This is a genomic window from Candidatus Enterococcus moelleringii, from assembly GCF_017377575.1.
Taxonomy (GTDB): domain Bacteria; phylum Bacillota; class Bacilli; order Lactobacillales; family Enterococcaceae; genus Enterococcus_A; species Enterococcus_A moelleringii.
Genome location: NZ_JAFREM010000006.1, coordinates 1 through 57,671, shown reverse-complemented (window position 1 = coordinate 57,671; position 57,671 = coordinate 1). Strand labels below are relative to the sequence as shown.

General features: G+C 41.7%; 61 protein-coding genes, 1 tRNA gene and 1 other RNA gene (1 of these 63 running past the window's edge). 53 read left to right on the top strand and 10 right to left on the bottom strand.

Features of this window, described 5'->3' with window-relative positions:
• Nucleotides 1-431 carry the start of an LCP family protein gene (locus tag JZO70_RS04280; protein WP_207672305.1) on the bottom strand. It extends 463 nt beyond the left edge of the window, so only the first 431 of its 894 coding nucleotides appear in the window; its start codon is at nt 429-431; the stop codon falls past the left edge of the window.
• A gap of 194 nt (nt 432-625) precedes the next feature.
• Here JZO70_RS04280 and JZO70_RS04275 point away from each other — a divergent pair, with 194 nt between their 5' ends.
• The 22 genes from JZO70_RS04275 to lpdA all read left to right on the top strand — a co-directional run bounded on the left by JZO70_RS04275 (nt 626) and on the right by lpdA (nt 22,836).
• Nucleotides 626-1,660 (top strand): aspartate-semialdehyde dehydrogenase, encoded by a 1,035-nt coding sequence (locus JZO70_RS04275; protein WP_207672304.1) that lies wholly within the window; start codon nt 626-628, stop codon nt 1,658-1,660.
• Between the two features lie 501 nt (nt 1,661-2,161).
• Nucleotides 2,162-2,791, top strand: a complete 630-nt coding sequence (locus tag JZO70_RS04270; RefSeq protein ID WP_242703768.1) for a signal peptidase I — start codon at nt 2,162-2,164, stop codon at nt 2,789-2,791.
• Between the two features lie 37 nt (nt 2,792-2,828).
• Nucleotides 2,829-3,821 carry a hypothetical protein gene (locus JZO70_RS04265; RefSeq protein ID WP_207672303.1) on the top strand — a complete coding sequence of 331 codons (993 nt, stop codon included), beginning with the start codon at nt 2,829-2,831 and terminating at the stop codon, nt 3,819-3,821.
• A gap of 95 nt (nt 3,822-3,916) precedes the next feature.
• Nucleotides 3,917-4,774, top strand: coding sequence for an LPXTG cell wall anchor domain-containing protein (locus JZO70_RS04260; protein WP_207672302.1), 858 nt, complete (start codon nt 3,917-3,919; stop codon nt 4,772-4,774).
• Nucleotides 4,758-5,261: a signal peptidase I gene (locus JZO70_RS04255; RefSeq protein WP_207672301.1), complete on the top strand. Its 504-nt coding sequence runs from the start codon at nt 4,758-4,760 to the stop codon at nt 5,259-5,261. Before JZO70_RS04260 ends, JZO70_RS04255 begins: the two co-directional genes overlap by 17 nt.
• A complete protein-coding gene (locus JZO70_RS04250; protein ID WP_207672300.1) occupies nt 5,258-5,863 on the top strand; it encodes a hypothetical protein in 606 nt (201 codons plus the stop codon). The genes JZO70_RS04255 and JZO70_RS04250 overlap by 4 nt, the downstream gene beginning before the upstream one ends.
• A 13-nt stretch (nt 5,864-5,876) precedes the next feature.
• Nucleotides 5,877-6,587, top strand: a complete 711-nt coding sequence (locus JZO70_RS04245) for a hypothetical protein (RefSeq protein WP_207672299.1) — start codon at nt 5,877-5,879, stop codon at nt 6,585-6,587.
• A 151-nt stretch (nt 6,588-6,738) separates the two neighbouring features.
• Entirely contained in the window at nt 6,739-7,254 is a 516-nt protein-coding gene (locus tag JZO70_RS04240; protein ID WP_207672298.1) for a helix-turn-helix domain-containing protein, read from the top strand.
• A 130-nt stretch (nt 7,255-7,384) separates the two neighbouring features.
• Nucleotides 7,385-8,629, top strand: coding sequence for a hypothetical protein (locus tag JZO70_RS04235; protein ID WP_207672297.1), 1,245 nt, complete (start codon nt 7,385-7,387; stop codon nt 8,627-8,629).
• 349 nt (nt 8,630-8,978) lie between these two features.
• Nucleotides 8,979-10,658 carry a ribonuclease J gene (locus JZO70_RS04230; RefSeq protein WP_207672296.1) on the top strand — a complete coding sequence of 560 codons (1,680 nt, stop codon included), beginning with the start codon at nt 8,979-8,981 and terminating at the stop codon, nt 10,656-10,658.
• Between the two features lie 254 nt (nt 10,659-10,912).
• A complete protein-coding gene (locus JZO70_RS04225) occupies nt 10,913-11,953 on the top strand; it encodes a zinc-binding dehydrogenase (RefSeq protein ID WP_207672295.1) in 1,041 nt (346 codons plus the stop codon).
• Nucleotides 11,954-11,982: 29 nt separating this feature from the next.
• Nucleotides 11,983-12,477 (top strand): PTS sugar transporter subunit IIA, encoded by a 495-nt coding sequence (locus JZO70_RS04220; RefSeq protein WP_207672294.1) that lies wholly within the window; start codon nt 11,983-11,985, stop codon nt 12,475-12,477.
• 27 nt (nt 12,478-12,504) lie between these two features.
• Nucleotides 12,505-12,801, top strand: coding sequence for a PTS sugar transporter subunit IIB (locus JZO70_RS04215; RefSeq protein WP_207672293.1), 297 nt, complete (start codon nt 12,505-12,507; stop codon nt 12,799-12,801).
• A gap of 44 nt (nt 12,802-12,845) precedes the next feature.
• Nucleotides 12,846-14,099 carry a PTS transporter subunit IIC gene (locus tag JZO70_RS04210; RefSeq protein WP_242703767.1) on the top strand — a complete coding sequence of 418 codons (1,254 nt, stop codon included), beginning with the start codon at nt 12,846-12,848 and terminating at the stop codon, nt 14,097-14,099.
• 152 nt (nt 14,100-14,251) lie between these two features.
• The gene (locus tag JZO70_RS04205) at nt 14,252-16,504 is read left to right on the top strand and encodes a sigma 54-interacting transcriptional regulator (protein WP_242703766.1); all 2,253 of its coding nucleotides are present in this window, start codon (nt 14,252-14,254) and stop codon (nt 16,502-16,504) included.
• Nucleotides 16,488-17,174, top strand: a complete 687-nt coding sequence (locus tag JZO70_RS22340; protein WP_242703765.1) for a PTS sugar transporter subunit IIA — start codon at nt 16,488-16,490, stop codon at nt 17,172-17,174. Before JZO70_RS04205 ends, JZO70_RS22340 begins: the two co-directional genes overlap by 17 nt.
• 75 nt (nt 17,175-17,249) lie before the next feature.
• Nucleotides 17,250-18,482, top strand: a complete 1,233-nt coding sequence (locus JZO70_RS04200) for a RuBisCO large subunit C-terminal-like domain-containing protein (RefSeq protein WP_207672292.1) — start codon at nt 17,250-17,252, stop codon at nt 18,480-18,482.
• A 42-nt stretch (nt 18,483-18,524) separates the two neighbouring features.
• A complete protein-coding gene (locus JZO70_RS04195) occupies nt 18,525-19,532 on the top strand; it encodes a thiamine pyrophosphate-dependent dehydrogenase E1 component subunit alpha (protein WP_207672291.1) in 1,008 nt (335 codons plus the stop codon).
• A 13-nt stretch (nt 19,533-19,545) separates the two neighbouring features.
• Nucleotides 19,546-20,517, top strand: a complete 972-nt coding sequence (locus JZO70_RS04190) for an alpha-ketoacid dehydrogenase subunit beta (RefSeq protein WP_207672290.1) — start codon at nt 19,546-19,548, stop codon at nt 20,515-20,517.
• Between the two features lie 16 nt (nt 20,518-20,533).
• The gene (locus JZO70_RS04185; RefSeq protein WP_207672289.1) at nt 20,534-20,776 is read left to right on the top strand and encodes a biotin/lipoyl-containing protein; all 243 of its coding nucleotides are present in this window, start codon (nt 20,534-20,536) and stop codon (nt 20,774-20,776) included.
• The gene (locus JZO70_RS04180; RefSeq protein WP_207672288.1) at nt 20,769-21,461 is read left to right on the top strand and encodes a 2-oxo acid dehydrogenase subunit E2; all 693 of its coding nucleotides are present in this window, start codon (nt 20,769-20,771) and stop codon (nt 21,459-21,461) included. The genes JZO70_RS04185 and JZO70_RS04180 overlap by 8 nt, the downstream gene beginning before the upstream one ends.
• The gene (gene lpdA / locus JZO70_RS04175; RefSeq protein WP_207672287.1) at nt 21,454-22,836 is read left to right on the top strand and encodes a dihydrolipoyl dehydrogenase; all 1,383 of its coding nucleotides are present in this window, start codon (nt 21,454-21,456) and stop codon (nt 22,834-22,836) included. The genes JZO70_RS04180 and lpdA overlap by 8 nt, the downstream gene beginning before the upstream one ends.
• 35 nt (nt 22,837-22,871) lie before the next feature.
• Here lpdA and JZO70_RS04170 read toward each other — a convergent pair whose 3' ends face one another.
• Both JZO70_RS04170 and JZO70_RS04165 read right to left on the bottom strand, forming a co-directional pair.
• Nucleotides 22,872-23,204, bottom strand: coding sequence for a type II toxin-antitoxin system RelE/ParE family toxin (locus JZO70_RS04170; RefSeq protein ID WP_207672286.1), 333 nt, complete (start codon nt 23,202-23,204; stop codon nt 22,872-22,874).
• On the bottom strand, nt 23,188-23,439 hold the full coding sequence (locus tag JZO70_RS04165) for an AbrB/MazE/SpoVT family DNA-binding domain-containing protein (protein ID WP_207672285.1): 252 nt from the start codon (nt 23,437-23,439) through the stop codon (nt 23,188-23,190). The genes JZO70_RS04170 and JZO70_RS04165 overlap by 17 nt, the downstream gene beginning before the upstream one ends.
• A 119-nt stretch (nt 23,440-23,558) precedes the next feature.
• Here JZO70_RS04165 and JZO70_RS04160 point away from each other — a divergent pair, with 119 nt between their 5' ends.
• The 6 genes from JZO70_RS04160 to JZO70_RS04135 all read left to right on the top strand — a co-directional run bounded on the left by JZO70_RS04160 (nt 23,559) and on the right by JZO70_RS04135 (nt 29,452).
• On the top strand, nt 23,559-25,043 hold the full coding sequence (locus JZO70_RS04160) for an MFS transporter (protein ID WP_242703763.1): 1,485 nt from the start codon (nt 23,559-23,561) through the stop codon (nt 25,041-25,043).
• 252 nt (nt 25,044-25,295) lie between these two features.
• Nucleotides 25,296-25,766 (top strand): YbaK/EbsC family protein, encoded by a 471-nt coding sequence (locus JZO70_RS04155; protein ID WP_207672284.1) that lies wholly within the window; start codon nt 25,296-25,298, stop codon nt 25,764-25,766.
• 121 nt (nt 25,767-25,887) lie between these two features.
• Complete coding sequence (locus JZO70_RS04150; protein WP_207672283.1) at nt 25,888-27,219, top strand: DRTGG domain-containing protein; 1,332 nt, start codon at nt 25,888-25,890, stop codon at nt 27,217-27,219.
• A 13-nt stretch (nt 27,220-27,232) separates the two neighbouring features.
• The gene (locus tag JZO70_RS04145; protein ID WP_207672282.1) at nt 27,233-28,180 is read left to right on the top strand and encodes a DHH family phosphoesterase; all 948 of its coding nucleotides are present in this window, start codon (nt 27,233-27,235) and stop codon (nt 28,178-28,180) included.
• A gap of 144 nt (nt 28,181-28,324) precedes the next feature.
• The gene (locus JZO70_RS04140) at nt 28,325-28,660 is read left to right on the top strand and encodes a zinc ribbon domain-containing protein YjdM (protein ID WP_207672281.1); all 336 of its coding nucleotides are present in this window, start codon (nt 28,325-28,327) and stop codon (nt 28,658-28,660) included.
• An 84-nt stretch (nt 28,661-28,744) separates the two neighbouring features.
• Nucleotides 28,745-29,452, top strand: coding sequence for a zinc metallopeptidase (locus JZO70_RS04135; RefSeq protein WP_207672280.1), 708 nt, complete (start codon nt 28,745-28,747; stop codon nt 29,450-29,452).
• A 32-nt stretch (nt 29,453-29,484) separates the two neighbouring features.
• Here JZO70_RS04135 and JZO70_RS04130 read toward each other — a convergent pair whose 3' ends face one another.
• Nucleotides 29,485-29,973, bottom strand: coding sequence for a GNAT family N-acetyltransferase (locus JZO70_RS04130; RefSeq protein WP_207672279.1), 489 nt, complete (start codon nt 29,971-29,973; stop codon nt 29,485-29,487).
• A gap of 139 nt (nt 29,974-30,112) precedes the next feature.
• Between JZO70_RS04130 and JZO70_RS04125 the strand changes: the two genes are divergently transcribed.
• Complete coding sequence (locus JZO70_RS04125; protein ID WP_207672278.1) at nt 30,113-30,451, top strand: hypothetical protein; 339 nt, start codon at nt 30,113-30,115, stop codon at nt 30,449-30,451.
• Nucleotides 30,452-30,530: 79 nt separating this feature from the next.
• Here JZO70_RS04125 and JZO70_RS04120 read toward each other — a convergent pair whose 3' ends face one another.
• Nucleotides 30,531-30,917, bottom strand: coding sequence for a YxeA family protein (locus JZO70_RS04120; RefSeq protein ID WP_207672277.1), 387 nt, complete (start codon nt 30,915-30,917; stop codon nt 30,531-30,533).
• A 131-nt stretch (nt 30,918-31,048) separates the two neighbouring features.
• On the opposite strand from JZO70_RS04120, the gene tadA reads away from it, so the two are divergent.
• From tadA to JZO70_RS04105, 3 genes are all read left to right on the top strand, one after another.
• Nucleotides 31,049-31,561: a tRNA adenosine(34) deaminase TadA gene (gene tadA, locus JZO70_RS04115; protein ID WP_207672335.1), complete on the top strand. Its 513-nt coding sequence runs from the start codon at nt 31,049-31,051 to the stop codon at nt 31,559-31,561.
• Nucleotides 31,562-31,587: 26 nt separating this feature from the next.
• Nucleotides 31,588-31,674: signal recognition particle sRNA small type (gene ffs, locus JZO70_RS04110), an RNA gene on the top strand.
• 136 nt (nt 31,675-31,810) lie between these two features.
• A complete protein-coding gene (locus tag JZO70_RS04105; protein WP_207672276.1) occupies nt 31,811-32,317 on the top strand; it encodes a hypothetical protein in 507 nt (168 codons plus the stop codon).
• Between the two features lie 78 nt (nt 32,318-32,395).
• Here JZO70_RS04105 and JZO70_RS04100 read toward each other — a convergent pair whose 3' ends face one another.
• A complete protein-coding gene (locus JZO70_RS04100) occupies nt 32,396-33,526 on the bottom strand; it encodes an AI-2E family transporter (protein ID WP_207672275.1) in 1,131 nt (376 codons plus the stop codon).
• Between the two features lie 331 nt (nt 33,527-33,857).
• Between JZO70_RS04100 and JZO70_RS04095 the strand changes: the two genes are divergently transcribed.
• From JZO70_RS04095 to JZO70_RS04080, 4 genes are all read left to right on the top strand, one after another.
• Complete coding sequence (locus JZO70_RS04095) at nt 33,858-34,748, top strand: SPFH domain-containing protein (RefSeq protein ID WP_207672274.1); 891 nt, start codon at nt 33,858-33,860, stop codon at nt 34,746-34,748.
• Complete coding sequence (locus tag JZO70_RS04090) at nt 34,745-35,227, top strand: LURP-one-related/scramblase family protein (protein ID WP_207672273.1); 483 nt, start codon at nt 34,745-34,747, stop codon at nt 35,225-35,227. The genes JZO70_RS04095 and JZO70_RS04090 overlap by 4 nt, the downstream gene beginning before the upstream one ends.
• Nucleotides 35,228-35,299: 72 nt before the next feature.
• A complete protein-coding gene (locus JZO70_RS04085) occupies nt 35,300-36,490 on the top strand; it encodes an AI-2E family transporter (RefSeq protein WP_207672272.1) in 1,191 nt (396 codons plus the stop codon).
• Nucleotides 36,491-36,560: 70 nt separating this feature from the next.
• A tRNA-Leu gene (locus tag JZO70_RS04080) sits at nt 36,561-36,644 on the top strand.
• A gap of 40 nt (nt 36,645-36,684) precedes the next feature.
• Here the strand turns inward: JZO70_RS04080 and JZO70_RS04075 are convergent.
• Complete coding sequence (locus tag JZO70_RS04075) at nt 36,685-37,140, bottom strand: methylated-DNA--[protein]-cysteine S-methyltransferase (protein WP_207672271.1); 456 nt, start codon at nt 37,138-37,140, stop codon at nt 36,685-36,687.
• A gap of 84 nt (nt 37,141-37,224) precedes the next feature.
• On the opposite strand from JZO70_RS04075, the gene JZO70_RS04070 reads away from it, so the two are divergent.
• The 14 genes from JZO70_RS04070 (at nt 37,225) to nifJ (ending at nt 52,914) form a co-directional block, all read left to right on the top strand.
• The gene (locus JZO70_RS04070; protein WP_207672270.1) at nt 37,225-38,607 is read left to right on the top strand and encodes a bifunctional metallophosphatase/5'-nucleotidase; all 1,383 of its coding nucleotides are present in this window, start codon (nt 37,225-37,227) and stop codon (nt 38,605-38,607) included.
• Nucleotides 38,608-38,641: 34 nt separating this feature from the next.
• Nucleotides 38,642-39,235: a YutD family protein gene (locus tag JZO70_RS04065; RefSeq protein ID WP_207672269.1), complete on the top strand. Its 594-nt coding sequence runs from the start codon at nt 38,642-38,644 to the stop codon at nt 39,233-39,235.
• Between the two features lie 5 nt (nt 39,236-39,240).
• Nucleotides 39,241-40,011 carry a TIGR01457 family HAD-type hydrolase gene (locus JZO70_RS04060; RefSeq protein ID WP_207672268.1) on the top strand — a complete coding sequence of 257 codons (771 nt, stop codon included), beginning with the start codon at nt 39,241-39,243 and terminating at the stop codon, nt 40,009-40,011.
• Nucleotides 40,004-40,639 carry a TIGR01906 family membrane protein gene (locus JZO70_RS04055; RefSeq protein ID WP_207672267.1) on the top strand — a complete coding sequence of 212 codons (636 nt, stop codon included), beginning with the start codon at nt 40,004-40,006 and terminating at the stop codon, nt 40,637-40,639. Before JZO70_RS04060 ends, JZO70_RS04055 begins: the two co-directional genes overlap by 8 nt.
• Nucleotides 40,640-41,070: 431 nt before the next feature.
• Entirely contained in the window at nt 41,071-42,396 is a 1,326-nt protein-coding gene (gene rsxC, locus JZO70_RS04050; RefSeq protein ID WP_207672266.1) for an electron transport complex subunit RsxC, read from the top strand.
• Entirely contained in the window at nt 42,393-43,334 is a 942-nt protein-coding gene (locus JZO70_RS04045) for an RnfABCDGE type electron transport complex subunit D (protein ID WP_207672265.1), read from the top strand. The genes rsxC and JZO70_RS04045 overlap by 4 nt, the downstream gene beginning before the upstream one ends.
• Nucleotides 43,331-43,885, top strand: a complete 555-nt coding sequence (locus JZO70_RS04040; RefSeq protein ID WP_207672264.1) for an RnfABCDGE type electron transport complex subunit G — start codon at nt 43,331-43,333, stop codon at nt 43,883-43,885. The genes JZO70_RS04045 and JZO70_RS04040 overlap by 4 nt, the downstream gene beginning before the upstream one ends.
• A gap of 14 nt (nt 43,886-43,899) precedes the next feature.
• Complete coding sequence (gene rsxE, locus JZO70_RS04035; protein WP_207672263.1) at nt 43,900-44,577, top strand: electron transport complex subunit RsxE; 678 nt, start codon at nt 43,900-43,902, stop codon at nt 44,575-44,577.
• Complete coding sequence (locus JZO70_RS04030; RefSeq protein ID WP_207672262.1) at nt 44,577-45,167, top strand: electron transport complex protein RnfA; 591 nt, start codon at nt 44,577-44,579, stop codon at nt 45,165-45,167. Before rsxE ends, JZO70_RS04030 begins: the two co-directional genes overlap by 1 nt.
• Before the next feature lie 13 nt (nt 45,168-45,180).
• The gene (locus tag JZO70_RS04025) at nt 45,181-45,993 is read left to right on the top strand and encodes an RnfABCDGE type electron transport complex subunit B (RefSeq protein ID WP_207672261.1); all 813 of its coding nucleotides are present in this window, start codon (nt 45,181-45,183) and stop codon (nt 45,991-45,993) included.
• A gap of 652 nt (nt 45,994-46,645) precedes the next feature.
• Nucleotides 46,646-47,089 (top strand): flavodoxin, encoded by a 444-nt coding sequence (locus JZO70_RS04020; RefSeq protein ID WP_207672260.1) that lies wholly within the window; start codon nt 46,646-46,648, stop codon nt 47,087-47,089.
• Nucleotides 47,090-47,117: 28 nt separating this feature from the next.
• Nucleotides 47,118-47,954, top strand: a complete 837-nt coding sequence (locus tag JZO70_RS04015; RefSeq protein ID WP_207672259.1) for a sulfide/dihydroorotate dehydrogenase-like FAD/NAD-binding protein — start codon at nt 47,118-47,120, stop codon at nt 47,952-47,954.
• Nucleotides 47,947-49,365 carry an NADPH-dependent glutamate synthase gene (gene gltA / locus JZO70_RS04010; protein WP_207672258.1) on the top strand — a complete coding sequence of 473 codons (1,419 nt, stop codon included), beginning with the start codon at nt 47,947-47,949 and terminating at the stop codon, nt 49,363-49,365. The genes JZO70_RS04015 and gltA overlap by 8 nt, the downstream gene beginning before the upstream one ends.
• A gap of 15 nt (nt 49,366-49,380) precedes the next feature.
• Nucleotides 49,381-52,914, top strand: coding sequence for a pyruvate:ferredoxin (flavodoxin) oxidoreductase (nifJ, locus tag JZO70_RS04005; protein ID WP_207672257.1), 3,534 nt, complete (start codon nt 49,381-49,383; stop codon nt 52,912-52,914).
• A gap of 147 nt (nt 52,915-53,061) precedes the next feature.
• Here the strand turns inward: nifJ and JZO70_RS04000 are convergent, their stop codons facing one another.
• Entirely contained in the window at nt 53,062-53,571 is a 510-nt protein-coding gene (locus JZO70_RS04000; RefSeq protein ID WP_207672256.1) for a phosphatidylglycerophosphatase A family protein, read from the bottom strand.
• A gap of 12 nt (nt 53,572-53,583) precedes the next feature.
• Nucleotides 53,584-54,573: an NAD(P)/FAD-dependent oxidoreductase gene (locus JZO70_RS03995; RefSeq protein WP_207672255.1), complete on the bottom strand. Its 990-nt coding sequence runs from the start codon at nt 54,571-54,573 to the stop codon at nt 53,584-53,586.
• Between the two features lie 240 nt (nt 54,574-54,813).
• On the opposite strand from JZO70_RS03995, the gene JZO70_RS03990 reads away from it, so the two are divergent.
• Entirely contained in the window at nt 54,814-55,401 is a 588-nt protein-coding gene (locus JZO70_RS03990) for a peptidylprolyl isomerase (protein WP_207672254.1), read from the top strand.
• 26 nt (nt 55,402-55,427) lie between these two features.
• On the opposite strand, the gene JZO70_RS03985 is transcribed toward JZO70_RS03990, so the two are convergent.
• Nucleotides 55,428-56,594 (bottom strand): MalY/PatB family protein, encoded by a 1,167-nt coding sequence (locus tag JZO70_RS03985; RefSeq protein WP_207672253.1) that lies wholly within the window; start codon nt 56,592-56,594, stop codon nt 55,428-55,430.
• Between the two features lie 78 nt (nt 56,595-56,672).
• Between JZO70_RS03985 and JZO70_RS03980 the strand changes: the two genes are divergently transcribed.
• Nucleotides 56,673-57,056, top strand: coding sequence for a CvfD/Ygs/GSP13 family RNA-binding post-transcriptional regulator (locus JZO70_RS03980; RefSeq protein ID WP_207672252.1), 384 nt, complete (start codon nt 56,673-56,675; stop codon nt 57,054-57,056).
• A gap of 91 nt (nt 57,057-57,147) precedes the next feature.
• The gene (locus JZO70_RS03975) at nt 57,148-57,504 is read left to right on the top strand and encodes a hypothetical protein (protein WP_207672251.1); all 357 of its coding nucleotides are present in this window, start codon (nt 57,148-57,150) and stop codon (nt 57,502-57,504) included.
• Nucleotides 57,505-57,671 lie beyond the last annotated feature (167 nt).

The window sequence follows — 57,671 nt, the reverse complement described above, 5'->3', positions numbered from 1 at the left end:
TTGAAATGATCAAAGTCGATGACAACATAATATTGAATCGGCAAGTTGAAGTTCTCTTCTAAGGTCTTCCGCACCAGTTCGATCCCGCCATAGGAATAAGCGGCGTTGATTTTATCCATGCCGTAGCCTGGAATATCCACATAGCTGTCTCGCATGATGGAAATCAGCTTCGGAGTCTTTTTAGATTGGTCATAATGGGCCACCATCAGGGAATCTGATCGGCCGCGATCCTCTCCGCGGGAATCTGACCCGATAATCAGCACATTCAAGTCGTTCACATCCGGCGCTTCTTCTCCGTTGAACTCAATTGAAGCTTCGGTGGTGGTATTTTTCGTTGATTCATAGCCGTTAATAAAGGAGAATGCGAAGTAACCCTCTACTAGGACAATCGCTCCCAGTAGGATCAGTAATCCGCGTTTGACAGCTTTCATAAAATTTCCTCATTTCTTCTATCATTCGTGCTTATTATGAACTTTTTTCATCAGATGGGTAGTCATATCGGAGAAAGAATTCGAAAATTTAGAAAAAATCAAAAAATGCGAGTTCTATCGTAAAAACAAAGGTTGTCATTTAATTGGTATATGATAGAATGGTAAAAATACTATGAAATGAGAGAGTGATTAGAATGAGAAAAGTCAACGTGGCTGTGGTAGGTGCTTCTGGTGCAGTAGGCACACAAATGATCAAGATGTTAGAAGAAACATCCATGCCTTTAGGCGAAGTAAAATTTTTAGCTTCCATCCGTTCCGCAGGCAAAGAATTAACCTTCAATGGCGAAACTAAGATCATTGAAGAATTAGTACCTGAATCCTTTGAAGGCGTTGACCTGGCTTTATTTTCAGCTGGCGGTAGCATTTCAGCGAAGTTCGCTCCGGAAGCTGTAAAACGCGGTGCGGTGGTAGTCGATAACACAAGCCATTACCGCATGGATAAAGAAGTCCCGTTAGTTGTGCCCGAGGTGAACCCTGAAGCATTGCGGGAGCATAAAGGAATTATCGCTAACCCGAACTGTTCTACCATTCAAATGATGGTTGCTTTAGAGCCTGTGCGTCAAGCATTCGGATTAAAACGCGTCATCGTTTCAACTTACCAAGCCGTTTCCGGTGCCGGTAACCAAGCGATGGAAGAATTGAAAACCCAAACGCAAGCTTTCTTGAGTGGTGAACCAATGGAAGCAAACATCCTGCCAAGCGGTGGCGATAAAAAGCATTACCCATTAGCGTTCAATGCCTTACCGCAAATTGATGTTTTCGCTGAAGAAGGTTATACCTATGAAGAGTGGAAAATGGTCAACGAAACCAAGAAAATCATGTCAGACGACAGCATTCAAGTTTCAGCTACCTGTGTCCGTATCCCAGTCTTGTCTGGTCACTCTGAATCCATCTATGTGGAAACAGAAAAACCAGCGACAGTGAAAGAAATCCAAGACGTGATCGCTAAAGCACCAGGGGCTGTCTTAGAAGATGACCCTAGCCAACAGATTTATCCGCAAGCACTTAACAGTGTCGGCAGTAAAGAAACCTTTGTTGGCCGCATCCGTAAAGACTTAGATGTTGAAACCGGCGTGCATATGTGGGTTGTTTCAGACAACTTGTTAAAAGGTGCCGCTTGGAACTCGGTCCAAATCGCTGAAAAAATGGTGGAAATGGAATTACTATAAAACTTAATCGTAATGTGAGACGTTCTTCTGAGGAGGAGCGTCTTTTTTACATTCTAAATAATTATACGAGGATACTGCGTTGATATAGTTAAAAATTGCCAGTGATGATCGATAATATCTATGGTACAGGTGTACTATGAAAGCAATTATTTGATCTCTTTTTTGAAGAAAACTAAAATAGAAAAATCAGATTATTGAGACGGGTTATTGATTGTTATATCAACTTTTTCCTCCAGAATTTTTTTCTTGAATTTGACTATTTGTTAATAAAACAAATAATCCTGCCTCCACAATTATTTTTCTTCTGTGTTACAACAGGTGATATTTTTTCGAATAATTCGTTTGCTTTAATTGTCGAAAAATATCTTGTTTTTTTATAATTGTTATATTATTATAATTATAGAGAAGCTTCTGGCAATTTTTTGGTCTTTAATTACACCAGAAGGCGAAAGTGAGATAAATGAAGCTTGTTTTTGCGAAAAGGGGAGGTGCTCGTTTGTGATGGGAAAGAGTGAAATGGATATTCGCGAGGGCGAGGAAGGTGAGGTAATCGAAGAGCAGGAAGTTGAGAAGAAATCCCATAAATCATTGCCGCAAAAAATTACCGGTTGGATAGCGATTGTTATTTGTTTACTGTTGTTGCCCATCCTGATTGCGAACCTTGTGATCATCGTGAAAGGCAGTTTGAACCCGGATGAGATACCTACCGTAATGGGTTTTGCCCCGATGGCTGTTGTCACAAATTCCATGAATACCGGTGAACCAGATGCGATCCGGGCAGGAGACATGGTTGTCACTAGACAGACTGACCCAGATACATTAGAGGTCGGCGATATCATTATGTTCCAGAGCGGTCAGACAGCGGTCATTCACCGAATTGTCGCTTATGACCAAGAGACCGACACCTTCACGACAAAAGGTGATGCCAATAATACTGAGGATTTAGATCCAGTAGCAAAAGATCGGATTATAGGTAAGTTTATGCAGCGTGTACCTCGTGTGGGAGACTTTATTTTATTCTCACGTACACCACTGGGGATGCTGATTTGTATTGGGATACCAATACTACTATTTTTGGGATATGACTTTGTAGCTAAGCGTGTCACACGCCGCAAAGAAGTTAAATCATAAATTAAGGGGAAATTCTTTTAAGAAGGGAAGAAAAGAAATGAGTAATGAAAAGAAAGAAATTACACAGCGTAAAAGCAACAAGTCTGTAAAAACCGCTGTTTTGTTGTTTGGTGCGGTTTTACTGACAACTAGTTTGTTAGGCGGGACATTGGCGAAGTATACAGGGACTATTGGTACTGCGAGTGATGGTGCTAGAGTTGCCAAATGGTACTTGAGTGAGGGTTGGGAGTCTTTTGATTTATTTAATACCTCTTATGATGCAAACAAAGCTAAAAAATCTGTATTTTCCGAAACTACTGAGAATGTAATTGCACCAGGGACTACTCAGAAGTCTGATTTGTTAGCAAACTATCCGAGTGAAGATCCAGAAGTTGCTTATAAATTACAGTTAGGCATCAATACTGATACTACCTTACAAGTTCCAGTACCAGTAGGAACTACAGATCCAGCTGCACCTAAACAAGGATTCAACGATAAGGCAATGTTTTACTCAAATCATACTGGTGGAAAAGGTTGGGCTGTAATTAGTGGACAATATTATTGGGCACCATTAAAATTTAGACTTTACGATAAAAACGGTGATTTAGTTTTTAATGGAGTAAGTACAGCAAATGGAAGTAGTGAAGAACCAACAAAAAATGTAGAAAACCCACAATTTAAAGCTTTTATCGCGGATTATTTGGAGCAAGATGAGCCTAATCCGGTTGATGATTCTAGAATACCAAATCATGCCCACGGTGCTGCTGTTGCTTGGTTGATACAAAACAATCCTGACCTGTTTTCTTCAGAGGTTATTTATCCAGCAGATGGACACGGTACAGATACTAGTGTGAAACTTGGTAGTATTGAATGGGTATGGCCTTTTGAAAATCAAGACAGCGACATCAATGATAATCCGTTGGCTGCTAGTCAAAATGAACTTGATACTTTATTAGGCTTCAATGCCTCGGAAGCTCTTGATGGAGGAGTGACGCTTGATGTCCCTCGCGTAGTTATTCAATTAAGAGGTACACAAGTCCAAGTCGACTAATTTGCATTATGTTTTGAGAAGCTGTTTTCAGCTTCTCAAAAGGTTGTCTAACACTAGGCAGCCTTTTGAGAAATTGAAAAAGAGGAGGGAAAATCATGGATAAGCACATCAATTATCCAGTAGGCAAAATAAGTCGACTGATCTTATTTTTTGCGGCTTTATTCCTCTGTTTTTTTGTCCAAACGCAAAAGGCGTACGCGGCAATTGAAGATTTTGTGTATGTGATAGATCAGTATGGCGAGCGCTGGCGTCCAGGTGAGATGACTAATACCAACATATTTGCGACGGTTATTGAAGATACGGTTGCGAATCCTGCTCTGAACGGCGAAAAAGTAATTGCACCAGGTACTAGCGGAAATTATTCTTTTACCATCCACAATACATATGAGTATCCGATCGAATATACGGTTATCGGCAGAAATCAAAATGTTGATGAGCTTCCGTTAGATTTTAAGCTGCGTGTGGCTAATGGTCCTTGGATTACCCAAGGGGATGACAGTTGGAATTTGTGGTCAGATACCTTTCCTTTAGATTACAAACGTATCCTCGAATCGGGAATGAGTGAAACGATTAACCTGCAGTGGCAATGGCCTTTTGAACGGAATCGAGACCCTGAAGATACCGATTACGGTGTTCTAGCTCAAACGCAAGATTTGGTTTACGAATTGTCACTCAATGTAATTGTTGAAACAGATGAAGGAACTGTGCCCTCTGGTGACAATCCAGACCCTGGTGGTTCAGGTGAAGTTCCCAACACGCAAGGAGATGCTCCTAGTGATGGCGACTCTTATATCAGCAGAGCTTCCTCTTTCTTCTCGGAAAGAAGATGGCGGACACTCCCGCAAACCGGCGAATCATTAGCTAAAGCAAGTATCGTGATCGGTTTCTTGATTGTATTTTTTGTTTTTATTATTTGGCGACGCAGAGGACGGCAGGATGAGCAGGATAGTTAATGCATTAAAAAATATAACGATTGTATTTTTGTTGCTGATTTTAAGCTTCAATTTATATAGTTTGTATCAACGGAATGTGAATGAGAACCGCTTCCCCATGGCATTTGGTTATGGTTATGCGGTGGTGGCTTCTGGAAGTATGGAGCCGGTATTGTCTTGGGGTGATTTGGTGGTTGTCCGAGAAGAGGATGACTACGAAGATGGTGATATGATCACTTTTATCCAAGAAGGCGACAACCGGCCAACAACCCATCGAATTATCACAACTAATGGTGAGCAATTTGTTACTCAAGGGGATGCCAACAATGCTGAAGATACACCGATAGTAGCCGATCAGATTTTTGGACGAGTCGTCTTTACTCTTCCGCTGATTGGTTACTTGATTCAATTCGTGAGTACACCGTTAGGGATGCTGGTAATTATCGTATTATTTTTACTAACGTTTTATTTAGATTCAAAGAGAAAAGAGGAAGGAGTGTCTGAATGAATAAAGGCAATATTAGAAAAGTAATTTTAAAAATACGTGACAACTCTTTCAGATATCTTTTTCTACTGGCTTGTCTGACCTGCGCTACTATTGGGTGGACTAGTGCGAGATATACCAGTGACATTTATGCTAGTCCGGATAGTGCTAGGACGGCCGAGTTTTCTTACGAGATAGAAAATTTAACTTATATAACTACTGAACAAGGTGATGTGATATCACAAGAGGCTAGCATGACTGATTGGGAAAATATTAGACAGATTAATTTGTATGAGCTCGATCAAAGTAAAAATGAGAAGTTCAAGGCAGTTTTTAACATTGAACTTCAATCTGAAGCTACTGTAAAACTAGATATGATTAAGACTATTGAGGGAACAATGCAGCCTTTAGATGTAGATAGTGTGGAACTAGTAATTGATGGAAAAGTAGCAGAAACTATAGAAAACCCTAGTACTCCAAATCGTGCCCCAATGTTAACATATACTCTTGAACCTTCTGCAAATAAGCGGGCTATCCAATGGACAGTTATATTAAGTCACACAGGTTTAGGCACACATCATAGAAACGATTTGAATCTAATTCCTGTCGTTACGCAGATCGACTAGAAAGCGAGGAAATATGAAACGCAATAAAATTTTGATTACTTTGCTATTTTTAGTCTTCCTGACTGCTTCAAGTTATACATTAGCTAAATTCACTGATAGACGGACTTACGTAATAGGCGTAAGCAATACAGCAGTAAAAGTCGCCGCACCCGCGGTAGCCCAAGCTGAACAAATAGGTGAGGATCTTCAACCAGCAGAAAGCAATACAGAGGCTGAGTCTATTGAAGATGAATCATCAATCGAACCAGCTCAACTTTCTCCACGACTAATCTTCGAATCCGATTCTGTAACTAGTGAACAAGAAGAATTGTCTTTGCAAGAAGACGGCATCTACGCTATTCAGCTTTATGGAGATGCTTTAGAGGATGGCAAGTCTAGTTATTTGGCTGGTTACCTAACTTACACAGCTGATAAAAAGCTTTCTTACCAGTTGGGAATGGAAGAACCGATTGATGAATCGGGAGAAGTGGCCGAATCTGACTCAACACAAGAATTACCCAAAGTATCTCAACTATTCCAAGCTGAGACCACCGACCCAATCATGCAAGTTGAGGCATCTGAACCTTCCCTAAACCAAAAGTTTATAACCGAAATTCCAGAGGACTCGAAGCTTCATGAACTGCTTAGTCCCAAAGAAGAACGCACCACCAGCAAAATCATCGTGACTTATTTAGGGCCAATTTCAGAAGTAGAACAGATCGAAGAACTAAATCAAGCTAACTAAAAGGAATCAAAAAGTGTAACAGCTTTTTGGTTCTTTTTTTCGCGAAAAACCTTGTTAAATCAACACCGGAAAGACTTTTCTACCTGGAATAGATAGACAAAACCCGCTATTTCCCATACGATAATGACAGTAAAACGACAAGGAGCAAACAATGAAGATTGGTGAACAACTAAAACAAAATCGATTAAAAGCGGAGCTGACCCAAGCTGAGGTGGCGGAGGAGATTTTTGTCTCGGCTCGTTCGATTTCCAATTGGGAGAATGGCCGAAACATGCCGGACATTGAAAGTCTGATTCGTCTGGCTAAGCTTTTTCAGCTGTCGTTGGATGAATTATTATTGGAGGGATCAGATATGGTAGAAGAAATAAAGAAGAAAGAGTTCGCGGTCAGACAAACGCAGTTTCTCTATTTGGGAACAATAATAACCGGTGTTTTGCTTTTTATCATGATGTTCTTGATGCCAGAAAACACAGAATCTTGGCTGCAAACGACTATTATGATTGCCTTCGTGACTAACATGGCACCGATGATCTATTTCGATCTAAAAATCCGCCACTTGAAGGGCAAAACCTATGACTGGGAAAAGGAGCTTCGACGCAGCAAACTAGTGACGCTTGTAGCGTTCATTTTGATTATCATTTTTATTGCTTACCTCTATACGCTCTAAATTTAGAAAAATATGTTGCAAAAAGCTAACAAAGTCGTTTCAATACCGGTTTTTCACTATTCCCTCTATATTTTTCAGGTGCTTTACATTAAAATTGTTAGTGTGAAGTTTTTTACTGGGGGATTTATTAATGAAAAAGGGACAAAAGTGGATTGTTTGCGGGTTAGTGCTCGCGGTTTTATTAGCAACTGGAATTAGTATCAAGGTGGGGCTGGATAGCCGCAGTGAGGTACAAAGCCAAGTGGACAGAAAAACTTTACCTGGCACACTTTCTAAGAAAGAAGAGGAACAGCTGCAACAGGCGGAAGCTCTAGCAAAGCAATATGATTATGATGGCGCCATTAAGCTGCTTAGAGACTTAGATATAAAAGAAGCGGAAGCGAAGATTACCGATTATGAGCTGCAAAAAAGTGAAGCGATTGTCTGGTCTGACCCGACGCTCTTTTCTCACTTATCGGTACAACCACTGGTAGTTTCACCCGATCGTGCCTTCAGCGCAAACGCAAATTACCGCGGGAACAACTTAACAATCGATGAGTTCAGCAACCTGTTAAATGAACTCTATGAACGAGAGTATGTCTTGGTTCGACTATCAGATATCGTGAAAAAGAACGACAACGGTGAATGGGAATTCATCGGCGTTACACTGCCAGATGGCAAGAAGCCGTTGTTGCTGTCGCAGGAAAATGTTTCTTATAATGAAGAAACTGCCGAAGCGGGACTTTCTACTAAACTAGTAGTGGATCGAGATAATCGGGTGAAAAGCTGTTACCGTGAAGGCGACAATGAATTGGCAGGCAACTATGATATGGTGCCGCTAGTGGATCAATTTGTTTGGCAGCATCCAGAATTTTCTTATCGAGGATCAAAGGGCACTTTGGCCGTTAGCGGAGCAGAGGGCGTCTTCGGTTATGATGTGTCGGCAAAAGGGAAGGCTAAGAACAAGGAACGGGCAACAGCGGTTGCGGATCGTTTGAAGGAAACCGGCTGGACCTTGGCCTCTTATTCTTGGGGACCGATCAATTTCAACCACTCAACCTTGGCGATCGTTCAACAGGATACGGTTAAATATAAGGCTGAAGTGGAGCCGATCATTGGAGAAACACCACTGTTGTTGTTCCCGTCAGGTTCTGATATTGGTACTTGGCAGCCTTACAATGAGTACAATCCAACGTATGTTTATTTGCAGGATGCAGGATTTTCAGTCTTCAGCCAACAGGATGCCAGCCTAGAATCCTGGGGTGAGTTCTCACCGGCATATTACCGCAACTCGCGGATTATGGTAACTGGCACAGCCTTGGAATCAGGCGCGGCTTACTTAGCACCATTTATGGATACAGCTGATGTGATAGATACAGAAGCGCGAGGACTATAGTAAATTAAGGAGACTGTGTGTCTTCTTTTTTTAGTTTGAAGAAAGCATAGTTATTCACAATTAGAAAGCTTATTAAACCGATTTTAATGGTGTCCGGCTTAACAAACTAACTTTGTCGGCAATAAGCGAAAATTTTGAGAAACTTGAGGAGCAGTTTATCAAAATTTTAGTCTTATTGCTCCAAAGCTGTGCGAGTTTGCGAAGCCTTTCTTACCATTCTAGCGCCCTGCATGGTTTTTCAGTAAAAATCATGTATAATAGCTAATGAGTGTATATGCACAGACCGAACTGTTACGGGGTCTGAGTAAGCGTAAAACTAATAGATAAAAAATATAAGAGGTGGCTATTTTTGAGTACAATCAAAATGATCCCCTTCAGCGGAGTGCGTGAAAATGGTAAAAACATGTACGTGGTTGAAGTGGATAACGATATTTTTGTCCTAGATTGCGGACTAAAGTATCCCGAAAATGAATTACTGGGAATCGATATTGTGATTCCTGACTTTACCTATCTAATCGAAAACGCGGATCGTGTGGCAGGAGTATTCTTGACCCACGGACACGCCGATGCGATTGGGGCTTTGCCATATTTAGTATCCCAAGTAAATGTTCCAGTATTTGGAACCGAGCTGACGATCGAATTGGCAAAATTGAACGTGAAGGACAATGACGACAGCAAAAAGTTCAACGACTTCCATGTGATTGATGAGCATACGGAAATTGACTTTGGCACAGCAAGCGTCAGCTTCTTCCGTACAACCCACACGATTCCGGATTCAGTGGGGATTAGCTTGAAGACCGATGAAGGCAGCATTGTCTATACCGGTGATTTCAAATTTGATCCAACTGCGATTCCTATGTATGCAACAGATTATCGTCGTTTGGCAGAGATTGGTTCTGAAGGCGTATTGGCGCTGTTCAGCTCTTCATCCAATGCGGAAAATGCGATCCAGGTTGCTTCTGAGCGTGACATTGCAGCAGAAGTATACGACACCATCAAATACTGGGATGGCCGTATTATTGTCGCTTGTGTTGCCAGCAACCTGCAACGAGTACAGCAAATTTTGAATGCTGCTAAAAAAGCGCAGCGCAAAGTAGTTTTAACCGGTCAGGACTTTGAACGGATTATCCGGACAGCTATGCGTCTTGGCAAGCTGGAAGTACCAGAAGAGTTGTTTGTGACCTTGAAGGAAATGAAGAAATACAAACCTGAAGAATTGATCATCTTAGAAACTGGTCGCATGGGCGAACCAATCAAGTCATTGCAAAAAATGGCCAACGGTTCTCACCGCAACCTGCGCATTGAAGAAGGCGACTTGGTGTACATCACCACTACGCCAACAACGGCAATGGAAACGACGGTAGCTAAGACCGAAGACATGATCTATCGCGCAGGCGGTATCGTGAAGAGTATTTCGGAAGACTTGCGGGTTTCAGGGCATGCTAATCCAAGAGATTTGCAAATGATGCTGAACTTTATGTCGCCAAAATACTTCATCCCGGTTCAAGGAGAATACCGTCAGCTGGCAGCTCATGCTGATTTGGCTCACGAACTAGGCATGGCTTATAAAGATATCTTTATCACTGGCCGTGGTGACGTGTTGGAGTACAAGAACAAACACTTGAGCTCAGCTGGCAGCGTACCAGCCGACAACGTCATGATCGACGGAATTGGTGTTGGGGATATCGGCAATATCGTACTTCGTGACCGCAAAGTCTTGTCAGAAGATGGAATATTTGTCATTGTTGTGACGATTGACCGTAAAGGCAAAAAAATCGTTTCTGCGCCCCAAATCACTTCTCGCGGCTTCGTCTATGTAAAAGCCAGCCGTGACCTAATGAAAGAAAGCGGCGATATCACCGAAGAAATCGTGGTGAAGCACCTGCATTCTGATGATTTTGAATGGAGCAAGCTAAAACAAGACATCCGGGACAAACTAAGCCGCTATCTATTCGAACAAACCAAACGCCGTCCCGTGATTCTTCCAGTGATTATGGAAGCTAATCAACGCAGAGGACGCCGGAAATAAAATTAGTACGTAACAGTCAAACGTCGAAGCAGATGTTTGGCTGTTTTTTTGCATGGGATGTCCTCTACAAGAACCAAAATGAACAGACGAAAAACCAAATTGAAATGTTGAGGAGCTTTCAAGTTTGGCTAAAAATTCCAGAAAAAATGATAACGCTTTCTTGTTTTGGCGCCTTTCGACCAAGTTGAATAGAAGTTGGCACAGGAATTGCTTTATAAAAGTTGAAAGCAAAAAATGAATGAGGAAGTGATCCAATGAAAGCAGAAGTGTTGTATGGACCCGATGATGTCCGATACGAAGAGGTAGAGGAACCAACTTGTCCTGCAGACGGTATAAAAGTAAAGGTGATTGCCTGCGGTATTTGCGGTTCAGACCTGCGTACCTATGGCGGTGGATCGAAGAATTCGATTCTACCTGCAATTTCAGGACATGAAATCACAGCTGAAGTAATTGAAAGCCATTATCCAAGATTTCCTGAAGGTACTCGTCTTTCGATTGCACCGGTAGTTGTGTGTGGTGAATGCTGGTATTGTCAAAACGGAATTCAGAACTTATGCGACAACATTCGCATGATCGGAACTGCGGAAGGAATCGATGGCGGTTTTGCGGAATATATTGCTTTTCCGAAAGAAATCATTGATCATGGCTGCTTCAACGCGATTCCTGACGATATTGATCCGATTGTCACAGTTATTGCAGAGACGGCATCTTCAGTATTATGTGCGCAAATGAACACCAATATTGTCATGGATGATTTAGTAGTCGTAATTGGAGCAGGAACAATTGGGTGTCTTCACAGTGAAATTGCCCGCATTCGTGGGGTAAAAGAAGTTGTGATTGTGGAGATGAATGAAGACAAGGCGAACTTAGCTCGAAAACAGGGATTTGATAATGTTGTAAATATGAGCAGCTCAGATCCGCGACTGAAAGAAATGGTTTTAGAGAAAAGCAATGGCCGAGGAGCCGATGTGGTGATTAGTGCTTGTCCTGCTGGTCAGGCACAGGCGGATGCAGTAGATTTGGCTCGTAAACGTGGGAAAGTCATTTTATTTGGCGGTATTCATCCTTCTAGTGCCAAGCTATTAGATACTAACGCAATCCATTATAAAGAAATTATGGTTTATGGTGCTTCAGCTTACTCGCCAGAAGTAAACCGGAAGGCATTGAATTTAGTATTAAATCGCCAGTTGGATGCTCGTAAGTTCATTACCCATAAATATGAGTTGAAGGATTTAGCGCAAGGCTTTGCGGATATGCGCGCAGGTAAAATGATCAAGGGCGTTATTATTCCATGAGAACGTAAAAAGCGAAGGAGGTGAAACATTTGGATAAATCATTCCCTAAAGAACCAATGGTTAGTAACAATGAAATCCATGCCATTATTACCGAAGAAACAGAGCGTGATCGCCTGATTTATCAGTTAGCAGAAGAAATGGCTCATTACGGTATGGTAGGTGAGGGGTATGGAGAATCAGTATTAGAAAGGGAACGTGAATTTCCAACAGGTGTGCCAACTCCTGTACCAATTGCTATTCCTCACAGTGAACGTTCTCAGATTTTTAAACAAGGTATTGGTGTCGCGGTATTAAAGGAAAGTGTCAAGTTCGCAAGTATGGAAAATCCTGACTGCTTTTTGGATGTGAAAGTAGTCTTCATGTTGGCGGCTAACTTAAATAATGCCCACTTAGATATGATAAAAGATGTAATGGAGATTATTCAAGATTCCGCGGTAGTTGCTAATTTATTAAAGGCTGAAACACCTGAAGCGATCGAAAAAATCATGCATCATGAGTTTTCGATTCGCGAGGAACAACGGTAAGAACAAAAAAAGAGAGGGGTAAAGAAAATGGCAGAAGTAAAAACAGTAGTAGTCGTGTGCGGGGCCGGTTTTGCGACATCGACAGCAGGAGAAAATGAGGTCAAAAAGTTAGCAAAAGAAATGGGCATTGAAGTGAAGATGAACAAACGCCGTGCCACTGAGATCAAAACGGTATTGAGCACAATGAAGCCGGACATGTATTTGTTAATGACACCTGTAACAGTTGAACTAAATGCACCAAAGGTTAACGGGGTACCGTTTATTTCCGGTATCGGTAAAGACGAAGCTTTGGAAGAAATGCGACAAATTCTTCAAGGTGATTAGCTAAATAAAAATGGGGTAGATTATTTAGAAATGGGGGGAAATTGATGTTTGAAGCAGTAAATAAAGGTTTCCAGTGGTTTACAGGCTTAGGAAGTAACGGGATTTTATGTGTGGCCCTGTTGATTATTGGCCTTGTTCTAGGATTAAAAGTCGGGGACGCGGTTCGTTCAGCTTTAACAGCAACAGTTGGTTTCATTGGATTGAACTTGACAGTTGATATGCTGATCGCTCAAATGTCACCAGCGACGATGTCGATGGTTGAACGAATGAATTGGAACTTGGACGTGGTGGACGTTGGTTGGGGCCTGATGGGGATGGCCTGGGGACAACCAGCTTCTGGGATGGTAATTATTGCACTGATTGCTACGAATATTGCGTTGATCTTCTTGAATTTCACGAAGACACTGATGGTCGATTTTTGGAATTATTGGTCTTTTGCTGCTTGTGCAGCCTTAATTTATGGCGCGACCGGCAATGTGATTTTCACAGTACTTGCAGGGTGTATCTATATGGCAGTCTCTTTAAAATGGGCGGATAAAATGGCGCCGATGTATCAGGAATTTTACGGTATTCCCGGCTGTAGCTGGCCGACTGGAGCAATTATCGCACCGGCAATGATTGGGATTCCGATAGTAAAACTATTGCAAAAAATTCCGGTTATCAAGGATATTAAAGCCGATCCTGAAACAATGCAGCGTCGCATGGGGATTTTTGGTGAACCAATTGTTATAGGAGCAGTGTTAGGGATGTTAATTGGTTTTATCGCCGGCTATGATATTCGTCAAATTTTACTGTTAGGTTTTAACATGGCAGCGGTAATGATTTTACTGCCGCGGATGATTCAGATCATGATGGAAGGTCTAATTACGATTTCAGACCAAGCCAAAATTTTCACTGCTAAGTATATGAAGGGCCGTGAGGTTTGGATCGGAATTGATGCTTCTACCATCATGGGAAATCCAGCAACTATGTCGGCTATCTTAATCATGACACCAATCGTTACTTTTATGTCGATTATTCCTGGTAACCGTATGCTGGCAACCGCGTCATTGGTAGCCGTTCCTTGGTTTATCATTGGAATTACTTCCTTTGCGAAAGAAAATATCTTGCACATTTGTCTATCGGTCTTTGTTGTATTTGCCATCTATTTTTGGTGTGCAACTGCAATGGCCGGGGCTCATACCCATATTGCGGAGATCGTTGGTTTTGAGTTTCCGGAAGGGACTTCATTAATCAGCAGCCTTTCTGAAGGGGGAACCCAATCACCTTCATATTGTATAAGATCCTCGACCTCCTAGGATTTGTAAGTTATTAGGGTCAGGTATCACCCAGGTACCGTAAATGTTAAAAATGGGATGTTCAGTCAAGTCAGTTTTATAGTACGATGAAATAAATGGTAATGAATGTCATTTATAATCATCATTTCAATCTGTTGAGGAGGTAAAACAACATGAAATCATCCGAATATGCCCGTATGGTGCAGATGATTGATTCAGAGGATCTAAAAAATCCCTATACAGATCAAGAACTGGCTGAACACTTAAAACTTTCTCGCAGCAGCATCACCACTATGAGGAAAAAAGCAGGCATCGAAAATTCCAGAGAGCGTCGTGAAGCGATTTTACTAAAAGCAATTACCGCTATTTTGGAAGCGGAGCCAACGATTAGCATGAATCAACTGACTAAACAGTTGGTTGATTCCGGTTATCGGATCACGTTAAACAGTACGATCAGTTTTATTGAGCAGCACAATATTTTCATTTCTGACAATAACACAAAGGACCAACCGCCGTCGCGGAATAAAAATGAAGCCTTTGCTGGCATTATCGGTGCACAACGCAGTCTTAGTATTCAAGTAGAGCAAGCGAAAGCGGCGGCCATGTATCCGCCGATTGGTCTGCACACCTTGATTGTCGGGGAAACCGGTGTCGGGAAAAGTATTTTGGCTGAAGCAATGTACAAATTCGCTTTGCTAAGCAAACAGCTGGAGCCCAAAGAAATGCCCTTTGTGGAATTAAACTGTGCCGATTATGCGGAAAATCCGCAGCTATTGAATGCCCAGCTTTTCGGCTATCAAAAAGGAGCCTTCACCGGTGCCGATGAAGATAGGGAAGGCTTAATCAGTCAGGCCAATGGTGGCATCTTGTTTCTAGATGAGGTTCATCGCATGCCGCCGGATGGTCAGGAGATGCTGTTTCAACTGATTGATAAAGGGGTCTATCGACGCTTAGGGGATCAGAAAACCCGCAGTGCGCAGGTTATGATTATTGCTGCTACCACGGAAGATATTGAAACCAATTTGTTAGATACTTTCCGCCGTCGCATTCCGATGGTCATTGGTATTCCAGCGTTAACGGCACGGGGGATTGATGAAAAATACGATATAATCAAGACCTTTTTCCGGCAGGAGGCAGTAAGAGTTAATCGGGAGATTTTGGTTACTTCAGATGCCATGAAACGCTTGCTGTCGTTGCATTATCCCGGCAATGTGGGAGAGCTGCGCAGTAAAATTCAAGTTGCTTGTGCTAAAGGCTACCTAGCTTGTATGCACAAACTGGAAGATAATTCACGGATTACAATTGATCGAGGAATGTTGGTGATTTCTAACCAAGTCCTGCAAGAAACCGAAGCACCATCCAAAGAAATCGACTACTTCTCTTCGAAAGATTTGATCGTTTCCCCAACTGAAAAAAATCCGATTCCTGAATTGAAAGTTAAAGATCCTTACGAGTTTTCAGAAGGCTTGTATCGCATTATCGAAACAGAATATGCCAAGCTGCATGCTGATCATTTTTCCGAAAAGGACATCAACTCAATTATTTGGAAGCTGATGGAGAAAAAAATCTCCCGCTACATCAGTAATATTCAAACCAACAAAGAGGTCAATCAGCTGACCGATAACATCCAAACGATTGTAGAAGAGGATCTACTGCAAATGGTAGAGGAAATGCTGAAAATCGCTAAGGAAGAACTGGGCGAGATCGACAAATCCTTGCTGTTTTGCTTAGCGACGCATTTTAATGCTTCCATTGAACGTATCCGTAAAGGTGAACATATTTTAAATCCGAATCTAGACAATGTGAAAAAACACTATCCTAAAGAGTTTCAATTGGCTTGCAGGATGGCTGGGCTGGCTGAGGAATATATCGGTATGGAGCTGCCTGATGAGGAGATCGGTTTTATTGCTATGTATCTATCAGCTACCAACAGCGGGAAGGTTCGCTATGGCGATGCCATCGGAGTAATCGTGGTCACTCATGGACGGGTGGCTGCCGAAATGGTGGCAGTAGCTGACGAACTAATGGGCAAGTCCCATTTAACTTCTTTGTGCATCAGCTTGGATGAAAGTCCCCGCTCGATTTACAACCGTTTACTGGAGCAGGTACAGAAAAACAACCAAGGACGCGGTGTTCTTATTCTGGTGGATATGGGATCGCCAGAAACCTTTGGCAGCCAAATTGCCGAAGAATTAGGGATTGAAGTTCGCACGGTTACCCGGGTGGATACGCTGATGGTATTGGACGCGATTCGCAAAACGCAGTTGATTGACATGAATTTGGATGAAGTGGCCGAGTCATTAATCAAGCAACAGCAAAATGCTGTCATCAAAAGCAGTCCTGATCCTAGTCACAAAAAAGCTGGCTTTCGTCTGTTTTTGTTTAACGGGGGAGGGCTGTGCCAAATATTTGTACGACTATCTTAAAGAACTGATTCTCGCGGCGTACCCAAGCGCTGAATTCCTGTTACTGAGCTTGCTGAATCAGCAATCGATTAGCGAGCAGCTGGCTGAGGTAAAAAGGAATTATCACATTTTAGGAATAGCTGGTTCCCTAAAGGTGGAAACGGGAGATATCCCATTGTTTCTGATGCAGGATGTGCAGCAGCCAGAAGCTTTGGAACGATTTTTAGTTCAGATAGAAAAAAGGCAGCTGTTTATGCAAACCGGGAATGCTACTATCACTGATCCATCCTTAATATTTATTAACCAGGAGGTTCAAACAAGAGATGAAGCAATTGCTTTCTTGGCTGACAAATTAGTAGCGCACAACTATGTAAAACCAAGCTTCCTCCAGACCGTTATCGAGAGAGAAAAGATGGTCCCAACTTGTTTAGGAACCGGTGTGGCGATTCCTCACGGGTATTTTTCAGAAGTGATCAAGCCGCAAATTGCAGTATTGCTGCCAAACCAGCCGATTCCTTGGGGAGAACAGTTAACAGCTAAGGCTGTGTTACTGTTGGCCTTCACCGAAGATACGAGCCAAATTTTTAGTCAAGTTTACTCGGTCATTTCTGATGAACGTGCTGTGGATAAGCTGGTGGAAATGCAAGACAAGAGGCAAATTCAAAAATACTTAGATCCATTTTACGAATAAAGTTTTTCAATCGAAACAAAGAAAGTTGAGCATAAATCTGAATCAACTAAAAATTTGAAAAGAGATGAAAAAAGCATGAAATTTGAAACGTTGAAAATGGCAGAAGGTTTAGGCAATGATTTTGTAGTAGCAACTTATTATATGAAGTCAGAAAAAGAACCGGATCTTTACGACTGGGTCAAACTGGTTGCTGCCGATCAAAGTGCTGGAACCTGGACTCATGTAGAAGGGGAAACTCCCGAGGTCATTGAAAAATATGGTGCGAAAGTAGTGGGTGTCTACCCGATGTCTGATGGCATTTCTTGTGTTGCCCGAGTAGCTTATCCAACAGCCAACTTCCCAGCCTATATGGCCATGGTAATCAGTACAGTTGCTGGAAATGTCTTAGCCCAAGATGGTATTCGCCTGGTGGATATTGAGTTTCCTGATGCGATGCTGGAACAATTTACTGGACCTTTAATGGGAGTTAGCGGTATTCGCGAGTTGTTAGGTGTACAGGATCGTCCACTAGTTGGAGCTATTTTGAAGCCATGTATTGGTGTTCCACCAGAAGCCAGTGCAGCCGGTGCAGCTAAAGCAGCACTAGGTGGAGCAGATGTCATTAAGGATGACGAATTATTAAGTGATCCTGCTTATTCACCAATGATCGATCGCGTGAAAACAGTGATGGCTCATTTGAAAGAAGTCGGCAAAGACCAATCTACTCTATACGCAGTAAATATTACTGGCTTAAATGTGGTGGATCGGGCTAAAGCCGCGATTGATGCCGGTGCTAACTCGATTATGGTGAATTACAATGCACTTGGCTGGGCAGCAACTGAAGACTTAGTACGTTTCTTGAAAAAAGAAAATATCAAAATCCCGATCTTTGGTCACTGTGCTGGAGCAGGCGCTTATTACCGTTCTCAAAACAATGGCATGTCGGCAGCACTTAGCTGTGGAAAATTGCCGCGTATGATGGGTATGGATATGCCACTGGTTTATCCCGATAGTGGAAGATTTGGCACAACAACAGATGAACTGGTGGAAACGCATAGTGCCTTATCGACTCCAATGAAATCTATTGAACCAGCCTTCACAACGGTAGCTGGCGGTGTTCATCCAGGAAGTATTGAATATTTGATGAATCTGCTGGGCAATGAAACGATTCTAATGGCTGGTGGCGGTATCTATGGTCACCCAGATGGAGCAGTTTCAGGAGCTAAAGCTCTGTTACAAGCTATCGAATCAGTTATGGCTGAGGTTCCAGTAGTAGAAGCAGCTAAAAACCACGAAGAATTAGACCATGCTTTAAAATTCTGGTCATAGTCGAACACATATTTTCTGTATCAAACTATAGGGGGAATTTCATTGGAAAACACTCTTTCAAAAGAAACACTATTAGAGCTTTATCGAGTAATGGTGCGAATTCGCGCTTTCGAAAATGAAGCTATCGAGCTTGCCAAAGCTAATATTACGCGAGCTGCGGTGCACACGTATAACGGCGAGGAAGCCATAGCCGTAGGCGTTTGTGCCCATTTAACCAACAAGGATTACATCACCTCGACTCACCGTGGGCACGGCCACTGTATCGCTAAAGGTGCCGATTTACGCCGCATGTTTGCTGAATTGATGGGACGGGAAACCGGCTATTGTAAAGGAAAAGGCGGATCAATGCATATTGCTGATATGGCTACAGGAAATCTTGGTGCTAACGGAATTGTTGGTGGCGGGATTCCGATGGCAATGGGAGCAGGTCTGGGACAACAGGTTGCTCATGAACCGAATCTAACCGTTTCATTCTTTGGCGATGGTGCCTCAAACGAAGGTTCTTTCCACGAGGCACTAAACATGGCCTCAATATGGAATCTGCCTGTGGTTTTCATTTGTGAAAACAATAAATTTGGTATCTCCACTTCTACCGAAAAATCGATGAACATCGAACGAATTTCAGATCGAGCCAAAGCTTATGGCATCAAAGGGATAACCGTTGATGGCAATGATCTAGTAAAAGTTTATCAAACCTTTGCTGAAGTCAAAGAAGAAGTTTTAGCTGGCAAAGGTCCGGTTTTACTAGAAATGGATACTTACAGAATGTCAGGGCATTACTTCGGGGATAATGAAAACTATCGCAGCAGAGAGGACGTTGAGAAATGGAAAGAAAAAGATCCGGTTTTACGCTGTGAACAGTTGCTGATGAATGACTATGAAGTAACTGAGGATGAACTAAAGGCAATCGAAAAAGAAGAAGAAAAAACAGTGTTGGCTGCCTCTGAACTGGCTAAGCAAGATCCTGAGCCGGCGGTTGAAGATATTATGAATGATTTATATGATCCAACCTTTGAAGAAATTGAATGGAAAGTATTTTCCAAGGGATAGGAAGGAGATTTGTATGCGGAAACTTTCAATGCGTCAGGCAGTCAACGAAGCGCTGCACATTGCTTTTAACAGTGATGAAAATGTTTTTACAATTGGTGAGGATATTGCAGTTTATGGCGGACAATTACGCTGTAGCTATGATTTACTGGATAATTTTGGGGCTGAACGGGTGAGGGATACTCCGATTTCTGAAGTTGCTATAGTTGGTGCTGGAATAGGTTCAGCAATGATTGGCCGTCGTCCGATTGTTGAACTATCTTACATGGATTTTATTGGTGTTTGTTTTGACCAGATTCTAAATCAAGCTGCCAAGATGCGTTACATGTATGGTGGTCGAGTAAGTATTCCTTTAGTGATTCGTACTCAGTGCGGAGCAGGACTAGGGAATGGGGCTCAGCATTCGCAATCCTTAGAGAATATCTTGTCTCATGTACCAGGGATTCGAGTAGTTATGCCTTCGAATGCTTACGATGCCAAAGGGTTATTGCTGCGAGCAATTCGTGACAACAATCCCGTGGTCTTTGTAGAGCACAAGGCCTTATACAAACTGAAATGCGAAGTGCCAGAAGAACCTTATGAAGTAAGTTACGAAAGTGAAGTCAAAGAAGTCGGTGATGATATTACGATTATTGCCTATTCAGCAATGGTTAACGTAGCCTTGAAAGCAGCCAAGAAGCTGAAAGATGAAGGGATTAGCGCTGAAGTTGTCGATGTGAAAAGCATTGAGCCGCTAGACATGGATCCTATTTTAAAATCAGTTGAGAAGACTGGGCATGCCATCATTGTGCACGAAGCAGTGAAAAAATCTGGCTTTGGCGGCGAGATCGCGACTCAGATTCAAGAGTTTGCTTTCGAGCATTTGAAGCAGCCGGTTCTACGAGTGACAGCACCAGACGTACCGGTGCCATTTGCCCGTAATCTGGAAAAAGCCTATGTGCCGGATGAAGAACAAGTAATAGCTGCTGTAAAAGCCACTTTGAAATAGAAGGAGAGACCTGTAGATGAAAAAAGAAGTCATTATGCCAAAAATCGGATTAGACATGGATGAAGGAACCATTATCACTTGGTATAAAAAAGCCGGTGATCCTGTAAAAAAAGGTGAAGTTTTGTTGGAGATTGAAACGGATAAAGCCACTACTGATGTGGAATCCGCTCTAGATGGTACCTTAGTAGAAATTGTCGAAGAAGAAGATGCGACAGTTGATATTGGTGAAACCATCGCTTGGATTGAAGTCGATGAGTAGTGAAGGGAAAAAGCTTACTGGTATAAAAAAAGCCATGGCTAAACAAATGATCCGCAGCTGGACCGATGTGCCTCAGTTTCAACTGAGCACTACGGTTCGCTGTGATAAGTTGATCGCTTATCGCAAAACTTTGCCTGTTAAGGTTTCTTTTACGGCAATCATTGCTAAGGCAGCGGCTCTGGCATTGATTGAATATCCAGAAATTAATCAACGATTTGTTGACGGTCTGGTGGAGACTGTCGATGAGGTAAATATCGGAATTGCCAGTGATACCAAGCGTGGCTTGTTAGTTCCGGTTATCGTCAATGTAGACACGAAATCGCTTGAAGAGATTCAAGTCGATTTAAATCGGATCAAAGAACAAAGTCTGACTGGAAAGTTCTCGATGGAGGATATATCTGGCGGCACCTTCACTATCAGCAACCTGGGGATGTTTAATATCGAAACTTTTTCTTCTATTGTAAATACACCAGAGCTAGGAATCCTAGCTATTGGGAAAATTTCTAAAAAGCCATACGTTGATGAAGACGATCAATTGATTGCAGCTTCTGTTTTGGAACCAGTCCTGACTTTAGATCATCGCGTAGCTGATGGAGCAAGCGGAGCCAGATTCTTAACCCGCTTAGCGGAAATTTTGGAGCAGCCGAATGAGCTATTGTCAGTAAAGGGGGATGCAGGTGAATAAAACAATTGCAATCATTGGTGGTGGACCAGGCGGCTATGTCGCTGCGATCCGCGCCGCTCAGTTGGGGGCTAAAGTCACTTTAATTGAAAAAAATTCTCTTGGCGGGACCTGTTTGAATGTCGGCTGTATCCCTACTAAAGCGTTGCTGCAGTCTGCAGAAGCCCTTGAACAAGTTAAACAAGCGCAGAAATTCGGCATTCAAACTGAGCTTCAAGGTTTTGACTGGACCACGGTAATGAAACGTAAAGATCGAGTGGTTAAGCAGTTAGTCAAGGGTGTCACTGGGTTGATGAAAAGCAATCAAATTGAAATTCTTCAAGGGAGTGCGAGTTTTATTGACGATCAAACCATTGAAGTAAACGCACCAGATGGTGAAAAGGTCGATTTGCAACCGGACCAAATTATTTTAGCAACTGGTTCTAAGCCGTTTATTCCTTCGATTCAAGGATTAGATACCTACAATGGTTGGCTGGACTCCAGTAAAGCCCTTGCGCTAGAAGAATTGCCTGAATCAATGATTATCATTGGTGGTGGAGTCATTGGGATCGAGTTTGCATCGATTTTTAATTCTTTCGGTGTTGAAGTGACAATTGTCGAGGAGCAGCCTGAAATCTTGCCAGCGATGGATCAAGAACTAGCCGGTTTGTTGCGAAAAAAACTAGCTAAAGCAGGCATCAACTTTTTACTAGGTCAACGGGTAGAAGCAGTGACGGGCAACGAAACCAATGTCGAGCTTTCATTAGGTGAAGATACGCTTTGTGGCGAAAAACTTCTGGTAGCTGTGGGCCGCAGAAGCTATATCGAAGGCTTGGGATTAGAAAATACTAGTATTCAAACTGAAAGACAACGTATTCTAGTAAATGATCATTTACAAACCAACGTGCCCAATGTGTATGCTATTGGTGATTGCACTGGTCAAAACATGTTGGCTCACTATGCTTCAGCTCAAGGAGAAATAGCCGCAGAAAATGCGTTGGATAGTCACGAAAGCTTTGATGGACAAGTAACACCAGGTTGTGTCTATTTAGATCCAGAGTTTGCTGGTGTCGGATTAACTGAACAACAAGCGACAAAAAAAGGCATTAACTATCGGACAGGTAAATTCCCATTAAAAGCCAGTGGCAAAGCTTTAGCAATGGATAAGACTTATGGTTTTGCGAAAGTACTTGTAGAAGAAGAAACAGATAAACTAATCGGGGTTCACTTATTGTGTGAACGAGCGACTGATTTAATCACCGAAGCCGCCTGTGTATTACAACACGGCGGAACAGCTGAAGAAGTGATCGCAACCATTCACCCACATCCAACTCTAAGTGAAGCATTCCGCGAAGCAACCTTAGCTGCGGATCACCGAGCGATTCATATTTCTAACTAAAAACTTCAGAGCAGATCTGAAGTTTTTCTTTTGGGTCAAAAAGTCACATCCATCTGCTTTTGTTTAAATAAATTACCGATTTGGACAATTTTATGTTTCTTGTCTAAACGATAGAATATAGCAAAACTCTTCCCAATCAGAATACGATAAGTAGGCTCATTAAAACGATAGATATGAGAGACATCTTCGTGCATCTCTGGAAAGAGCTTCAGAAGATTAATAGAGCTATAAATCGAATGGACGAATTTTTTTATGATATCTTCTGAAAGCAGCAGGCTTGATTCCCATTCATGAATATTCTCTCGAAGACTGTTCTTAAAACTTTCTGTATATTTAATTGTATACTGATCGTTATTCTCCCCAGCCATATTTCCCAAACTCTTTCTTCATTTGTTCTTCCGTTAAAGTTTTACCAGTCTCAAACTCAGCAAAGCTTTCTTCGATCAACTGTCGATCGTGTTCTCTAGCAATATTCTGCGTATTTAGGACGTAATTGTCGCCATCTTTTGTATACTCTAATACATCTCCAGCTTCTAATCCCCACTCTTTAGGGAAAATTGCCCCAACTGAATTGCCGATTTTTCGAATTTTAAGTTCACCCATAAAATTCAACTCCTATTCTTTTTTGTTGATTATAACACGTTATAACACCCGGCGGCATATTACTGCTCCTTTTTTCCAAAAATTGTTATAATCACAATGATTGGAAAGGAAGTTTTTGTATGGCGACTTATCAAGACGATCCATTAGTTCAGAAGAACCGCTGGTGGATTCTCGTATCGGTAGCTATGTTTGCTTTCATGTCCACCTTGGACTCCAGTATTGTAAACATTGCTTTGCCGACGATTTCCAAAGATTTGAATGTACCAATGAATGAAGCCGAATGGGTGGTTTCCATCTATTTAATGGTAGTCTGTGCCTGTTTGCTTTTGTTTGGGAAAATCGGAGACAGCTTTGGGAAAATTAAAGTCTATCGGATTGGAACGATTATTTTTACCGTTGGCTCATTATTGTGCGGCTTTAATCATTCATTAGAATTCCTATTGTTTGGTCGAGTGATTCAAGGGATCGGAGCCAGCATGACCATGGCAACCAATTCAGGGATTGCCACCGAAGTCTTTCCTATGAAGGAACGGGGCCGGGCATTAGGCTCAATCGGTGCTTTTGTGTCACTAGGCTCAATTGCTGGTCCAGGCATCGGTGGCTTGATTTTGTCTCAATTTTCTTGGTCTTATATTTTCTGGATCAACGTACCAGTCGGGATTGCCACGATTCTAATTGGTGAGAAATTCCTGCCGAAGGATATCACAATGTCTCAACGTAAGATTGATTTCTTAGGCTTCGGTGCTTTTGCGGTAACGATCATGAGCTTCTTTGGCAGTATTTTTATCGGTCAGGAGATTGGCTATTTGAACCCACTTCCGTTAGGCTTATTAGGACTAGCACTGATCGCTTTTATCTTTTTCATCTATGTGGAAAAACGGAAAACCGATCCGTTGATTGTCTTCAGTATTTTCAAAAATAAAATGTTCACCATGAGTTTGATCACCGCTGTATTGATCTTCTCATCCAACTTCTTCGTGAATGTGGTGATTCCATTTTATCTACAAAGTGCACGGGGACTTTCAGCTAGTTATTCAGGCTTGTTAATGATGGTATTTCCGTTCTTGATGGTGATAGGATCACCCATCAGCGGGTATTTGACCGATAAAGTAGGTTCACAAATTTTAGTTGTCACCGGATTGGTGATGCTCTCAGTTACTCAAATTATGTACATTTTCATGAATGAGACAACTCCGATTTGGTATTATGTTATTGCGACAGCTATCATGGGCTTTGGCAATGCATTGTTTCAGTCGCCAAACAATACGATGGTGATGAGCAGCGTGACCAAAGAAAACCTAGGTGTTGCCGGCAGTTTGAACTCATTTGCCCGCAATCTTGGTATGGTCATCGGGATCGCGCTGGCTACCACGATTCTGTATAGCGGCATGAGCGCAGCTTACGGCGAACGAGTAACCACTTATATCGCCAATCGACCAGATGTGTTTGTGTTTGGCATGCGAATTACCTTTGTCGCATCCTTTGCGTTGTGTTTTATTGCGCTGATTCTTTCGGTTGTTCGATTTAGGAGGATGCCAGTTCCACTTTTCGCAGGAACAAAGCGTTCGAAAGAAGCAAAAAAAGATACGAGTAATAAGAAGTAACGTCATACTTAGTGGAATGGTACGCGTGGAGAGAATCAGACTCATTTTTTCTTTAAAAAAATGAATACTTTAATAACGAAATAGATGCCAGTTCCACTTTTCGCAGGAACAAAGCGTTCGAAGGAAGCAAGAAAAGGTACAGGCAAAAAGAAGTAACGTCATACTTAGTGGAATGGTACGCGTGGAGAGAATCAGACTCATTTTTTCTTTGAAAAAATGAATATTTTAATAACGAAATAGAGGGAAAGAAAAATGGCTAATCAAGTAGAAGAATATTTAACCGAAAAAGGCATTGCTTTCACTGTGCAAGAACTGCCAGTAGAAAGAGAAGACGGGACCGCCGTATTAACCGAAGAACCTGTCGATCATGATAAAATTTTCAAAACGCTAGTGTTAAAAGGCAACAAAACCGGTGTGGTCATCGCAGTAGTACCATTGGACGCTCGCTTAGACTACAAAAAAGCTGCCAAGGCCACCGGCAATCGCAAAATTGGTTTGCCGCCGATGGATTTTGTATTGGAACATACTGGCTATGAACATGGAGCAAATACGCCAATTGGCATTCGCTTGAATCATCCGGATTATTTAATCGTGTTTGACGAAAGCATTCATAATTATGACCAAGTAATTATTTCCAGCGGCGAAATCGGTAAAGCGGTTGAATTAGCTGCCAGCGATTTGCTGGAACTGTTACACCCAGAGATTGAAAGTTTATTGAAATAACCACAAGAGGTCAGCTGATTTGTTGAAAAACTAGCAGCTGGCTTCTTTTTTATTGTTCCTTCTGTTATACTAAAAAAGATAAAACTGTACCAATGAAAAAGGTGAAACAGGAGGGTTAGTTGTGGCAACTAAACATGATTTAATTTTAGAACATATCGAAAGTTTGCCGGTGGGAGAGCGTATTTCCGTCCGCAGCATTGCCAAAAATTTAAGTGTCAGTGAAGGAACGGCTTATCGGGCGATCAAGGATGCTGAAAATATCGGACTGGTTTCCACGATCCAACGAGTCGGGACCATTCGAATCGAGCGTAAGCTAAAGAAAAATATCGAACGCCTTACTTTTGGCGAAGTAGTCCGCATCATTGAAGGCGACGTTCTCGGTGGAGCAGCTGGTTTAGACAAAGATTTAAATAAATTTGTCATTGGTGCCATGACAGAAGAGGCGATGCAGCGTTATATTACCCCAGGTTCTTTGCTGATCGTCGGTAACCGCTTAGGTGCTCAAAGACTAGCCTTGAAAGATGGGGCAGCTGTGTTAATCACTGGGGGCTTTGACACGGATCCAGAAATTTCCCAATTAGGTGATGAATTGGAATTGCCAGTTCTGAGGACCACCTATGATTCCTTTACCGTTGCGACCATGATCAACCGGGCTTTAAGTGATCAATTAATCAAAAAAGACATTATGCAAGTCAGCGATATTTATATGCCTTTGGAGAAGACACAATACTTGCAGGCTGGCGAACCGATTTCCAGCTATCAGCTTCTATCTGAAGAAACGGGACATTCTCGTTTTCCAGTCGTAAATAAAAATATGCGGGTCGTGGGCATTGTCACGGCCAAAGATATTTTAGGAAAAGCCGATAATCAATTGTTAGATCGCGTAATGACGCGAGATCCTATCGTAGTTAAAACCAATATGAGTGTAGCTTCCGTGAGTCACCGAATGATTTGGGATGGACTGGAAATGATGCCGGTAGTCAAAGACGATTTGACCTTATTGGGGATGGTCAGCCGTCAAGACGTCATGAAGGCGATGCAGCTGGTTCAGCGTCAGCCGCAAATGTCCAATACGATTTCTGATCAAATTGTTGGCGATATCGTTATGGTAGACACTGACCGCGATGGAAATCCGTTAGAGCTGCCTTGCTTCAAATTCGAAGTTAGTCCGCAAATGGTCAATAGTGTTGGAACGATTTCATTTGGGGTACTAAGTGAATTGCTGGCAAATGTTGCACAGCGAACCTTGATGATCGATCAGCGTCGCAATACCTTGATTGAGCAAATGAATCTGCACTATTTGCGTCTGATTCAGCTGGAAAGTGAAATTGAAATCCGCACGAAAATCTTGGAATTCGGCCGACGTTCTGCCAAATTAGATTTAGAAGTATATATTGATAATGTCATCGTGGCAAAAGCTTTAGTGGTTTGCCAAGTAATGGAACGTTCATAGAAAGAGGCAAAATATGACAACAATAGAAAAAATTATCGCAGCAATTAAAGAATATGATCGCATTATTATTCATCGTCATCAACGTCCTGATCCTGATGCCATTGGTTCGCAGGTGGGCTTGGCTGAGACTTTGCGCCACAATTTCCCTGACAAAGAAATTTATCAAGTTGGTGGATCGGTAGAGGGCTTGGAATTTCTAGCTAGCATGGAGACGATCGAAGACGAAAAATATCAAGATGCGTTGGTAATTGTTACGGATACTGCAAATTCACCACGAATCAGCGACAAACGCTTTTCACTAGGAGATAAATTAATCAAAATTGACCATCATCCCAACGATGATCCCTACGGTGACATCGTGTGGGTGAATACGAAAGCCAGCAGCTGCAGCGAGATGATTGCTGACTTGGCTTTTGATCTTGATTTGGAGCTGACTTCAAATGCAGCACGCTTGCTGTATGGCGGGATTGTTGGAGATACTGGCCGCTTCTTGTATCCAGCAACTACTTCCCATACTTTGCGGGTAGCAGCCAAATTAATCGACCATCATTTTGATGCCACCAAGCTAAACCGGGAAATTGAACAAATTTCCTTGAAGGTGGCTAAGCTTTCCGGTTACTTGTACCAGAATTTAAAAGTAGATGAAAATGGAGCTGCCCAAGTTGTTTTATCCCAAGAAGTGATGAAAAAATATGACATTGTTGATTCAGAGACTTCTTCTTTAGTACCATTGCCTGGCGTAATTGATAATGTGCTGGCATGGGGACTGTTTGTAGAACAACCAGAAGGCTACTACCGTGTCCGTCTGCGTTCAAAAGGTCCGGTTATTAATGAACTAGCCAAGCGCCATCACGGTGGCGGGCATCCGTTAGCCAGTGGCGCCAACGCGCACGACGACGCTGAGCGGGAAGAAATCTATCGCGAATTGCAGGCGATGTGTGCGTTGTACAAGCAAAAATAGAATAAAATTGAGAACTAGTCATGTCTTTTTTGAACATGGCTAGTTCTTGTTTTATGGTAAAACTTGCTAAAACACTGGGAATGCCCTTTTCAAAGGGTTATTTTTTCGCTAAAATAAGGCATCAACCAAAAAAGGAGACAAACTATGTCATTACCAAATTGCCCAATGTGTCAGTCAGAATATACTTACGAGGACCGTAATATGTTTGTGTGCCCAGAATGTGGACATGAATGGAACGAAGCTGCATCTTCTGAAGAAGGAGAAGGCTTAGTCGTGAAAGACAGCAACGGCAACCTGCTGGCAGAAGGCGACAGCGTCACAGTCATCAAAGACTTAAAAGTCAAAGGGGCTTCTAACCCAATTAAACAAGGTACCAAAGTGAAAAACATTCGTCTGGTGGAAGGCGACCATAATATCGACTGCAAAGTAGACGGTTTTGGCCCCATGAAACTAAAATCGGAATTCGTTAAAAAGCTCTAGAAAGATTCTTAGTGCGGTCTTCATACTTTTTTCACCGCTTTCTGTTACACTAATAGTAAGAAAGATAAGATAGGGGAAATGTGTATGTACGGATATGGATTTGGTTATTTCGATCCAACATTCTTCTTGGTTATCCTCGGATTAGTGATCAGTGGAGCAGCTTCCGCTTATGTGAACTCTACTTTTCGTAAATATGACGAAATGCGCAGCCGCAACGGCTTGACCGGAACACGGGCTGCTCAATACATTTTGCAAAATCAGGGAATCAATGATGTTGGTGTGCAGCAAATTGCCGGGAACTTAACGGATAATTACAACAGCGGCAACAAAATGCTCAGCTTGTCAGAAGCAACGGCGCAGTCAACTTCTGTAGCAGCCATCGGTGTTGCGGCCCATGAAGTCGGCCACGCGGTGCAGGATGCTAAAGGGTATTTGCCTTTAAGGATTCGTCACGCGATTGTACCAGTCGCAAACTTTGGCTCAACCATTGCTTTTCCAATTATTTTAATTGGGGTTGTTATGAGTTGGAATGCTACCTTAATTAACATCGGAATCGCAGCTTTTTCATTGGCCTTAGTGTTCCAGTTGGTTACTTTACCAGTAGAATTCGATGCCTCTCGTCGTGCATTAGCCATTCTTAGAGATGGCAACATGCTGGAGACAGATGAATTGCAAGCAGCTCGTAAAGTATTGACCGCCGCAGCTTTAACCTATGTGGCCGCAGCCTTGGCTACCTTCTTGCAGCTGTTACGCTTGATCATGCTATTCGGCGGCAACCGCAATCGAAACTAGACAAAAAACTGTAAACCTTCAATTTCAGAGGTTTACAGTTTTTTTATGGGCTTTTTCAATAGGTAAGCTTTGAAATCAGTAAACCCATTATGTTTTGGAGCCTCGTAGACACCAATTGCCTGAAATCCTTTTTGAGCATAGAATTTCTTGGCTACCTGATTTTTATCACTCACATAAAGAAACAAATCTTCCTGCAGCTGCTCCGCTCGCTTCAACAACTGGCTGGCAATTCCCTGCTTTCGAAAAGCTGGATCAACAAACAGCTGTTGAATTAATAAGCCATCTAAAGACTGTGGCTCAAACAAATTATCTTTCGCTAGTTTTTCCAACAAACCATCTTCTGCTATTAATAAAAATCCTACGATCTGATCATCTATAGTTGCCAGAAACACTTCTTGGGAAAGGTCAAAAGCTTCATCATCGATAATACCCTCACCATCGACTGTCGACAATTGCTTCAGACCGTAATGTTTAGCTAGTTGGAATTTTGGATGGGTATCAGGGTAGTGTTGAATCTGCATAAGCGCTCCTTTTTTGTTCCAGTATAGCAAATATTCCGAGAGAAAATACAAGAATCTCTCCAACAAAAAGAGAGTTCTTATTATTGTTCGACCTTAGATTATGGTATGATTAAATTAGCAAATAAAGGAGCTGATACCCATGAAAAGAGCAACGAAAATCAAGATCGGTGTAAGTGTCATTGCGGTAGCTAGCGTTGCCACAGCAGTGATTGCCTCGGGCAAAGTTTTAGAGAAAGCACGCCATGTGTCTAATCGTCACAAAGTGAAAAAATTTGTGAATGATAAATTCGACGGTAGTGATAAAATTATGACTATTGTTGATAAGTTGTCTGATGAGGACTTAGATAACCTGATGAGTATCCTTGGGAAAATCAAGGACGGAAAAAAACGTGTATCAGTCTATGGTGACTCAATCAAGGAAACCACAGATGATTTGAAAGATAAGATCATGAATATGGTCGACAATGTAATCGAATAAGCAGTAAACTCCAATCAATATTCAGTAGTAATGACTGAGATTGATCGGAGTTTTTTTCTATGGATTATTTGTTGGCGTTTCACCGCAAACGATCCCGCGCTTCAACTGGTACCTGAGCCGGTAAAACTTCTTTCCAGCTGCGAACATTCTGCCCTTTAGCAGTTAGCTCTAAGTAGCGCCCAGTAGCAGGTTTGTAATCTGCGTGGTAACTAATTTTCCTTGGTTGTCCGCAATCGTTGTAGCTGGTTGCAGTATAAGCAGCATGATCAGAGTTATTACTTAATTGAACAAGTTCTTTAGGATCTTCTATTTTTACATAAACTTTTTCTACTTTCACAAAGGGATTTACTAAGTCAGCAATCGCAGCCCAATCATTGGTTTGATTTTTGGTCATTTTAGGCTCAACTAGTACTAAAAACACCAAAATCAACATAATAGCGACGACGATGCGTCTGCTTTTTTTCACTGTAATCCCTCCTTATTCTACTATCATACGCATAGCAGTACTGTTTTGAATCAGCCATTAGACTGAGTCTGTCTAATTTTTTTACTGACAATAGCCCAAAATATGCTAAAGTAGGAACCGAGGTGAAAAACGTGGAACGAATCAGTTCATTTACAGAAGAAGAAAAAGCGTATTATATGCAGGAGGCTATCCATGAAGCGCAAAAGGCGGAAGCCGTTGCAGAAGTTCCTATCGGTGCTGTTGTCGTATATAAGAAAGAAATTATTGGTCGCGGGCACAATCTTAGAGAACATAGTCAAGACGCAACCAGTCATGCTGAGATGTTTGCCATCCGAGAAGCCTGTAAAGATCTGGACAACTGGCGGTTGGAGGAGTGTCAATTATTTGTCACATTGGAGCCTTGTCCCATGTGCAGCGGAGCGATGATCTTATCGCGAGTGGAAGAAGTTTATTTTGGTGCTTACGATCCAAAAGGCGGAACAGCTGGAACTTTAATGAACTTATTAACCGACGAACGCTTCAACCACCGTGCCTATGTAGAAGGTGGTATATTAGAGGAAACCTGCGGCCAATTACTAACTAATTTCTTCCGTCAATTACGGGAAAAGAAAAAACAAATGAAAAAGACTAGCCAAGGCGACTAGAATTTGTTATACTAATTTTTGCCGAAAGGCTAGGACAATGTCGGGCTTGTGAATTGTGTCAGATCTGGAAGGAAGCAGCACTAAGCAGGATCCGGCATGTGTCTGAAATGAATTAAAGAATCTTTCAACAGGCTGATGAGGCCTGTTTTTTTTTCGAAAATCATTGCAATCCATGCTTTTCTTATACTATTATGAAGTTGAAGATATTAGTGCTAGATAAGATAGCTGAAAAATGAAGGGGCGACTTATATGATGAAGAAGGCAACTCCCAAGAAGAAATCTTGGTCAGGAAGAAACCCGAATGTAAGTATAATAGTAGGAATTGTGCTGATTATTTTAGGAATAGCAATTTCCGATAGCGACCTGTTGAATGCTTCTGACTCCGTAGCTTCTTATGATTACGAGGAAGAGGTCGGTTGGGATGAAGAGGAAGCATTAAACTACATTGATCAAATGAAAAACTGGGATCGTACCACTTACGAAGATATTCAAGTCGCAACAAGCAATGTCGAATATGATGAAGAAGAAGATACTTCGATGGAAACTTATTCGGATGGTGATCCTTACAGCGAACTATTGGAAGTTGTCGGTCCACCGACTAGAACCTACACCAATAAGGGGACTTCCACGGAACCCTCTATTGTGGAAGCAACTTGGGAAGAAGATCTGCCCGATGATGAATACATCTCCATCTATATTCGTTACGAAAAAGATTCTGGACAAATTATTTCCAAAGATTGCTACGGAAGCTTCTAAAAAAATAGTCCTTATGAATTCACACAAGTGATTTCATAAGGACTATTTTTATTCAGAGCTGACTTGCCAATCAAATCGCTATAGCAATTTAGTTGGTGAATCGGTATCGTCTTTAAGCAACTGGCTTTCGCGACGAATGTGATAAATTTTGTGGATATTGATAATCAACGTCTTAATGACGGCATAAACTGGAATACAAATCAGCATGCCCACAATCCCTGCGACACTTCCCGCACCGATTAAGACTAAAATAATCGTCAATGGGTGAATGTTCAACGACTTGCCAAACAGCAAGGGTTTAATCAGATTCCCATCCAACTGCTGAATCACCAAAATCGAAAGACCCATATACAAAGCCTGCAACGGAGAGATGAAAAAGCCGACAATTACAGCTGGCACCGCACCGATGAAGGGTCCTACATAAGGAATAATATTCGTTACTCCACAAAAGATAGCTAACAATAAGCTATAGGGCTGTTTGAAAATAGTCATGGCAATAAAGCTCAGGATACCAATGATAAAAGCATCCAACACGGTACTGCTAATATAAGCCGACAAAGTTTCATTCAGCTCCCGCACAGTTTGGCGCAGCTCTTTACGAATTGTTAATGGGAAAAACTGCGAAATAGCATCCAGAAACTTGTGTCCGTCTTTGAACATAAAGATTAAAATAAACGGCACTGTAAACAGTAAGACAAAGAATTGCATGGCAACACCAACAATCCGCGACAAGCTGGAAGTCACACTAACAATCGCTAAGTTAATCAGATTATTGATAGTGATATTGGCAGAAGCCAATTGCTCCTCTATGTTAAAATTTCTAAATTCATCTCTTTGGGCTAAATCACTAATCCATTTTCCGGTTTCTTCTGCATATAATGGCAAGTTCTGCGTTAACTGAACCGTTTGCTCAATCAATTGCGGCACCACATTCATGGCAGCCAAAACAATAATAATGGCAATGACAACAAAAGAAATCAAAAAGCCAAAAACACGAGGCATGCCGCGTTTTTCTAAAAATACGACGATGGGATCGAACATATAGTAAAGAAATCCTGCGACTAATAATGGCAGTACGACTGCTGAGAGCATACCCAAAACGGGCTCAAAGATATTGGGCATCTGTAAAACAAAATAAATCCCGATAATCGTCAAGACGATTTCGGCGGTCCAAAAGAACAGTTTCGAATATTTGAAACGTGATAGCATAGGAGCCTCCTTTTACATGATGGCTCCATCTTATCATTAATTCAGCAGCGAAAAAATATTTTTTTAAGAAATTAAAGAAAAAGTTCGGGAAGCTTTCCATCAGTTTTTCATTGTTTAATTAAGTATAATTCCTTCACGCTTGGCAAGCTTGTCTTCACAGCAGTCTTGGTGTCCGGTCTCACAGATCTGCTTAGTCAGCAATGAGCAAAAATTTTGTCGTATTGTTCTAAAAATGTGCCATTTTCCAAAGCCTTTCTTAGCTATTAGTAATTTTATTGAATCTGTCTTTTGTAAGGAGTAAACTGTAAGAAACCCTTTGGAGGTGTTTTATTTGAAAGAGAAAAAAGCTTTTTATGTAAATGGCTATTTGGCCTTACTTGTACTAGTCTTGATTATTATTGCTGGTGTTTGGTTTGTTTTGCTGGGAAGTACCCGTGATAGTATCGGATTGGTTGCATTAGCTGTCGTATTGTGGGGGATATCCTTTTTGTTTATCAGCTCGTTAACGATTGTGAGTCCTAATCAAGCCAAAGCCGTTCTGTTTTTTGGGAAATATGTCGGTACAATCAAAGAAAATGGCTTGTTTGTCACCATGCCCTTAACGCAAAAAATAAAAATATCCATGAAGGTTCGCAACTTCAACAGTTCGCTGTTGAAGGTTAACGATTCTGACGGCAACCCGATTGAAATTTCAGCAGTCGTGGTTTACAAAGTCGTTGATACCGCTAAAGCCTTGTTTGATGTAGACTACTATTTGGATTTCGTCGAGATTCAGAGTGAGACTGCTATCCGACATATTGCTTCTCAGTACCCCTATGACACGTTCAGCGAAGGTGATTTAACTTTGCGAGGCAATACAACAAAAGTTTCTGAAGAACTAGCGATAGAATTGCAAGAACGCTTAGCAATTGCCGGAGTAGAAGTCATTGAGACTCGCCTGAACCATTTAGCCTATGCAACGGAAATTGCCAATGCTATGCTGCAGCGTCAACAAGCCCGGGCGATCCTATCCGCTCGTCAAACAATTGTAGAAGGAGCCGTGACGATGACTCAAATGGCTTTGGAACAAATTGAAGATGGACAGGATATTCAATTTACCGACGATCGTAAAGTGCAATTGATTAATAATTTACTGGTTTCAATCATTACTGATAAAGGCACCCAGCCGGTTATCAACACTGGAGATATGAGCGACAACTCCAAGACAGGAGGCAATAAATGAGAAAACTGTATATCAAACAAAAGGTCTTTAGCATCGGCGAAAAATTTACCGTCACCGATGAGCAGCAAAATCCCCGTTACTATGTAGAAGGCAGCTTCATGAAAATCCCGAAAACATTTCGCGTTGAAGATGAACAAGGCCGGGAGATTAGCAAAATCACTAAAAAGACGATTAGTCTGCTGCCAAAGTTCTTTGTGGAGATTGACGGTCAAGATATGATCGAGATTTCCAAACATCTAACCTTTTTAAAAGCTCACTATTCCATTGACGCTGATGGGGTTAGTGTTGATGGCAATTGGTGGGACATGGATTTTATTGTTGAAAGAAACGGACGCAAGATTGCCGATATTAACAAACGCTGGGTTTCTTGGGGCGATACTTATGAAGTAACAATCCTTGATGAAGCCTATGAGCACCTGGTAATTTCTTTAGTCATTGCCATCGATCGAGTAAAAGAAGATGAAAGTTCTAATGGTTAAGGCCTGTCATAGGCCTTTTTTTTGTGAGAAAGTCGTTGTTTCGTTACAATAAAAGAAAAAGGATTTGATGAAATGGAACGACCTTCGACAAAAATGACCCGCTGGATTGAATTTATCGGCGGCCGTAATCTTATTTTTACTTTAATTGCTGGAGTGCTGTTAGGGGCATTGATTTTTGTATTCTATCTAGTACGATTTATCTTTGAACCAATAGGCATTATTCTAGGAACGATTTTTGCACCAGTTTTACTGGCCCTCATTTTCTACTACCTATTAGAACCGATTGTGAGTTTCTTTGAAAGAAAAGGGGTAAAGCGACTCTATACTATTATCGGAATTGGAATGGTGCTGATAATGCTTCTTGCTACTTTCGGCATATGGGCGGTGCCGAAAATGTACAGCCAAACTGCCAGCCTGATTAACGATTTTCCGCAGCATGTGGCTAACTTTGAAGCCACTGTTCAAAATTTTGTTGCTGGAACGATGTTCGAAGAGCCGGCTCAAGATATTTTTGGTTCGTTAGAAGACGTTGTTGCCCAGGTAATTGCAACGCTGTCAGAATCGTTAGGAGATATTCAGTACTTTGTAGGTAATATCTTCTCTACCCTCAGCGGCTTTTTCGTCATTATGCTGACGGCACCAATTATTACCTTCTTCTTATTAAAGGATGTAAGAAAGTTTAAGCATTACTTTTTAAAACTGATGCCGCCGAAATTTCGTGATGATGCCAACGAGCTTGGCGGGATTCTCGATATCCAGGTTGGGAATTATTTGAAGGGGCAATTCATTGTTGCGTTAGCAAATGGGGTAATTGTGTTTGTGGGCTTTCTGATCATCGGGATGCCTTATGCAATGCCATTGGCAGTATTAGTCACTATTACGTCATTTATTCCTTACATCGGCCCGTTCATTGCCTTTATTCCCTGCGCAGTGATTGCACTATTAGAATCTTTCCAAATGCTGCTGGCTTTAATCGTTGTCTGGATTGTGGAGCAGGTACTAAATGGCAACGTGATTGAACCGAAAGTACTGGGAGAACAATTACGGGTTCACCCGGTAACAATCGTATTGGTGCTACTAGTAATGGGAAACTTGTTCGGTCTGTTCGGCCTAGTTTTCGGCGTACCAACTTACGCAGTAATCAAAGCATTTGGTGTCTTCTTATTCCGGAAATTTAAACAACGCTATAATCGATTTTACGGTAAAGACGACGGCGAATACGAAGACACTGAGTTTTCTCAAGATGAGTATATCAACGACTAATCCATTTTGTTTCGTTTATGAAGGAAAAAATCATTGCAAAATTTCCGTCTTTGTTTTACTCTAGATTCATGCGGTCGTGGCGGAATTGGCAGACGCGCTAGCTTCAGGCGCTAGTGGTAGAAATACCGTGGAAGTTCGAGTCTTCTCGGCCGCATAAAAAAACTCCGAATCTTTTATGAGATTCGGAGTTTTTTCTATAGTTGTTCCAGATCTAAAAGCTGCTGTTTGACCATTAATCCTTCAGGGCTTGAGCCTGAGTAACCAGTCAACTGACCATTTTTCCCAATCACTCGGTGACAAGGAATGATAATCGGCAAAGGATTTCTACGATTGGCTTGTCCGATCGCTCGTACTGCCTGTGGTCGGCCGATCTTTTTAGCGACTTCCTGATAATTAAGTGTCTCGCCGTAAGGAATTTGTGACAAAGCTTGCCAGACTTCCTGTTGGAAAGTAGTCCCATAAGAAAGCTCATAAGGAACTGTAAAGATTTTTAGTTCACCTGCCAAGAAGGCTAGGATTTCTTCCTTCGCTTGCTTTAATATAGTAGGATTGGCCATTTTTGATTCCGGTATCTCATGATAAGAAACAGCCGTCAACGCTTTTTCGTTGGCATCCAGCCAGAGCGGGCCTAAAGAAGTATCAAATTTCATTTTGTTTAATGCCTCCAATCCGTTAAATAATATAGGAATATGGTACTATAGAACCAACAAAACTGGTAAGAGAGAAGCGAAATTATGGAAAAAATTATTCTTCTACATACGAATGATCTGCATTCACATCTAGAAAATTGGCCTAAAATTCGGCGATTTTTGCATACCCGTCAGCAAGAAAATCAACAGGCTGACCAAGAAGTAATTACTGTTGATCTGGGAGATTTTGTTGACCGTTGGCATCCACTAACAGAAGCTACCGATGGACAGGCTAGTGTGCTGTTGATGAATGACATTGGTTACGACGCCGCAACGATTGGCAACAATGAAGGAGTAGGCAATTCTAAGGATGATCTGAATCATTTATATGATCAGGCAAATTTTGATGTGTTGCTGGATAATTTGTTTGACAAGCAAACCCTGCAACCGCCTGTTTGGTCACAGGCTTCTAAAATCATTACCACTAAGAATGGAACGAAGGTTGGATTGATTGCTTTTACCGCCCCCTTCCCGTTAACTTACAGTCCCAACGGCTGGGATATTCGTCAAGTGGAGGATATTTTACCAGATTTAGTCGCTCGTTTACGTCCACAGGTGGATGTCTTGGTTTTAATGAGTCACTTAGGAATTAGTGCTGACCGTCATATTGCTCGCGCACAGCCAGAGATTGATGTCATTTTAGGCTCACACACTCATCATTTGTTTGAACGGGGAGAAGTCGTTAATGACGTACAAATCGCAGCTGCTGGTAAATATGGTTATTATGTTGGTGAAGTACACATCTATGTAGATGATCAGCACAAAATCGTTCGAACTTCCGCTCATACGTATGCGACGGAAAAAATGCTGGAGCTGCCTGAGGATCAAGTGGAAATTGACGGCTACTTGGCTGAAGGTCACCGTTTGCTGGCAGAAAAAGCTGTGGCTGATATGCCCTTTAGTATGAGTGCCGATGTCCATGCCGAGCATCCGATGATTGAGTATGCACTGCACGCAGTAAAAGAAAAAGCTGGAACAGACGTGGCTATTTTGAATTCAGGCCTATTTTTAGAGGATATTCCTGAAGGGATTGTTAATCAGGATCAACTGCACACGGCCTTGCCTCATCCAATGCATTTGATCAAGGTGACGTTGCCAGGAAATGAGTTGATCCGTTTAATCTTAGAGATGGAAAAAAATCGTCATTTCTTGATTAATTTCCCAGTGATCGGAATGGGCTTTAGAGGAAAAGTCTTTGGTCATTTGGTTTACGAAGGACTTTCTTATGATCCAGTAAACCGCAAAGTTTGCTGGTTAGGCGAGCCAGTTGACCCGACAGCCAAGTATACACTGGCTACGGTGGACCACTATATGGTCCTGCCTTTCTTTCCAACAATTGAAATTGCAGGTGAATATGAGTTCCTATTTCCTGAGTTTATTCGCAGTGTGCTGGGGGACTATCTAAAAGCTCACTATCCAATCCAATAAAAACAAGGTATAATATCAAACAGGTGGTGAAACGATGACAACTAAAGAAAAGAAAACTGTGACTGAAGAAGTGACAGAAGCGTTGGAAGAAATCGTCGAGGCCCCCGCTGAAGAAAAGAAAAAAGGGGAGCTTGTCACACGAGTAGACGAGACGAACCTATTGATCGGTGAACGCCAATACCGGATAGCGGTAGATTATCGCGAAGGCTTTGATGCTGAACGATTAGGCGAACGCTTTAGCGAGGTGCTCACTCGTTATGATTATATTGTCGGTGATTGGGGCTACGATCAATTACGCTTAAAGGGCTTTTTCCGGGCGGACGATCGCAAAAGCAATCCTGAACAACGTATTGATACATTAGAAGATTACTTATATGAATATTGCAACTTCGGCTGTGCCTATTTTGTGATTGAGCGGGTCGGCGGCAAACGTCAAAACAGCAACCGCAAAAAACGCAAAAAACCACGCCGCAATCCTAACCAGGCACACATTGAAGAGAAAAAAGTGCCAGTTAAAGAAACAGCCAAGAAAAAACCGGTTATTAAAAACCGCAAACCGAAAAAAGAAACAACGATGAAGACCAAAGAAGATGACGGTCGCTTCGTTATTCGACAAAGAGAAGAGTAAGCCTCATGAAATACAAAGGTTATTTGATTGATTTAGATGGCACGATTTATCTAGGAAAGGAACCTATCCCAGCCGGACGGCGTTTTGTTGAACAATTACAAGAGCGTGAGATTCCCTTCCGATTTCTGACGAATAATACGACGAAATCCCCAGAGACAGTCGCAGCTCGTTTAGCCGATGAATTTGATATTCATGTCACAGCTGACACGGTGTATACAGCGACTTTAGCGACGATTGATTTTATGAAGGATGCCAATAAAGGTAAGAAAGTTTACATCATTGGCGAACCTGGATTAAGAGACCCTATTTTGGACGCGGGCTTTGAATGGGATGAAACTGCACCAGATTATGTAGTGGCAGGCCTAGATAATGAAGTAACTTATGAAAAATTCGTTACCGCAACTTTAGCGATTCAAAAAGGTGCAATGTTTATCGGTACTAATCCAGATAAAAACATTCCTACTGAACGGGGATTATTGCCCGGCGCCGGTTCGATAATTGCCTTTTTAGAAACTTCTACCCAGCAAAAGGCAACCTACATTGGAAAACCTGAAGCAGTTATTATGGATAAGGCAGTGGCGCTTTTAGGATTGAATAAATCCGAAGTAGTGATGGTAGGGGACAACTATTTAACGGATATTCGTGCCGGTATTGATAACGGGATCGATTCATTATTGGTTCTTTCCGGCTTCACGCAAAAATCAGATGTACCAACTCTGCCAGATCCCCCAACTTATATTGTCGACTCCCTGGATGAGTGGGATTTTGATGCGTAAGCAGCTGTGGCTGGAGCGAGCCGGCCTAGTATGCTGGATTCTCACTTTGCTGACATTAGCGATCACTTTAACTATCAATGCGCGTTGGCTGTATCAATGGGATGTTCAACAGTTAGATTTATTGAGCTATACAACCTTGTCAGAAAAGGAATTGTTAGCCAATTTTGGGCAGTTAATGCATTATTTGAACACACCTTGGGTTAGTGAGTTGCAGATGACTGATTTCCCAGTGTCGGCCAGCGGTGCGTTTCATTTTTATGAGGTTAAACGCCTGTTTATACTAAATTATGGTGTGCTGCTGGTTAGTTTAATTCCAAGCATTGTTTATTTAAGACATTTAGTTAAGCGAGAAAGACTTTGGACAATGATCCAGCCGTTTCAAGTTGCGGTGGTCGTGCCCTTAGTTGTGGCAGTTGTGATGGCAATGGGCTTTGACCGCTTTTTTGTAGCGTTTCATGGCGTATTCTTCAACAATGACGCGTGGATTTTCAATCCAGCAACGGATCCTATTATCAACGTGTTGCCAGAAGAATTTTTCCTTCATAGCTTCCTGCTGTTTTTCGTTTTATTGGAAGTTCTTTTTATTCTGCAAGTTTTGATCGGAAAACATGAATTGAAAAAAGCTTGATTTCTCGGAGCTGCTGAAAAAAGAATAGTTTAAAAAAGTGTATTTTAACTAAACGTTAAATGCACTTTTTTTTGTCAAATAAACCTCTCCTACGTCTGTTGTAGTTTAAACGGTAAAGGGAATCCCGCAATATTTGCCACCCTCATTTTTATAAAAAGTTGGGCAAATGTTTTATTTTTCACTGGAAAAGTTCTATATAATGCCTCGATTTTCAATTTGATTAAGAACGATTCTCACTTAAATGGATTGTGAAAGGGCTTAATATAAGGTTATAATAATAACAAGCACGAATCGTGTTCTTATTCTATTTTGGTAATGGAATGATAAGTATTTCACAAGTACAAATATTAGTTTATCAGCAATATTGAGGTCTAGCTTCACGAACTTGAAAAGAGATCGTGGCGCTCTTCTTATTACAAGGGGGATTGTGTATGGAAACATTGGTTAAAGCAATTGCAAAGTTCAAAGGAGGTGTCAGAGTTCCCCACAATAAAAATACTGCAGAAGTTGAAAGCGTTATAATTACCCCGCCCGAAATGGTGATTATTCCATTGCAACAGCATATTGGGGGACCCTGCAAACCGACAATCAAGGCAAGGGAGATTGTCTCAGTCGGTCAAGTAATTGGAGATTCGGAGGCCTTCGTATCGGCGCCGATTCATGCGTCAGTTTCTGGCAAGGTAAAGGCAATAAAACCTGTGCAATTATCAAATGGGCAGATGTGTGATGCTATTCATATCGTAAATGACGGATTGGATACAAAAGTTGAGGAGCATGGACCAGTTCCTATCGATTCCAAAGAAGATCTATTGAAAGCCGCCAGAAACAGTGGCTTAGTAGGGATTGGTGGGGCTGGTTTTCCACTGCATGTAAAACTTGCTGTCAAAGATGAAACACCGATTGATACATTGGTGATCAACGGAGCAGAATGCGAGCCCTTTATCACTTCAGATTATCGCGAAAGTCTGGAATATCCTGAGCGGATTATTGCCGGGATGCAAGTAGTCATGAAGCATTTAAACATTCCCCATGGTGTAGTAGGGATCGAAAGCAATAAACCAAAAGGGCTGCAAATTTTGCGGGATCGCTTGAATGAGTTGGCAGATCTTGATCCGACGATCGATGTGATGGAGATTCCATCCTTATATCCTCAAGGAGCAGAAAAAATGCTTGTCTATGCGACAACCGGCCGGAAAATCCCACCTGGCAAACTTCCTTCTGAAGTAGGCTGTTTAATCATGAATATCTCAACAATTTCCCGCTTGCAAGAATACCTTGAGACGGGTGTTCCGTTGATCACGAAAAGAATTACTGTAGATGGGAATATTGCGACACCCAAAAATGTGGTGGTACCCATCGGTACGCCAATCAGTGATGTCGTAAAATTCTGCGGCGGATTGATCGAAGAGCCAAGTAAAGTCATCTTAGGTGGACCAATGATGGGTATTTCCCAATATTCTATGGATTTGCCCATCACGAAACAAACCAATGCCATCACTCTTATCTCGGAGGCACAAGGCTTGCCTGAAGAATCTCCGTGTATTCGTTGTGGTCGCTGTGTGACTGCTTGTCCGATGTCGTTACTGCCGGTTCAAATTGAACGATGCACACGGAACAATGATGTAGAAGGATTGAAGAAGCTGAATGTATCTGCATGCATGGAATGCGGCTGTTGTTCCTATGTCTGTCCGGCTGGCCGCCGCTTAGTACAATCCATGAAACAAGCAAAACTATTAGAAAGAGAGGCAGCGAAATGAACAAATTACCAGTTTCTATCTCGCCGCATCTGCACTGTGGACGAAGCAGCCGCAATATTATGCTAGATGTGATTATTGCTTTGCTTCCGGCAGTCATTGCTTCCACCATTATTTTTGGCTTTCGAGCACTTATGTTGATTTTAGTAACTGTTGCAGCCTGTGTACTAAGTGAATATTTAACTAGAAAAATCTTGAAGCGGCCGGATACAATCAAAAATTTAACCGCGGTTGTTACGGGTATCTTATTGGCGCTGAATCTCCCAGTTACCTTGCCATTTTGGATGGCGGCTTTAGGTGGGGCGATTGCAATCATAATCGTGAAGGAATTTTTTGGCGGTGTGGGACAAAACTTCGTCAATCCGGCTATTACTGCCCGCATTGTACTTTTGATGTCCTTTGCTTCTCAGATGAACACTTGGCAGCCTCCAATGGATTATATGATGGTAGGATCGGATGTGGTTTCTTCGGCTACCTATTTTTCAGCTGTCCAAACAGGTCAAGCTATCCCCTCACTGATGGATATGTTCTTAGGAGTAAGGGCAGGAAGCCTAGGCGAGACCTGTACACTGGCTTTGCTTATTGGGGGAGTCTATTTAATTGCACGTAAAGTAATCTCACCAATCATTCCTCTTTGTTTCATAGGTACTGTTGCGGTTTTAGGCACTTTACTAGGTGCCAATCCACTTTATCAAATGATGTCTGGCGGGTTAATGCTGGGAGCTATTTTTATGGCCACCGATTATACAACTTCACCGATTACCAGAAAGGGCAAGGTTATTTTCGGAGTTGGTTGTGGGATTGTCACGATTTTAATTCGTTTCTTTGCCGCACTTCCTGAAGGTGTTTCTTACGCAATCTTATTAATGAATATTTTAGTTCCTCACATTGAGAATTTGACGATTCCGAAAGTCTTTGGTGAGGAGGCGAAAGCAAAATGAAACAATCGAAAGTGGTCTTTTCAGATGCCCTTTGCCTTTTTATCATATGTTTAGTTGTTACTTTTGCAGTTGCTGGGACTCGTTCCGTTTTTAAAGAACGAATTGCTCAACAAGAGTGGGAGCAAACCCAAACTGTGATGAGTCAGCTGATTAAAGCTGATGAATTTGAGGAAGTAGATGTCACAGGCGGAAATCAAGCCTTTAAAGCGCTGGATGCATCAGGTGAGACTGTAGGCTATCTTTTTGTCACCCAGGCTTACGGTTACGGCAGTGATGTGAGTGTCATGAGCGCTGTGTCAGATGGAGAAATCGTGGGAATCGATATTTTGGATGCATCCAATGAAACCCCTGGTTTAGGACAAAATGTCACAAGGAAAGATTTTGTTGATCAGTTTTCGGGACTGACTGGATTTCCAGAGGTCGTGAAAAACGAGCCCGCTGAAAATCAAGTCGAAGCTGTCACGGGAGCGACAAAATCTTCAAATGCTGTAGCAAAATCGGTAGAAGAAGCACTCGTTCTTTTTGAACAAGTGACTGCTTCGGAAAACTAAAGGGGGGAGATTCAATGGAAAAAGAAAAAGCATCCGCTATTTTTACGAAAGGCTTAATTACCGAAAATCCAGTACTTCGTTTAATGTTAGGAACCTGTCCGACTTTGGCCGTGACAACATCTGCTATGGATGGATTAGGGATGGGGGTTGCTGCGACTGTCGTATTGTTAGGATCGAATGTCGTGATCTCCCTTTTACGTAAAGTTATCCCTGATCGTGTCAGGATTCCAGCTTTTATCACAATTATTGCTGGTTTTGTAACCGTAGTACAATTGGTGGTTAAAGCGTTGGCTCCTGCATTAGATGCGACTTTAGGAATTTATTTGCCTTTAATCGTTGTGAATTGTATTATTCTCGGCCGGGCAGAGGCCTATGCTAAAAATCATCCGGTAGTTCATTCTGCTTTAGATGGTCTGGGCATGGGAGTTGGTTTTACTATGGCTCTTTTGTGTATGGGCGGAATTCGTGAGTTGATCGGCAGCGGTACTTTCCTAGGCTTTCCGATTACTGCTGGATTTGTCCCACCGATGACGATTATGCTGCTGCCACCTGGTGGATTTTTCGTTTTTGGCATTTTAGTAATGGTTGCGAACAAACTTGGCGACCGTACTACAAAAGATGTGGATTGTTCTGCTTGTCCAATAGCTGAAGCCTGTACGACTGTTTGTGAAGATAAGGCAGGTGATAACTAATGCAAGCTTTTGTTACTATTTTAGTTGCAGGTATTCTCACCGATAACTTTGTATTGTCACAGTTTTTAGGAATTTGTCCTTTTCTAGGTGTATCGAAAAAATTGGATACAGCAGTAGGGATGTCGCTGGCGGTTACTTTCGTTATGGTGTTGGCTACCTTAGTGACCTATCCGCTCTATAGTGCTCTATTAGTTCCATTAGGATTGGATTATTTGCAGACAATTGTTTTTATCTTGACTATCGCTGCATTGGTTCAATTGGTTGAGGTCGTGATGAAACGCTACATGACTCCTTTATACAATGCGTTAGGTATTTATCTGCCATTGATTACGACTAATTGTGCCGTGTTAGGTGTAACCATTCTGAATTTTTCAAAAAGCTATTCATATGTGCAATCCATAGTTAATTCATTTGCTGCAGGTGTTGGATTTTTATTAGCAATGGTGATCTTTGCAGGTGTGCGAGGCCGCTTAGAAGGCAATGATATTCCTGATTCGCTTAAGGGCTTGCCAATCACCCTAATTGCTGCGGCGATTGTAGCATTATCGTTTCTAGGCTTTGCCGGTTTGGCAGAAGGCTTATTCCAATAGGAGGTGTAAATATATGATGGAAATCATGATACCCATTGGCATCGTCAGTGGAATGGGTCTGGTTGCTGGCGTCATTCTTTCGTTAGCGACAATTATTTTTCATAAACCGGTAGATGAAAAAGAAGAGGCGCTGAGAGAAGCACTGCCTGGAATTAATTGCGGAGCCTGCGGATTTTCTGGCTGTGACGGTTACGCAAAAGCCATGGCAGAAGGCAAAGCGGAAGTAACCAACTGTACTCCAGGGGGTGCGGTCACACGTCAAGCTTTATCAGAAATATTAGGTGTAGAAGTTGGCGAAGTTCAAAAGGTAGCAGCATTTGTCCGCTGCAATGGTACATGTGAATTTACCAATAAAAAAATGGATTATTTAGGAACGGACACTTGTTATGGCGCTAATCAAATTTTTGGTGGTCCGCAAGCTTGTCGTTTCGGGTGCATGGGTTATGGAGACTGTAAGACAGTTTGTGCCTATGATGCCATCCATGTCGTTGACGGAGTTGCTAAAATAGATCCCGACAAATGTGTCGGCTGCTTAAAATGCATCACTGCTTGTCCGAAAAGTTTAATCAAAATATTACCAGCTGAAAATACGTCAATCGTTGCTTGTTCGAATCAAGACAAGGGTGGCGGCGTCCGCAAAATCTGCGACGTAGGTTGTATTTCTTGTAACCGCTGTGTGAAAACCTGTCCGCAAAAAGCGATTACTATGGAAAATAATGTCGCAGTAATCGATCCGGATCTATGTATCAATTGTGGTGAATGTGTTGAAGTTTGTCCGCAAAATTGTATCGTAGAGCTGCCGGTAAAGGAAACGGTGAGCAGCTAATTTTTTCAACAGCATTTTGATTTAACTAAAAATATAAGATAATCCTGCTATCATATGAGAAGCAGGATTTTTTGTGACTAAAAGCAGAGCTTTTTTACTGGAGATAGAAGCGGGGATACTATGGGCGTGTTTCATTTATGTCTCTTTGGAGTTTCGGAAATAGAATTGTACTAATGACAATAAAGGAGAGAAATCAGCTGTTGTTATATAACAAAAGCACTGATGAGCTCTTCTGATATATAACAGACGTCTTTGATGTGATATTGTTTAGGAAATTAACCTTAAGTTCATGGAGTACACTAGGCACAATATTTCCGATAATATCAGCATTTATCAATATTAGAAAAAGGTGTTAAAACAGAGATAAACATTTGAGAACGGTTCTCATTGTTAATTGTCTGTTTTCCCGCAATCGCGCCTTTTTTTTGTTATAATTATCTTGATACGAATAACTAGCTGCTAGTCCAGTGATTCTCATTTTCGAATGTTTTCTTTACAATTATCGGCAGCAATCGTGGCTGATTTTAAGGATCACTAGCGAAAGTTAGTTTTAAGAGTATTAGCGCAAAGGATCTATAAAGCGCTTTTATCAATTGTCAATATCAGTAAATCTTATTGATATAAAATCATACAAAAAGGAAGGATGACTAACATGGCATTAGCAAAAATCGTTTATGCAAGTAACACAGGCAACACGGAGGGTATCTCAGAAATTTTGGAGGATGCTTTAAAAGCAGCTGGAATAGATGTAGAACGCGTTGAAGCAGACGATGCAGATGCGGATTTTTACGATGATGCAGATATTTGTGTATTAGCTACTTATACAGATGGAGATGGCGAACGACCTTTTGACTTAGAAGATTTATATGAAGAATTACCTGATCAAGATCTATCTGGAAAAGTATACGCGGTTGTTGGAAGTGGGGATAGTGAGTTGTATCCAGATTATTTCTGTCAAGCTGCCATTGATTTTGACGAAGCCTTTGCTAAAACTGGCGCGAAAAAAGTTGGAGAAACTGTAATGATCGAAAACGAAGCAGACGATGAAGACGAAGAAGTATTGAAAGCACTCGTTAAGGCTTTAGCTGAGGCATAGACTTCAGGGAAAAGGTTGAGGTGATAACTTGTTTAAAGTAGTGAAACGAAAAGAATTGGCACCAATCGAATTTGAGATTTTGGTCGAGGCTCCAAGAATCGCCAACAAAGCAAAACCTGGTCAATTCGTCATTTTGCGAATTGACGAATTTGGTGAGCGGATTCCGTTGACGGTGGTTGATGTGGATCCAGAAGCTGGTTTAGTTCGCTTGATTTTCCAAGTGATTGGCAAATCAACCGCCCAGCTGTCTAAGGTAATGGAAGGCGAGTCTTTAGCAGATGTTGTTGGACCTCTAGGAAAACCGACAGAGATTGAAAATTTTGGGACGGTTATGCTGGTTGGCGGCGGGGTTGGTATTGCAGCCTTGTTTCCAATAGTCAAAGGTTTAAAAGAAGCAGGCAATCGAGTAATTACTATTCTTGGAGCAAAAACTAAAGATCTATTGATTTTAAGAGATGAGTGCCAAGAGTTTTCTGATGAACTGATCTTAATGACAGATGATGGATCAATCGGCCAAAAAGGACTAGTTACCCAAGCGATGGAGGAAGTTTTTGCAAGAGAAGACATCCACACGGCATGGGCGATTGGCCCAAGTATCATGATGAAATTCTGTACGATTACAGCGCAAAAGCATGACGTACCGATTTATGTTTCCTTGAATCCGATTATGATTGATGGCACAGGTATGTGCGGCGGCTGTCGTGTAACAGTTGCAGACAGCATTAAGTTCGCTTGTGTTGATGGACCAGAGTTTCTAGGTGAAGAAGTCGACTGGGATGAATTTATCAGTCGGATGCAGCAGTATCGTCCTGAGGAAATGCAGGCCAATGAAATTTATGAAAAGCAGGTGAGTCAGAATGGCTAAAGTGAAAAGAAGTTATACGAAGACGCCAATGAAAGAGCAAGCACCTGAGGTTCGTTGTCATAATTTCGAAGAGGTTGCTTTAGGCTACTCACTTGAAGAAGGCCAGTTAGAAGCGAGCCGCTGCTTGCAGTGTAAAAATGCACCTTGTATAGAAAATTGTCCAGTTATGATCGACATTCCTGGATTCATTAAAGCAATTGAAGAAGGCGATATGCCGCGAGCTTATGAAGTACTGGGTCGCTATACGAATCTGCCAGCCATCTGTGGACGGGTATGTCCTCAGGAGAAACAATGCGAAATGGTTTGTCGTTTGGGCCGTTCGAAGAAATTTGAGCCTGTTGCCATCGGTAAACTTGAACGTTTAGTGGCAGATTGGGCATTGGATCAACCGATCGAGTATAAAGAAGTTGTTGGCGATAAAGGCAAAGTTGCCATCATTGGTTCTGGGCCATCTGGATTGACCGCAGCCGGCGACTTGGCGAAATTGGGCTATGAAGTAATCGTCTATGAAGCTTTGCATGCACCTGGCGGCGTACTGACATACGGCATTCCAGAATTCCGTCTGCCTAAAAAGGTAGTAAACAATGAAATCGAACGGATCAAAGCGCAAGGCGTAACAATCGAAACCAATGTAGTAGTAGGAAAAACTATTACAATGGATGAGATTTTAGAAGAATTTGATGCTTGCTACTTGTCAGTAGGAGCAGGTGCACCGAATTTCCAAGGGATTAAAGGAACTTCTCTAAAAGGTGTCTACTCTTCTAGTGAGTACTTAACACGTATCAATTTAATGCATGGCTATCAATTCCCTAAATACGATACACCTGTACAAGAATCGAAAAATGTAGTGGTAATCGGCGGCGGGAATGTAGCAATGGATGCTGCACGTTCAGCTAAGCGTTTAGGCGCTGAGAATGTTTCCATCGTTTACCGACGTTCGTTAGCGGAACTGCCTGCAAGGGAAGAAGAGTACCATCACTCTGTAGAGGAAGGTATTAACTACCATTGGTTAACTAACCCTATCGAATATGTCGGTGATGAAGAAGGCCGCTTAGTGGCAGTGAAATGTATCCAAATGGAGCTTGGCGAACCAGATGATTCTGGCCGGAGGCGACCAGTTGCGATTCCAGGCAGCGAATTTATTATCGAAGCGGATACCGCGATCGAAGCAATTGGTCAAGGTGCAAATAAAGTCTTGCTTGATACTTTCCCAGAGCTTGCTTTGAATAAATGGGGCTATATTGATGCAAGCGAAGAAACATGTGCCACCTCTATTCCAGGAGTTTACGCTGGAGGAGACATTGTGACCGGTGCAGCGACCGTTATTTTGGCAATGGGTGCTGGTAAAATTGCAGCAAACGAAATTGATAACTATGTTCAAAATAAAAAGTTGCAAGAGCAACCGGTCTAATCGGAGGGCAAATTGATGAAAACAATGAAAACGATGGATGGTAATACAGCAGCTGCGCACATATCTTATGCATTTACTGAAGTTGCAGGTATCTATCCAATCACACCAAGCTCAACAATGGCAGAAGTTGTTGATGAGTGGGCTGAACAAGGCCGTAAAAACATCTTTGGCGAAACAGTCAAAGTAGTTGAAATGCAATCAGAAGCAGGGGCGGCAGGTACGGTCCATGGTTCTTTGAAGACTGGAGTCTTAACAACGACTTACACGGCTTCTCAAGGATTGCTTTTAATGATTCCAAACATGTTCAAAATTGCAGGTGAATTGTTGCCAACGGTCTTTCACGTAGCGGCTCGCGCCGTTTCTACAAATGCGCTAAGTATCTTTGGTGATCATAGTGACGTAATGGCAGCACGACAAACTGGCTTTTGTATGTTAGCTGAAGGCAGCGTCCAAGAAGTAATGGATCTGTCGGCCGTTGCACATTTGGCAAGTATTGAAGGCAAACTACCTTTCATGAACTTCTTTGATGGTTTTAGAACCAGTCATGAACTTCAAAAAATCGAAGCAATTGACTATGAAGATCTGAAAGACATGGTGAACTGGAAAGCATTGGCTGAGTTTCGGGCATTAGGAATGAATCCGAATCACCCGAATGTTTCAGGAACAGCACAAAACCCAGATATTCATTTCCAACAACGTGAAACAGTCAATCGCTATTATGATGAAATGCCGGCGATTGTGCAGAAATATATGCAGAAAGTCAATGATCTGCGTGGAACAAATTATGACTTAACCAATTATTATGGCGATCCTGAAGCAACAGAGGTCATTGTAGCAATGGGTTCAGCTTCACCAGCAATCCAGCAAACGGTAGATTATTTGAATGCACAAGGCCGTAAAGTCGGCTTTATTGATATGCATTTGTATCGTCCGTTCCCAGCAGAAAACCTGTTGGAAAAATTACCTGCTACAGTTGAAAAAGTTGCTGTCTTAGACCGGACCAAAGAACCTGGTTCAGATGGTGAGCCTTTGCTATTGGATGTACAAAGCGTGCTTTATCGCCATTCTAATCGTCCGATTGTTATTGGTGGACGCTACGGAATTGCATCAAAAGACGTAACACCAGATCAAATCGTAGCTGTTTATGATCATTTATTATTACCAGTTGAAGACATGAAGCAACGCTTCACCATCGGAATCAACGATGATGTAACCAATCTGTCTTTACCACAGGGTGAAGTTTTAGACTTAACTCCTGAAACTACTTTCCAAGCAAAATTCTGGGGACTGGGTTCAGATGGAACGGTTGGTGCCAATAAACAAGCCATTAAGATTATCGGAAATAATACGGACTATTATGCGCAAGCGTACTTTTCTTATGATTCGAAAAAATCTGGTGGGGTAACAAATTCCCATCTTCGTTTTGGGAAGGACCCAATTTTATCAACTTATAACGTAGAAGCAGCAGACTTTATCGGCTGTCATAATAATGCTTATATCCATCAATACGATTTGTTGCGGGGCTTGAAAGATGGCGGTACATTCCTGCTTAATACTGTTTGGGATGAAGCTAAGGTAAAACAAGCCTTGCCAAATCGGATCAAACGGTATTTGGCAGAGCATAACATCAAATTTTACATTATCAATGCGATGGACATCGCACAAAAAGTTGGATTAGGTCGCCGGATTAATATGGTCATGTCTACATCGTTCTTTGAATTGACCGATATCATGGATCGCGAAACCTTCTTGCCGTTACTAAAAGGTGAGGTTGAAGCTGCCTATGGGAAAAAATCAAAAGTTGTAGTAGAACGCAACTATCAAGCGATTGACGAAACCTTTGCAGAATTGAAAAAAATCGAGATTCCAGCTGAATGGGCTGATCTAGAAGTTCGTCCATTAGCAGAACCAGATCTAAGCAAACCAGATTATGTTCGTAACATTTTAGAACCAATTAACCGTCAGGAAGGTAACCAGCTTTCTGTAAATGACTTAATTGAAAATGGTATGCTAGGCGGGGTTATGCCATCTGGAACGACAGCTTATGAAAAACGCGGGATTGCGTTAGAAGTTCCTGAATGGATTCCAGAAGCTTGTACCATGTGTAATGAGTGTGCGTTCATTTGTCCGCATGCAGCTATTCGGCCGTTCTTATCCGACGAAGAAGAAATGGAACAAGCACCAGAAGGCTTCATCACTCGTGATATGCGTGGGAAAGACGGCTTCAAGTACCGAATTCAAGTCTCTTTGGAAGACTGTACTGGCTGTGGACTTTGCGTAGAAATTTGTCCAGCTAAAGAAAAAGCTCTGGTTATGAAGTCTTATGAAGATCAAAAAGAACAAGCAATTAATTGGGCCTTTGCCATGACCTTGAGTCAAAAAGAAAACCCAGTGAAGAAATTCTCAGTCAAAGGCTCGCAATTTGAACAGCCGTTGCTGGAATTCTCTGGCGCTTGTGCTGGTTGCGGCGAAACACCTTATATCAAGTTGTTGACCCAATTATACGGTGACCGCATGATGATTGCCAATACAACAGGGTGTTCATCAATCTGGGGTGGTTCATCTCCGGCAACGCCTTACACTGTCAATGCAGACGGTCGTGGGCCAGCCTGGAGTAACTCGCTGTTTGAGGATAACGCGGAGTATGGTTTGGGCATGCATGTTGCCAACGAGACTAAACGGAATCGTGTTGCTAATAAGATGCGCTCAGCTTTAGAACAAGGTTTAGGTTCTGAGGATACAAAAGCGTTGATGCAGGATTGGTTGGATCATATGCAAGAAGGTGAGGGAACTCAGCAACGTGCTGCGAAACTTGTGGCAGTTCTTTCTGAAGAAACAGATCCAGCATTGCAATCGATCTTAGCAGACAAAGATATGTTTGCAAAACCTAGCCAGTGGATTATCGGTGGTGATGGTTGGGCTTACGATATCGGGTTCAGCGGAATCGACCATATCTTAGCTTCTGGTGAAGATGTAAATATCTTTGTTATGGATAACGAAGTCTACGCCAATACTGGTGGACAAATGTCTAAAGCGACACCAACGGCAGCAATTGCAAAATTTGCAGCCGGCGGTAAGAAGACTAAGAAAAAGGATTTGGGTATGATTGCGATGACCTATCGGGACGTTTACGTTGCTCAAGTTTCAATTGAAGCAAATGCAAACCAAACGTTGAAAGCTATTCAAGAAGCTGAAAGCTATCCAGGACCTTCAATCATTATCGGCTACACGCCTTGTATCAACCACGGTATTCGCGGTGGTATGAGCAAGTCGATCGAAGAATCCAAAGAAGCTGTGGAATCTGGTTATTGGCAGTTGTATCGTTTCGATCCGCGCCAAGCAGATAAAGGCAAAGATTCACTGCGCATCGACTTCAAGAAAGCCGACTTCAGCAAGATGAACGAATTCTTAGAAGGCCAGACTCGTTTCTCTGCGCTGCATAATATCAAGAAAGACGATGCAGAAGTTGAAGAAATGCTGAATCAAACGGTAGAAGATGCCGAAAAACGAATGGAAAATTATAGTGAGTTAATGAAGACGAAAAAATAATCTGCTTTGTTTACAATCTTCCTCGGTATAAGATATTGCATTTCTAATATCTTATATCGGGGATTTTCTGTATTAAATAGATTAAGTACATGCAAAAAAAGGGCTAGCATTCAATTCAATTGAAGGTGCTAGTCCTTTTAGTTAAGATTAATTGATCAAATCATCTAGAGCTTCTGGATCTTCATGAGCCAAACGACTGGCAGCCGAGGCAGCAATTGCGCCCACTAAATCGTCTAAAAAGGTGTGCACTGATTTGCCATCGTGGGAATTCAATTTTTCCAAGATACCAGGTTTTACTTTATCGATGTACCCGTAGTTAGTAAAGCCAATTGAGCCATAGACGTTAACAATCGACAACGCCATGATTTCATCAATTCCATATAACCCTTCATCTTCCTCAAGAATCTCTTGCAATGGAGAATCCAGCATTTTTTTCTCTGCTAATTTGTCCAATTGAATCCCGGTGATAATCGCGTTGTGAACTTCACGTTTTGTCAATACTCGATCGACACTGTGGATGCACATATCCAGTGTTAATTTATCAATGTAATCCTTTTGCAGAAAAAAGACCAGTTCTCCAATGTCTTTAATCGTTACCCCTCGTTCAATCAAAAGGGCACGTGCAGTTTCTTCTAAATCAGGTGTCTTAAAAACCATAGTATTCCTCCGTTATCCTAGATTTTTCGGAAATAGGCTGGTACTGTGGCCAGGCTGTCTCCGAGCTTCTGGGTCAATATAGTGTAAGGCGTTATTAACTGCAGTCGGCGCTTCCCCAGCCCCTGTAGCGATTAGTTTGACTTTTCCATGATACGTTGTAATGTCTCCGCAAGCATAAACACCAGGAATAGAAGTGCTCATATCTGAGTCAACTATTACTGCCTGGCGGGTACACTCTAATCCCCAGCTTTTCAGATGGTCCAAAGAAGAAGTGAAGCCATAGTTTACAATTAAATGATCCACGTCTAATTCCATTGTCTCATCTGATTTTGCTTTTTGTAAAGTCACAGTATTTAGTTTATGATCGCCGGACACACCAGTCAAAATATAAGGAGTCAGAATATCAGCAGTCGAAGTTTTTAATTTCTCGACACTATGTTCATGTCCACGAAATTGACTGCGACGATGAATAATCGCTACCTTTTCAGCAATGGGTTCTAGCATTAAGGCCCAATCAATTGCTGAGTCGCCGCCGCCAGCAATCGCCACCTTCTTACCTGCATATTTCATCAGGTCACTGATATAGTAATCGATTCCTCTGTTTTCAAACACGTCGCTATCTTTCACTTGCAAACGTCTTGGTTGAAAAGAGCCGCTTCCGATGGCTAGGATGACAGCTTTTGTGTAGTGGGTTCCTTTATTGGTGACCAGTTCCAAATAGCCTTCGTGCTGCTTCAGGTCGAGTACTTCTTCTTCTAAGCAGTAGGTATGAGTGAATGTCCGCAATTGTTTTTCCAAATTACCGATCAAATCAGCAGCTTTAACTTCGGGAAATCCAGGAATGTCGTATATATATTTTTCAGGGTAAAGGGTTGTCAGTTGTCCGCCTAACTGGGGCAAACTGTCAATCAATTTTGTTTTTCGTTGGCGAATCCCCGCGTAAAAGGCTGCAAACATCCCAACAGGACCTCCCCCAACGATCGTTATATCAAAAATATCCATTGTATTCTTCCTCTCTTTGCTATTAATTGTATCAAAGTTTCCGTGAACCTTCCAAAATGAGAGCGTACGATGGATAAACGAACACATTTTAAATGTGAAATACCCTCTAAGGTGAAAATATCTGTAATCAGAAAAAATCCGTTAGTGAATAAAAAAGAAGAATAACCAATTAAATTTACGTGGAAAAAAGTGCAAAGTTTGTTATGATAGAACGAGACAAAATTAAAGGAGGCTACACCTGTGACTCAATTTCCACAATTAAATCTAGCTGAACAAAAAGGACCAAAGGCAACAATTAAAACCAATATGGGTGATATCGTTGTTCAATTATTCCCTGAAGAAGCACCTAAGACTGTAAAAAACTTCGTTGAATTAGCGAAAAAGGGCTATTATGATGGCGTAATTTTCCACCGTGTTATTCCAGATTTCATGATTCAAGGCGGCGACCCAACAGGTACTGGTATGGGCGGCGAAAGTATCTATGGTGAAAAATTTGAAGACGAATTTTCTCGTAATGTTTACAATTTGCGAGGGGCTTTATCAATGGCTAACGCTGGACCAAATACTAATGGTAGTCAATTCTTTATTGTAAACAATCAAAATGTTCCTGCGAACATGATGACTCAATTAGAAGAAGCTGGATTCCCTGGTGAAATCGTTGAGACCTATAAACAAGGGGGAACTCCTTGGTTAGACTTCCGCCACACTGTTTTTGGACATGTAGCAGAAGGAATGGACGTAGTAGATGCTATTGGTGGGGTAAAACGTGGACCTCAAGATCGTCCAGCTAATGACGTCGTAATTGAAACAATTGAAGTAAGCGAATAAAAAAATCGGCCCTCGAGCCGATTTTTTTAATTTAATACACGTGCAATTCGGTTTAATCCTTCTAGTAAGGTGGCATTCGAACAGGCCACATTTAAGCGCATATGCTGCTGGCCGCCAGGACCGTAGCTGATTCCAGTGTTTAATACTACTTTTCCTTCGTGAACTAAACGATTCTCCAACTCTTCATCCGTTAACCCATAGGCTGAAAAATCGATCCATAAAAGGTAAGTTCCTTCAGGTTTCATAATTTTTGCTTTAGGTAAATGCTCTTCGAAAAAAGTAAAAGTTGTTTCAATATTTTTTTGTAAATACACTAATAGTTCATTTAACCATTCTTCACCAGTTCGGTAAGCTGCCTCCATCCCTACTAAACCAAAGGTATTAATCTCTTGTTGGAAATTTTCAGCTTGTTTGCGCTCTAGCAGCTGGTGCAGCTTTGGATTTTTCGCGAAAGCAACTGAATTTTTAATTCCAGCTAGATTAAAGGTTTTAGTCATAGAAGTAAATTGAACGGTAAAGTCAGCAAAATTTTCTCCTGCATTAAAGAAGCTAGTCATTTTATTAGGTGAGAAGACCAAATCTTGATGAATCTCGTCACTTAGAACCAATATGCCATATTTACGGCACAATTCGCCAAATTGGTTTAATTCTTCTTCTGTCCATACTCGTCCTCCAGGGTTATGCGGGTTGCATAAAATCACCATTTTTACATGGTTCTGCTTAATTTTTTCTTCCATGTCAGCAAAGTCCATGATAAATCGACCATCTTTTTCAAGCAGTCTGCTGCGGACGATCTTGCGCTTGTTCTCAGTAAGTATGCCAGCAAATGGAGGATAGACCGGATCGTGAATCAAAACGGCATCACTTGGTTCGGTGAAAGCTTGTACGGCTGTTGCGATTCCAGCTAATACTCCACTAAAAAAGAGAATATTATCTTTTGTTACACCTAGTTGATGATGGTCTTGTTCCCATGCGATGATAGCTTCATAAAGTGAATCGGGTGTCGCGCTATAACCGAAAATACCATGAGAGATCATCTCTTGATACGCATTGATTACGCCTGAGGGTGCTTTAAAATCCATGTCTGCTACCCATAATGGCAGCAAATCTTCTTCTTGGTACTTAAGGCAAATCTCATCCCATTTAACACTGTTCGTTCCTTTTCGATCCAATTGTTCATCAAAATTAACCATTCTTTTCCTCCTAATTTTGTAAACTTCTTTTTTTGTTGTAAATACAGTATAATAAAACTTGCGGAAAGAGGGAACTAAATGGGATATAAAATTGGACAAATTATTAAAGGAGAAATTACTGGGATTCAACCGTATGGGGCATTTGTTTCTTTAGACAGCCATACACAGGGATTGATCCACGTTTCAGAAATTCAAGCGGGCTATACAAAAAACATCCATCAATTCTTAGAGATTGGTCAAAAGGTGCGAGTGCAGATCATCGATATCGATGAATATACTAAAAAAATTAGTTTATCTTTACGAACTTTAGCCGAATATTCACCAGTACCTGCGTATCAGCGGAAACGATATTTTACGAATCGAAATAAGAATATTGGTTTTCGTTCCATCCAAGCACAGATGCCAAATTGGATCGAGGAAACATTACATTATTTAAGCAATGTAAGGAGTGAAAATAAATGAATTGTTTTCACGAGTTGATATCTTTGTTTCTGAAAATATGATATGATAGAATTCAGTTAAGACTAAGTAGCTACCATAGGAGTGAAGCAGTTTGACAAAAGAAGTATCTGGGACAGTAATGTTGAATTTAACGGATGGAACGAAACGTTTCTTGGTTCGTCAAGAAGGCAACGCAAATGAATTCGCTCGTACAGAGATTAGAAAAGAAAATACTGTTCTAGCAAGCTTTCTGAATTTTTTGAAGAGTGTAGTACAAATCAACATTAATGAAATTAGTTTAGTTGAATTAACGAACACTCAGTCAAATGGAATAAGTCTGCCTTTATATGTTTTTGAAATGAACGAAGAAAAGATGACTGAACTTCCGGAAGGCTTTGTTTGGGAGACCCCGGACAGCGTACGCGAAATTTTAGGTACTTTTGAAATCGAAGGTGTACCACTTTTTTAACAATGTACATAGTACATACACAGCAGACAATATTGTCTGCTGTTTTTTTTGAAAAAATTGAAATAAGTAGTTGACGTAGAGTCTAAAGAATGATAAATTATTGGAGTTGCCAATTCATATCGAAAAAAGAACGTCGAAACTTTCTTGAAAAAACTTCAAAAAAGTTA

Coding starts and splice junctions, on each gene's coding strand:
- JZO70_RS04275 (WP_207672304.1), top strand. CDS start 626: ATGAGAAAAGTCAACGTGGCTGTGGTAGGTGCTTCTGGTGCAGTAGGC.
- JZO70_RS04130 (WP_207672279.1), bottom strand. CDS start 29,973: ATGCAGATTCAACACTACCCTGATACCCATCCAAAATTCCAACTAGCT.
- JZO70_RS04100 (WP_207672275.1), bottom strand. CDS start 33,526: ATGCTATCACGTTTCAAATATTCGAAACTGTTCTTTTGGACCGCCGAA.
- JZO70_RS04205 (WP_242703766.1), top strand. CDS start 14,252: ATGAAATCATCCGAATATGCCCGTATGGTGCAGATGATTGATTCAGAG.
- JZO70_RS04250 (WP_207672300.1), top strand. CDS start 5,258: ATGAATAAAGGCAATATTAGAAAAGTAATTTTAAAAATACGTGACAAC.
- JZO70_RS04055 (WP_207672267.1), top strand. CDS start 40,004: ATGCGTAAGCAGCTGTGGCTGGAGCGAGCCGGCCTAGTATGCTGGATT.
- JZO70_RS04240 (WP_207672298.1), top strand. CDS start 6,739: ATGAAGATTGGTGAACAACTAAAACAAAATCGATTAAAAGCGGAGCTG.
- gltA (WP_207672258.1), top strand. CDS start 47,947: ATGGCTAAAGTGAAAAGAAGTTATACGAAGACGCCAATGAAAGAGCAA.
- JZO70_RS04025 (WP_207672261.1), top strand. CDS start 45,181: ATGATGGAAATCATGATACCCATTGGCATCGTCAGTGGAATGGGTCTG.
- JZO70_RS04245 (WP_207672299.1), top strand. CDS start 5,877: ATGAAACGCAATAAAATTTTGATTACTTTGCTATTTTTAGTCTTCCTG.
- JZO70_RS04185 (WP_207672289.1), top strand. CDS start 20,534: ATGAAAAAAGAAGTCATTATGCCAAAAATCGGATTAGACATGGATGAA.
- JZO70_RS04190 (WP_207672290.1), top strand. CDS start 19,546: ATGCGGAAACTTTCAATGCGTCAGGCAGTCAACGAAGCGCTGCACATT.
- JZO70_RS04200 (WP_207672292.1), top strand. CDS start 17,250: ATGAAATTTGAAACGTTGAAAATGGCAGAAGGTTTAGGCAATGATTTT.
- JZO70_RS04075 (WP_207672271.1), bottom strand. CDS start 37,140: ATGAAATTTGATACTTCTTTAGGCCCGCTCTGGCTGGATGCCAACGAA.
- JZO70_RS04210 (WP_242703767.1), top strand. CDS start 12,846: ATGTTTGAAGCAGTAAATAAAGGTTTCCAGTGGTTTACAGGCTTAGGA.
- JZO70_RS04085 (WP_207672272.1), top strand. CDS start 35,300: ATGGAACGACCTTCGACAAAAATGACCCGCTGGATTGAATTTATCGGC.
- JZO70_RS04140 (WP_207672281.1), top strand. CDS start 28,325: ATGTCATTACCAAATTGCCCAATGTGTCAGTCAGAATATACTTACGAG.
- JZO70_RS04235 (WP_207672297.1), top strand. CDS start 7,385: ATGAAAAAGGGACAAAAGTGGATTGTTTGCGGGTTAGTGCTCGCGGTT.
- JZO70_RS04070 (WP_207672270.1), top strand. CDS start 37,225: ATGGAAAAAATTATTCTTCTACATACGAATGATCTGCATTCACATCTA.
- nifJ (WP_207672257.1), top strand. CDS start 49,381: ATGAAAACAATGAAAACGATGGATGGTAATACAGCAGCTGCGCACATA.
- JZO70_RS04060 (WP_207672268.1), top strand. CDS start 39,241: ATGAAATACAAAGGTTATTTGATTGATTTAGATGGCACGATTTATCTA.
- JZO70_RS04260 (WP_207672302.1), top strand. CDS start 3,917: ATGGATAAGCACATCAATTATCCAGTAGGCAAAATAAGTCGACTGATC.
- JZO70_RS04215 (WP_207672293.1), top strand. CDS start 12,505: ATGGCAGAAGTAAAAACAGTAGTAGTCGTGTGCGGGGCCGGTTTTGCG.
- JZO70_RS04040 (WP_207672264.1), top strand. CDS start 43,331: ATGAAACAATCGAAAGTGGTCTTTTCAGATGCCCTTTGCCTTTTTATC.
- JZO70_RS04090 (WP_207672273.1), top strand. CDS start 34,745: ATGAGAAAACTGTATATCAAACAAAAGGTCTTTAGCATCGGCGAAAAA.
- JZO70_RS03980 (WP_207672252.1), top strand. CDS start 56,673: ATGGGATATAAAATTGGACAAATTATTAAAGGAGAAATTACTGGGATT.
- JZO70_RS04265 (WP_207672303.1), top strand. CDS start 2,829: ATGAGTAATGAAAAGAAAGAAATTACACAGCGTAAAAGCAACAAGTCT.
- JZO70_RS04125 (WP_207672278.1), top strand. CDS start 30,113: ATGAAAAGAGCAACGAAAATCAAGATCGGTGTAAGTGTCATTGCGGTA.
- JZO70_RS03985 (WP_207672253.1), bottom strand. CDS start 56,594: ATGGTTAATTTTGATGAACAATTGGATCGAAAAGGAACGAACAGTGTT.
- JZO70_RS04045 (WP_207672265.1), top strand. CDS start 42,393: ATGAACAAATTACCAGTTTCTATCTCGCCGCATCTGCACTGTGGACGA.
- JZO70_RS03995 (WP_207672255.1), bottom strand. CDS start 54,573: ATGGATATTTTTGATATAACGATCGTTGGGGGAGGTCCTGTTGGGATG.
- rsxC (WP_207672266.1), top strand. CDS start 41,071: ATGGAAACATTGGTTAAAGCAATTGCAAAGTTCAAAGGAGGTGTCAGA.
- JZO70_RS04160 (WP_242703763.1), top strand. CDS start 23,559: ATGGCGACTTATCAAGACGATCCATTAGTTCAGAAGAACCGCTGGTGG.
- JZO70_RS04165 (WP_207672285.1), bottom strand. CDS start 23,439: ATGGGTGAACTTAAAATTCGAAAAATCGGCAATTCAGTTGGGGCAATT.
- JZO70_RS04000 (WP_207672256.1), bottom strand. CDS start 53,571: ATGGTTTTTAAGACACCTGATTTAGAAGAAACTGCACGTGCCCTTTTG.
- JZO70_RS04180 (WP_207672288.1), top strand. CDS start 20,769: ATGAGTAGTGAAGGGAAAAAGCTTACTGGTATAAAAAAAGCCATGGCT.
- JZO70_RS04155 (WP_207672284.1), top strand. CDS start 25,296: ATGGCTAATCAAGTAGAAGAATATTTAACCGAAAAAGGCATTGCTTTC.
- JZO70_RS04065 (WP_207672269.1), top strand. CDS start 38,642: ATGACAACTAAAGAAAAGAAAACTGTGACTGAAGAAGTGACAGAAGCG.
- JZO70_RS04225 (WP_207672295.1), top strand. CDS start 10,913: ATGAAAGCAGAAGTGTTGTATGGACCCGATGATGTCCGATACGAAGAG.
- JZO70_RS04030 (WP_207672262.1), top strand. CDS start 44,577: ATGCAAGCTTTTGTTACTATTTTAGTTGCAGGTATTCTCACCGATAAC.
- JZO70_RS04170 (WP_207672286.1), bottom strand. CDS start 23,204: ATGGCTGGGGAGAATAACGATCAGTATACAATTAAATATACAGAAAGT.
- JZO70_RS04270 (WP_242703768.1), top strand. CDS start 2,162: ATGGGAAAGAGTGAAATGGATATTCGCGAGGGCGAGGAAGGTGAGGTA.
- rsxE (WP_207672263.1), top strand. CDS start 43,900: ATGGAAAAAGAAAAAGCATCCGCTATTTTTACGAAAGGCTTAATTACC.
- JZO70_RS04145 (WP_207672282.1), top strand. CDS start 27,233: ATGACAACAATAGAAAAAATTATCGCAGCAATTAAAGAATATGATCGC.
- JZO70_RS04135 (WP_207672280.1), top strand. CDS start 28,745: ATGTACGGATATGGATTTGGTTATTTCGATCCAACATTCTTCTTGGTT.
- JZO70_RS04020 (WP_207672260.1), top strand. CDS start 46,646: ATGGCATTAGCAAAAATCGTTTATGCAAGTAACACAGGCAACACGGAG.
- JZO70_RS04105 (WP_207672276.1), top strand. CDS start 31,811: ATGATGAAGAAGGCAACTCCCAAGAAGAAATCTTGGTCAGGAAGAAAC.
- JZO70_RS04255 (WP_207672301.1), top strand. CDS start 4,758: ATGAGCAGGATAGTTAATGCATTAAAAAATATAACGATTGTATTTTTG.